The sequence below is a fragment of the Streptomyces sp. NPDC052721 genome (assembly GCF_040678315.1).
In the GTDB taxonomy this organism is placed as follows: Bacteria; Actinomycetota; Actinomycetes; order Streptomycetales; family Streptomycetaceae; genus Streptomyces.
The window spans coordinates 1-57000 of record NZ_JBFATL010000007.1; the positions used below are offsets into that span (position 1 = coordinate 1).

Here is a 57000-nt window from a genome sequence, read left to right on the forward strand (position 1 = left end):
TCCTGCGGTAGGCACGGTGAATCGGAAGTAAGCGAGCAGGGCTCAGGAGCGGAGCCACAGCCGGATCGCGGTGACGGTCACCGTGCCGTGGAAGATGTACGCCCGTTTGTCGAAGCGGGTGGCCACGGCGCGGAAGCCTTTGAGGGCGTTGATCGTTCGCTCGATCTCGTTCCTGCGGGCATACCGGGCCCGGTCGAAGGCGGCGGGCCGACCGCCCTTGCTGCCACGGTTTTGCCGGTGGGCCCGTTGGTCGCGGGGCTCGCGGATGGTGTGCTTGATCTGCCGACGTCGCAGATAGCGGCGGTTGGGGCGGGAGCTGTACGCCTTGTCGCCGCTGAGGTGGTCCGGCCGAGTGCGAGGACGCCCGCCGGCCGGGCGCGGCACACGGACGCGCTCCGCACCGGGATCATCCGCGGCCCGTCGCCTGCCTGCCCCGGTGTGATCAGCACGGCCAGCGGACGCCGCCCGCCTTCACCCACCAGGACGTCGTTGACGGCCATCGGGTGGGAGGCGCCGCTGCGGCCCGCGCCACGGGCCGGGCCGCCCATCTCTCCCAGTGGCCGCCCCAGCTCGTAGGAGGCGGCCTTCAGGCCCATGGGCGTCAGGTTGCGCAGGGTGTCCCCGCCCGAGGTCTTCCCGCCGTTCTCCACCAGGCCGTGCTTGCGCAGATCGGAGAGCGCACCGAGATGCGCAGCGGTGCGGGCCTGCTTGCGCTCGGAGGGCTTGGCCTTGTCGGTGTGCTGGTAGCTCAGGTGCGGGGCTGAGATCTGCTGGATCTGTTCGACGGTCGCGACCTTCAGCACACCAAGCACGCGCAGCACGTCGCCGCGCAGGTTGTTCGTCGACCCCGCCGGGCTCGTCTTCCGCTTCCCCGCCATCAGCCCCGCTCCCTTCCCCTCGCCTGTCGCGCGCGGCCACCGGCCGGGCGCCGGCCCGGCCCGGCCGCAGAGGGCTCCCGACCCCCGGACCCGATGATCTCCTCCACCACGGACATTCCTTTCAAGTGCAAGAGGAGAGAAGAGGGTTGTGACAACGCGGCGGGCGGTCGTATCTGCGTGGTGAGCTGCGGGATTTCCGTCCCGCCCGGTGCTGGGCACCAAAGTGGGTCCCGAAGTGGCATCCCAAGTGCGTGCCGCAGGAGGCCGGGGCGACTTGCCCAGTGGTGGTCGGGGCGGGCGCGCCGGGCGCCTGCCGGTGGTCGGTGCGTGGTCATCGCGGTGGCTCCTTCGCTTCAGGCCGCCCTGGTGGGCGGTGATCGAGGGAGCAGCGTGCCCGGGATCCCCTTGCCCGCGGTCTGACAGCGTCCGGTAGCGGCCGTGGTCAAGACATCTCAGGGGGCTAAGAAGTCAAGAGAGCCCGCGAGCCTTGATCGCTACCGCGCCTGCTGATTGGCTGGCCGGCATGGATGATCTCGGACCCGTTGCGTGGCCGCCTGCGCCGATCAAGACCGAGAGACTCGTGCTGCACGAGCCCGAAGCCCGGGACCGTGCGGCGTTCATCGAGTTGTTGGCGTCGCCAGATGTGCACACCTACCTTGGCGGACCACGCCCGCGTGCCGAGCTTGAGCGCGAGTTGCCCGAAGTGCCAGAGCAGTGGCCCGGGAGCTTCGTCGTTGATTTGGACGGGGCGATGATCGGCCAGATCCTGCTCAGGAGAGCAACGGAGCACCGTCGCCCTGCTGCCGTGGGGAAGGTCGATCTCGGCTACATGTTTCTGCCGCGGGCGTGGGGGTTCGGGTATGCCGCCGAGGCGTGCGCGGCGGCACTTGACTGGCTCGAAGACGTCCTTCCCGGTGAGCCGGTGGTACTCGCCACGCAAACCGCCAACGCCGCCTCGATGCGCCTCGCCGCGAAGCTGGGGTTCACCGAAGTGGAGCGGTTCCGGGCCTGGGACGCCGATCAGTGGCTAGGCCTGCGGTCCCCGGAATCGCTCTTCGATTGAACCCGACAGCTCGGATCTGTCGACGTGCTGTTGACGAAGGCGGGCGGGCTTGCGGGTCATGCAGGTGCTTGGAGGAGTGGCGCGAAGGCGCGTTGTTCGTCGAACGGCTGCCGGGCCTGGAGGCAGTGGTGAAGCTGTCCAAGGAAGCGGTTGAGCAGATGGCGCTGGGCGGCGTTGTGCCAGTCGCCGTGCTCGCGTCGGCGTCGGTAGTGGGCGTTCGCTCCAGGTGAAGCTTGGAGGGCCGAGAAGGCCCAGAGAAAGCCGGCGTGCGTGAGCCGGTTGTTCTTGACGAAACGGCGGCCGACGAAGCGCTTCTTGCCAGAGGCGCGGGTGATCGGGGCGGAGCCGGCGTAGGACTTGAGCGCTCTGGCATCGGCGAAGCGGGTCCGGTCGTCTCCGATCTCGGCGAGGACGCGGGCTGCGAGCAGGGGGCCGAGGCCGGGGAAGCTGAGCAGAATCTCGCTGTCGGCGTGCTGCTTGAAGGCGGCCTCGGCGGCTGTGGCAAGGTCGACCGCCGCCTGGCAGGTGGCGTCCAGTTGCTTGAGCAGGGCCAGCAGCTGCTGGCCGAACGCGTCCTCGACTGCCGGGAGTTGTCGGGCGTACTGGGAGCGGAAGATGTCCCGTAGGCGTGCGGTCTCGGTGTCGAAGGCGCGGATGCGACCGCTGCGCTTGAGGGCGGCGCGCAGTCGTCACCACAGCCGGGCGGTGGAGTGCCGTACCCGGGAGCAGGGCGCGGGCGTCGCGGCGCGCGGCCGCGTTGCCGATCCGGTTCTGCCGGGAGCGGGGTCGACGCGACTGCGCGGCGGCGAGGCGGCGGCGCCCGGCGTCCTGGAGTCGCCGCCGCTGCTTGCGCAGCTCCTGCTTCTTCGCTGCCTTCGACTTCGGCTTCCGGGGCCGCTTCCAGATCGGCTGCCATTCCAGGGGCTCATCGGGCTCGGGCTCCTGGTCCTCGTCGAGCGCGGCGGCCATCTTCGCGCGGGCGAGGGCTGCTTCGGGGTTGGGCTGTTCTTCCGTCGCCCGCCGCTGCCACTACCGAAAACGCAGCTCAGAAAACGAACCGCTGCTGGAGTACTAACTGATCGTTTCAGAATGAGATCACAGACGGGCTTCGCGGGCGGTACGCAGGCTCTGTTGGTCTGCCGCGTGGTAGGCATGAGCGGTGATTGGTCGCCTCCCACTCGACGAGCAGCTTGCTGCCCTGAGGTCCGTGCTGTCCCGCAACGAGGTGCTGTTGGAGGTGCTTAACCGCACGGCTCGATTGGGGCTGCCGGGCTGGTACCTGACGGCAGGCTGCCTGTTCCAGACCGTGTGGAACGTGGTCACGGACAGGCACCCCACCAGCGGGATCAAGGACTACGACGTCTTCTACTTTGACGATCACGACTTGTCGTGGGAGGCGGAGGACGCTGTGATCAAGGCCGCCGACGATGCCTTCGCCGGATTGCCGGCAGAGGTCGAGGTCCGTAACGAGGCCCGTGTCCACCTCTGGTACGAGCAGAAGTTCGGCGTCGCGTGCGCTCCCTACGCCTCCACCGAGGCTGCCATCGACAACTTCGCTGCTACTACCTGCTGCTTGGGTGTTCGCCTGGAGCGGGATGGGCAGTGGCGCGTCTATGCACCGCACGGGTTCGCCGACGTGTTCAATCTCGTCGTCCGGCCCAATCCAGTGCTTGCTCCGCGTGAGGTGTACAAGACAAAGACGGCTCGCTGGCGACAGCAGTGGCCCGAGCTGACCGTGCTCGACTGGCCTGCAGAACGAGCGGGCTGACGAGCGGCCGCCCGCTGTCAGGGCTCCGGTCCGCCTGCAAGCTCGCCGCCCAGACCTTCACATGCGTGCAGGAGCGGGCCAGCACGGGGGGAACTGGCCCACTCCTGCACGTTGGCGCCCGCGGGCCTCCCCCCAGGAGGGCAGGCGCCCGACCACAGTGGGTCACTCTCTACAGCGCCCCGCGCGACCGGAGTGTCACAGGCGAAGGGGCAATATTCACGCGATCAACACACAGCAGCACCCGCGCCAGGTGGGCCGCGCACCCCCGTGCGCCCGGGAGGGGTAGAACCCTGGCCCACCCACGGACTCAGGCTCCCATCTGCCTAGAGATCACGGCTGCCGCGACGTCGACGAAAACACCCCGTGCCGCACCACGTGCTGAGCTGGCCAGGTCCCGGAGTCGGCTGCGGCGCTCTTCGTCGGGCTCTTCGTCGGCGGCGTCCTGAAGACGCTGGGCAACTGCGTCGACGAACTGCTCAGCTGTGGGCCACTGCCCAACCATCCGCCGGGCCTCACCGGATACGGCCCTCACGTACCACGCCCCGTGGCCACCGCTGACCATCTGTAGGTCAATCAGTCCGTCGCTCTGAAGGGCCAGTGCTGCCTTGCCGACCTCGACGACGTCCAGGTCGATCAGCTCGGCAATATCCCGGAGTTCCGGGAAGCTGGCGCCAGCTGCGTCATCGAGGTACTTCACCATTGCGTCCAGTACGGGCAGGTCGCGCGCCGCCCAAGTGCTATCCATGTCAGGCAAATTACGCTGCCCAGCGGCTTGAGGCGCTACGAATGCTCCGACAGCCGGGGGGTGCAGAATAGGCCCGTCACCCCGCTCACCGAGAAGGCCTGGGCGCCCACGCCGACCGGCGCCCGGGCCGCCTCGTTTACTGCAAGAACTGGCGGCCTTCCGGCTGCGCCATGCTGACCGCATCGAACTTCGTGCCCCGCTTGTCGAACACCGTGAACAGCAGCATGCACACGGCGGCCGCCATCGCCAGGATCGCAACCGTCCCCAGCACCGGATCACCAGGGCCATCACTCGTTGAGATCGCCCAGGGCGCCATCGCCACGATATACACGAAGAAGATGCCGAATGTGACCCAGTCGGCTCGTCTGCCCCGCCGGATCCCGACGTACAGGAACGGTACCCACGCCAGGATCGACAGCGACCCGACCACCACTACCGACCACGCGATCTTCTCGACCCAGCCAGCCTCAAGACGCCTGTCCATCGAACCCCCCAACCACAGTGCTCCCAACCGAATCCGGGAGAAGGGCAGTCAGCGTAGACCCCGATGTGTCTCCTGAGCACCCCTCCTGCAGCAAGCCCACCTGCCCGGGGGACAGCAACAGCCCCGTAAGGCCGGCGACTTGTCAGAATCGCGTGCCATGCTGCAGGTGTGCCTGCTCAAGGCCTCCCGCATGAGAAAGGATTGCCGTGAAGGCGGTGAGGTGGTTCTTCCAGGAGTTCACGTTTAAGGGGCTGCTGCTCATCCCGGCGGCGGTCCTGGTGGTCGCTGTGTTTGTCGAAGACCCTGGCTTCCTGCCATCGCTCCACGCGTCTCCAGCAGGTCTGCCCGGAGCCGAAGCCCAGCTCCAACGGAAGCTGCTGCCACGGGATCCCGGTGTAGAGCACGAACAGGATGCCCTGCAGACACAGCCGGTCAGGGACTGGCTTGGGTCCAGGCGACCGCTTGGGCCAGGGCAGCAGTAACGGCTCGATCATCGCCCACAATTCGTCGTCCACGACCCACGGCTTGACGCTCACGTCCTCACGAACGGCTCAATCGTCGTACCGGTTACGGCTGACCTGCACCCGCCCGCAAGATCGTGTTACGAGCTCTTCGAGCGTGGGGAGAAGAACCGACAGATCGCGGCCGCACTGCGGGTGAGCGAACGGTGGGTGGAGCGGTGGCGTCGGGCCTGGCGCGAGCGGGGTGAGACCGGGGTGCTCTCCAAGGGCTCGCCGGGTCGTCCCAGGCTCACCGAGGTTCAGGTTGCCCGGCTGGAGCGGGAATTAGAGCACGGACCGCTGGTGCACGGTTGGGCGGATCAGCGGTGGACGCTGGCCCGGATCAGGACCCTGATCGGCCGGCTGTTCCACATCTCCTACACCGTAGAGGGCACCTGGCGGCTGCTGAAGCGGCACGGCTGGTCCTGGCAGCAGCCCGCCAGGCCGGGTCTCCATGGCCGGCATGGTCTGCTACAAGCCCGGCGCGCGGTCCCGGCTGATCTACGCCATCCGCGAGTACACCGGCCGCAAGGACCAGCCGAAGGGCTTCGGCTGGCGCGACCTGCGCGACTTGCTGGTGCGTGCCCGCGTCCAGCTCGGCGGCCCGATCGTGCTGGTCTGGGACAACGTGCGCCTGCACCTGACCGCCGGAATGCGTGAGTTCATCGCCGGGAACGCCCACTGGCTCACCGTCTTCCAGCTACCCTCCTACGCGCCCGACCTGAATCCACAGGAGGGAATCTGGTCGCTCGTTAAGCGGGAGATCGGCAATCTCGCCGCCGTCGACCTCGGGCAGATCACCCGGGCCGTGAAGCGCAGGCTCAAGCAGATCCAGTACCGCCCCGACCTGGTCGACGCCTGCCTCGCCGCCACCGAACTCATCCCGGACGGGTGAGCGGTACCTTGCCGCCATGTGCATCTCGACAGGTGAGGCCGCGTTCTCCGGCACGATCGTGTACTGCGGAAGGCAGCACCACCCGGTGCATGGCCTGATCCACGTCCTGGGCTACCAGAACACCGCCGTCAATCTGGCAGACGGACCGAACGCCATGCTGCTGCACCTGCCCACCAGGCAGCTCACCCCCAGGCACTTCCTCTCCGCTGGGCGCACCGGCGACGTCCTGCGCCGCATGGTCGCCGCTGTCGAACCCGTCGCCGCCGGAGCCGACGACATCGCGTGGATGAGCGCGGAACCGCAGCCCGTCCAGGTCTTCGACCACGACGTCTACACGGTGCTCCTGGCCACCGACCCCATCGCAGTCCCCACCGCGCTGCGGCAAGTGCCGCTGCACCGCCGCCCGGACCTCGACCCGGACCTCCTGCGCTTCTACGCCGACCACTTTCCTGACCACACCATCGCCGTGTGCTGTTTCGACAACGCCGACACGCAACGCGCCAAGCCCTTGCTGCTGTGGTACCCGCCCCACGACCCCGACCAGTTGACCGTGCCGGCCCTGGACAGCCACACCGGAGCGGCCCCGGACCTCGACGCCGCCGTGCCCGTGGACCACTGGGTCCTGCTCTCCACAGACCAAGCCCCTGGCGGCTGGGGCGAACCCGTCGACTACCCCAGGAACATGCGCCACAGTCTGCGCTCCTTCCTTCCCGCCGCCGTTGTGGGCAGGTACTACGGCGAAGGGCAGACCCTGCTCAACGGAGACTTCACCATCAGCCACCGGAGCCTTCTCGCTGGCGACCTTGACCGCATCGAGCGCCTGTAACCGACTCGCCGCTGACAAGGCAGGACGATCGGGCTGACGCACGTCAGCCGAACCCGACATCACCCATTCAAGTTCAGTAGCCAGTCGCGGATCACGAGCGAAGCCAGAATCCTGTCCCAGTAGTGTGGCTTCGCATGACCGACTCCGAGATCGAGATCACCGCAGACCTGGTCCATGACCTGCTGCAGGAGCAGCATCCGGACCTAGCAGGGCCGACCATCCGCGAAGTAGCGGGCGGGTGGGGCAACCAAATGTGGCGCCTCGGAGACGACCTGGCTGTGCGCATGCCGCGTACAGAAGGCGCCCCGGACCTCCTGCGCAAGGAGTGCCGGTGGCTGCCCGTCCTGGCCCCGCGCCTGCCGCTTCCGGTGCCCAACCCGGTGCGGATCGGTGAACCATCCGCGCGTTTCCCGAAACCCTGGGCCGTCATGACGTGGGTTCCCGGCGAGCCACTGGACTACACCTCCATCAGCCGCGGCGACCACGCGGCCGACACCCTGGCGGGCTTCCTCAGAGCGCTCCATGTGGAGGCGCCCGAAGACGCGCCGATCAGTGAGGACCGCGGCGACCACCCCAAGAAGTGCACGGACGGATTCGACCACTTCTTCCACGCCGTCGTCCCCGACGACCTGGCCGACGATGTCCGGGCCGTCTGGGACGACGCCGTCGCGGCGCCCGAGTGGGAGGGCCCGCCGCTGTGGGTGCATGGCGACCTTCATCCCGCGAACGTCGTCGTCTCGGACGGGACGCTCTCGGGCGTGATCGACTTCGACGCCATGTTCGCCGGCGATCCGGCGTGGGACCTTGCGGCCGCATGGGTCATCCTTCCCAACGGCGCCGTCTCACGCTTCTTCGACGCATACGCGCATGCGGACGAGGGGACGATCCGGCGCGCCCGCGGGCTGGCTGCTCTGAAGAGCCTGTTCCTCATGCTGATGGGTCAGAACGGCGACCGGGGCCTTCCTGGCGGCAAGCCGACATGGGGACCCGCAGGCCGGGCAGCGCTCGATCGTGTTCTTCAGAGCTGGTACTCATCCCCGCCCGGGCCGTGATCCTGCTTGCTTCCGCGGTCAAGCTGGCCCGTTACGGCTGAACCACCCCGTCAACCGCTCACCCACTGTCTCCACCGGCGCGCACTCAATCTCGTCCAGGTCCAGGTCCTCATAACCGTCCACGACCGTGGCAACGCTGCGCACCCCACCCCCGTCACGGGCCTCGCCCCGGACAGGAAACAGCCCCGGCCGGCGTGGCCGCCGGCGGGGCTGAACCCGTGAAGGGTGTGGTCGTGAAAGGGTGGTCGCCTACGCGGCGAAAGGCTCTGCGGGGCTTCAGCCGAACGATCGTCCCCGCAGGCAATAGATGAGGCCCGGGGACACAGTCCCCTTCACCACCACGCTCTCGATAACCACGCCCGCCCGCCGGACATTCCCCGGCCTCCCGGCACGGCGTGCGGACCGCCCCGGGTCGGGGCACAGGTACCGAATCTAGGCGCTGCGGTCGGCTTCCCGAGCTCGTCGTGGAAGCCGACGTCGCCATCGCCCGCGACAGCACCGGCCGATGGCGGCACCCCGCCCGCTGGCACCGCCCGCGCCCCGACCTCTCCCCTGGCGACGTCGCACCTTTCGGCAGTGCTGGCTAGCCCGACCACGAAGTCAGAGGCTGTCGTCAAACCAGCCGAAGCGGTCGAGGTCGTCCGGGCGTGGGTCGCGCAGCGTCCGGTCGCCGGGCCTGAACGGGGTCCGTCAGCACCGGTGTCGGTCCATTCTGCGCTCAGCCCGTGATGTCCAGCAGCAACCTGTCCTGCGGACGGCCGGCGCCCGTTCGACGCCTTGCGAGTTCGACCAGCTGGCGGCAGCCACCCTGATCGCGCCACGGCAGATACCGATGTGGGAGATGAGTCAAAGGGGTTGCCGCTATTCAGTGGCGGCTGTGCTCGGTACTGCCGCTGTGGTCTTCTCCGACGCGGTTTGAGGTGTGAGTCGGAGTGCGCAGACAGCGGCGAGAGAGGCGACGAGGGCGAGTCCAAGGGTGATAGGGCGTGGGGCCATCTGTGTGAGAAGCCAACCACAGACGGCTGCTCCGGCCGCCGAGCCGATGTCATACCCGGAGCCGAGCCAGGCATTGGCCTCGGTCTGCCGTTGGGAGAGACGTTCGTCTACAAGGAGGTATCCGATCACAAACATGGGGGTGAGGGGGAGGCCGACGAGGAGTATTGCCAGCAGTGAGGCGGGAGTGCCCAGCGCTGGAGCAAGTAGCGCGGTTGCGGCGGCCAAGACAGTGCCTGCTGCGGTGTAGCGCAGGCGCAGTGGTTTGGACCAGCGGATTTTTCCGTAGGTGAGTCCGCCGATGACGCCGCCTACGGAGAAGAGAGCGAAGAGGTATCCAGCCGAGGTGATGTGCCCGTGCTGAGCGGCGGTGGCAGGAAGCAGCACATTGAGGCTGCCGCCGACCAGCCCCAGCATGATCAGGGGTGTGATCACGCCTTGTCCTTCCCTGGTGAGGATCAACGAGCGTTGTCGAGGGGCTCGTTGGACGGGGGGAGAGGCGGCGTTCGAGGGCGCGGGGGATGATCCGCTGGGAGTTCGGGTGATGCGCTTGTAGAGGAGAGCGACGCCGAGCAGGGGGCACCAGCTGCCGAGGGCGATACACGCGCGTGCCGGGAGCACGGTGGTCGCGGCGACGGTGATCAGGGGGGTGATAACGAAGGTGATCTCTTCGAGAATCGAGTCGAGGGTGTGCGCCTGTTGAAGAGACTGCTTGTCGGGCACGAGGCGGGACCACAGGGTGCGTACGCTGGAGGTGACGGGTGCGGAGATTGCGCCGCCAGCGGCCAGCAGGGGGAGCGTGGACCAGGCCGGGTAGCGGCCGATCGCCAGTGCGGCCAGAGTGAGGAAGAAGGCGTGGCATGAGGCCCCGACCAGCAGGGCGTGCCATCCGTGCCGGTCGACGAGGCGACCTCGTGTGGGGCCGAGCAGCGCACCGGAGAGCATGAACGCGGCGGAGGCGATGCCGGAGGTGGCGAAGCCGCCGTACGCCTGGGAACAGGCCACGATGGTGGCGAAGGGGACGATGCCTCCGGAGAGGCGCGAGGTGAAACCCGCCAGCAGGCCCCGAGGGACGCCACGGGTGCGGAGGATGGTGAGATAACCGGTGGGCGGGGTCACGGTGTCTCCGGGATGAGGATGGCATCCGCCCATGCTGCGGCGGTGTGGGCGGCGGTGTGGACGGCAGGTGCCCACGACGGATCGACGGCCTGGGCCCCTTCGATCACAGCCTTCTTGCGGCTGGCGCGGAGCGCGACGCGGCCGACAAGGCGGTCCCCGGCCAGGACGGGCATGCCGAAGTAACCGCATTCGCGTTTGGCGGCGGGCTTGTACGCCTCAAGGAGATACTCGACACCGAACAGCCGGCGCATCCGGGGCCTGGTCCAGATCAGCGAGTCGAACAGGGACAGAGGCGTGATCCTCTCCTCGTCCACCGTTCCTTGTTGTTCAAGGAGGCTGTCGTGCGTCCAGGTGTCGTCGGGCCAGCCCTCGACCGACACTCGCCGCACCTCAGGCAACCGTTCCAGCTGCGCAAGGACTTGAGGGACGGGGAGGCGGAAGTAGTCGGCGACGTCCTCGGTGGTGGCCACGGCGAGATTGCGAAGGGCGATGCGGATCAAGCCTTGGAGGCACGTGTCGTCATCGAGCTCGGTCGCGCGAAGGTGTTCCGGTAGGGCCTGCTCGGCGGGTTCGTAGACGCGCTTCCAGCCCTGGCGGCGTACGCACACGAGTTCGCCGATGGCCCACAGCCATTCCGCCGCCCACTTGTGAGGGGAACTGCGGTCCCATCCGGCACCGGTCATTCCTCCGAGGTCACTGATGGTGACTTGGCCGCGATCCAGAGCCGCACTCCGCACATCAGCGCAGGCTTGCGGGTCCACAGCGGGGCCCTGCCAGCCGCGAGTTGCTATGCGACGGCGACGGAAGGCGAACAGAGGCCACAGGCCAATCGGCGTGAAGGCGGCGGCGTGGGACCAGTACTCGAAGAAGGCCGCCTTGTCCTGGTGAGAGGCGAACGCGCCGGCTGCCTCGGAGGGAACGCCACGAGCGAGCATGACCAGCTCGTGGGAGCGCCGCACGACGTTGATGGTGTCGATCTGGATGCAGCCGAGTGCATCCAGCACCTCCGCCGGAGTACGGCGGGGCGCCTCCGGGGCGTGAAGGCCCTGGGCGCACACGGCCAGGGACCTGGCCTGTGCGAGGGTCAGCTCAAGCACCAGCCTCACCTGCCGCCGTCGTGTCCGCGTTCTGGATGGTGCTGGTGGCCTGAAGGCTGTCGGCGTGCAGGAGGATCAGGCGCGCGATGTGCTGTCCCCGCTCGATGGTGACCGATCTCCTGGGGCGGATGGCGATACCGAATCCCTGGCCCGCGCTCATGCGCCCGCACACGGTGCTGGAGATCACCCCCGTGGGGATCTCCAGGCCCTCGGGCCCGGACTCCAGTGGCGCGACCAGCAGGAAGTACCCTTTTGGGATCTCGGCGTTCCACCCCAGGTGCCACTCGATGCTTCCGGCGCCGTTGGGCAGGAACATGTTCTCCCAGCCTGCCTCCGTGCGGAACTGGTACAGGTGCAGCCAGTTCGTACGATCCACCGCAAGCGCAGAGCGTTCCCGCGTCCACAGCTCTCCCCGTGCCGCGGCCTGTGCCGCAGCTCGGGGATCGTCGCCTGGATTGAGCTCAGTCTGCTCCAGCGGGCTGAGCGTGACGTCGATGGGGCTCGGGATCCGCCATCCCAGCTCCTGCCCCATCACCCACGGGGCGCAGTGCTCCGGGCGCCGTTCGGCACGCACGTATCGGAACGATTCCCGGTACAGGCCACTCGTGGCTTTCGCGCTGGCGCGATCGACACGCTGCTGCTCGGGGACCAGGGCCCACGGGTGTGAGGGAAGGAAACGGACAGCGGGGGGCACGAAATGAACCTCTCCTGTGGGAGACAAGGGGCCCGGCCCCGCGACACGTCCGCGGAGCCGGGCAAGGATAGAACGGGAGGGGCTGCGGGTCAGCTCGCCACGGAGGTACCGAGGTTGGCGACCGCGGTGTCGATCTTGTCGGCCGCGAAGCCGGCCTTCTCGGTGTTGAACACCGCCACACTGCACGGGCCGAACCCGACCGGCAGTTCCTCGAACGGCACCGCGGCACCGGCGTCGGCCAGATCGATGTCCTTGATGCTGAGCACCGTCACCGAATGCGCCATCTGCGGGTGGTCGTCTTCGGGGGCGAACGGGGTGTTCCGCGCGAACGCCGAGACGTACAGGGTCTCGTCAGCATCATCGATAGCGATACCGCGCGGGCCGGGACCGGTCGGGATGGACCGGGTGACCCGGTAGGTACCCAGGTCGATGACCGCGATGGTGTTGTTGCGCTCCAGGGTGGCCAGAGCGTACTTGTTGTCCGGTGTGAACGCGATCGCCCGGCAGCCGTCGATTTCCGTCTCGGCCTTGGCGATCACGGTGTCGGTGGCCAGGTCGATGATCGGCACGACGGCGCCGGTGTTGCACGCCACCAGAGCGCGGGTACCGGTGCGGTCAAAGTTGAGGCTGTAGGGGTGGAGGTTCTCACCGATCTGGATACGTGCGACCTCCCGCACCAGTTCCGGCTTACCGTCGGCGAGACCGCTGAGGTCGAGCTTGGCGATGTAGCTGGAGCCCCATATGCAGACGTACGCGGCGGTTCCGTCGGCGGTGACCATCATGTGCCGCGGGTCGCGGCCGACCGCGACCTGACGCAGTTCCTGCCGGCTCTCCAGGTCCACGATGGAGACCGTGTTCGAACCGGAGTTGGATACCAGGAGGTAGTGCTCGCCGGGCACGATTCCCAGGCCGCGCGGGCCGAACCCGACCGTGATGCGAGTGACCTCCCGGTGGCTGAGGGCATCCAGCTCGGAGACGGTGTTCGCGCTCGTGTTGGACACGAAGCCCCGGCCGTCCTTGGTGAACTTCACCCCACCGCGCGGGGCGTTGCCGATCGGGATCTCTTTGACGGTGCGGTAGGTCGAGCCTTCCTTGCGGATCACGCTGATCTGGCCCGAGTCGGTGTCGGTGGAGTAGATCTCTACAGTCACGATCACCCTTTCCGGCGGCACCGTGGGCGGCGCGCGCCATGATCGGTGATCCCAACACGACCGCACATAAGCAATCAAGATTGCATTACAACAATGGCTGGAAGATGACCGGCCCCTTGACAGTGATCAAGGCGACCATCGAGTACTCGTCATGGCGAACAGTGAACCTGAACGCATCCACGTGCGGGGTAGCCCGGGGAACTCAGGTGACCTGCCCCGCCGTGCTACAGCAGCCCGTGCAGGGCGTTCTCCTCGAAGCCGTCGTCTTCTTCGCGGTAACAGCGCATGACCTTGGAGCGGGGGCCCATCCGCCCGGGCTCTTCGGTGCTGTCGCGGACCCGGAGGTAGGCCAGTTCGTGCTCGCGGCCGGCGATGGCGAAGTGCATCGTCATCAGGCTGAGGCCCTGGCCAACCCGGACCCGTGGGACGGCTTCAGCGGTTACATCCGGGAGGTCTGTGCGATGCAGGCCGCCAACCGGGGCTTCGCCGACATGATGACCACGAGCTTTCCCGACGCCCAGGCGCCGGAAGCACTCCGCGCCCAGGCGTACCAGGGCTTCCTCGAGCTCATCGGCCGGCGCCAAGAACAGCGGGCAGCTGCGCGAGGACTTCACCAGCCGGGATCTCGTCCAGCTCCTAATGGTTAACGCCGGCACCCCAGCGCCACCGGCGATGCTGCGCCGGACGCCTGACGCCGCCTCGTGTGTGGATGATCCGGTCCTTCCAGGCCCCAGCCCGCGGACCGCTACCGGACCCGCCGGAAGACGCCGCGCTGTACGAGGGCATTCGCCGCGCTAGTGCTCTGACCGGGAAGGTTCGCCGGGTTCGTGGCTGGGGCGGTTGGATGGGCGGTCACGTCCCTTTCGATCGCTGGAGGTGCGAGTGGCCGAGCCTGTCCGAGTACGCCGACTGACCGACCAGGAAGGACAGAAGCTGCAGCAGATCGTGCGTCGGGGCAGTACCAGCTCGGTGCGCTATCGACGCGCGATGATGCTGCTGGCCTCGGCCGGCGGGAACCGCGTCCCGGTGATCGCCCAGCTGGTCCAGGCCGACGAGGACACCGTTCGGGAGGTGATCCACCGGTTCAACGAGATGGGTTTGGCCTGCCTGGACCCTCAATGGGCGGGAGGCCGTCCCCGCCTGCTGAGCGATGACGACGAGGACTTCGTCATCCAGACGGCCACCACCCGCCCCACCAAGCTCGGCCAGCCCTTCACCCGCTGGTCGATCCGCAAACTTGCCGCCTACCTGCGGAAAGTACACGGACGCGTGATCCGGATCGGCCGGGAAACGTTACGGTGCCTGCTCCGGCGCCGCGGGATCACCTTCCAGCGCACGAAGACCTGGAAAGAGTCGCCCGATCCCGAACGCGAGGCCAAGCTGGACCGCATCGAGCACGTGCTGGAGCACTTTCCGGACCGGGTCTTCGCCTTCGACGAGTTCGGCCCCCTGGGCATCCGGCCCACCGCCGGCTCCTGCTGGGCAAAGCAGGGTAGGCCCAATCGCTTACCGGCGACCTTCCGCCGCACCCACGGCGTCACCTACTTCCACGGCTGCTACTCCGTCGGTGACGACGGGCTGTGGGGCGTCAACCGCCGCCGCAAAGGCACCGCCAACACCCTGGCCGCGCTCAAGTCGATCCGCGCCGCCCGCCCGGGTGGCGCCCCGATCTACATCATCCTGGACAACCTCTCCGCTCACACCGGCGCGGACATTCGCCGCTGGGCGAAGAAGAACAAGGTCGAGCTGTGCTTCACCCCGACCTACGCCTCCTGGGCCAACCCGATCGAGGCCCACTTCGGCCCGCTGCGGCAGTTCACCCTGGCCAACTCCCACCACCGCAGCCACCCCGCGCAGACCCGGTCGTTGCATGCCTACCTCCGTTGGCGCAACAAGAACGCTCGCCACCCCGACGTACTCGCCGCCCAGTGCAAGGAACGCGCCCGCATCCGCAGCGAAAAGGGCATCCGCTGGGGCGGACACCCCCTGGTAATCGCAGCTTGAGCAGCCTGCCCCGATGTTCTACGTGGTCACACACTCATGCCGTAGCCCAGTTCCTCAGCCCCGATGTGCCAGAACGAGTTCTCGTCGGCAACGGCCTCAGCGTCAAGGAACTCGAATCGCTTCAGCAACGCTTCAGTGAGCGCGTCGGCGGCCTGCTCGGCCAGGTCCACGGTCTCGTCTTCGCTCAGACCGTCACCGGGCCCCTCGTATGCAGCAGCCTCAGCAGCGGCCTCCTCATAAGCGTGGTTGAAGGCAACAAACGCCTCAACGCTGGAGTTCACCAGTTGAGGAACACCGCCCTCCGGGAGACACCACAGCGAGTCGTCATCACGCCGTAGGACGAGCGCGCTCAGCCCTGGGTCGACGGCGACCAGGGCATACCTCGCGCCGTCGACCATGCGTTCCACAAAAGGGGAGGCCTGCCACACCCCGGGGTATGGACAGCGAACACATCCGGCCAAGAGCGAGGCGACTTCAGCGTCGTTCATGCCGGGACCATAGCCCGCCCCGCCGACGCTTCACCAAGCCGGTGAACCTATGCGGTCACAGCACTAGCCGCCTTCGAGGAGGCGGCTGCGAGTCTCAACTGAAATGCGCGTATCACGTCAATGCACCCCGAAATGGGCCCTCGCGGGATGTCTGAAAATCGTCCGCAGATTCCCGGGCGCACCCCCCAACAAGCTCTCCGGCGCATTCGGCGGCGCGACCATCCGGCCCCCTGGTGGAGGACCTCGCGTAGGGCACCCCGCCCCGGGCCGAGTACGCCGAGCGGGCGCCTGTGTGTTCGGCACTGCGCCGGGCCAGGGGCAGCCACCCTCGTCGGGGAGGGCGAGATGATGAAGTAGTCGGCGGCGGCGAGCGCGCCGGACGGCAGGCCGACCTCCAGGGCCGCCCGCCACCACGCGCGTGCGACGTCCTCGGGAGCACGGGCCGCCGGGTCCCCCGCGGCATCACCCGCGCGAGGACGCCCCCACAAGGCGAAGGCCGAGCGGCATGAGCAGGTAAAAGACGCCGTCGGCGCCGTCCGGGCCAGCGGCAGGTCGCGCCAGGCAGCTGCCAGGCCGCGTTGGAGGCCATCGACCAGGGATGGTGCCCGCTCGGCTGGGACGTTGCCTGACAGCGCTGCTTCACACTCGCCCGCATCCACGTCCGGGCCGGGGGCGCCCTCCCCGAGACAGCCGGTGAATTCGTCGTGCATGGCGAGGATCGCGGGCATGGGCCGTCGCGCAGCGGCAAGCGTGGGACAAGCTGCCCCCTCCCCCCGCTCAGCAGTGGCTCCTGGGCAGCACGCTCGGTCTGGAGCCCGGCGGCCCCGAGGCCCGGCCCGCGAAGCTCACCGCAGACGACAAGTAGGCACTCAACCTCCGCGCGGCCCAGCAGTACCACGACCGCGAGGGACACCTACGACCCGCCAGGAAGCACACCGTCCGCCTGGACGTCGACGGCAAGGCGGTCGATATCAAGCTGGGGACGTTCCTGGACAACAGCCGGCGCCGGGCCGACAAGCGCACCCCCGCGCGACGCGCCGAGCTGGACCAGCTCGGGATGCGCTGGTAGCCGGACCGGACACCGAAGGGGTGGCGGGCAGTAAATGAGCCAAAGCACGATAGGACGCGGTGCAGTCTCAGCTGTCCACCCCGGCTTCCCGCTTGAGCCGGCGCAGCATGTGGTCGCTGAAGAGGTGTCGGCTCCGGTCGAGCAGTTCACCCACCTCCGCGTCGCCGCCCCGCCCGTCCGGTGACGGATGCCAGCGCTGCACTGATTGCGCGGCCCAGGTGCGCAGCTTCACATCGGGGTCCTCGAACAGACCGACTGCCGCCCGTAGCGCCACGATGCCGCCGCGCGCGTCGAGCAGCCGGAACGCGCCGACGCGGACGTGCCGTGGCTGCTCGGAGCTGGTGCGCTCCAATAGCCAGTCGGCGGGCAGTTCCTTGACCGCGGGCAGCAGGGCGGTGGCGGTCTCGCGGACGACTCCGGCGACAGGGTCGTCGAGGAGCGGCCGCAACTGCTTCGCATCCGCGCGGTCCAGCGCCCGCAACCCTGCCACTGCTCGCGCCCGCACCCCGGCCGCCGGGTGCACGAGCAGCGGCCGCAGCAGCTCGGCGTCCGCGCGGTTGCCGCACTCGGCCAACCCGATGACCGCACCGGGCGGCAACTCGGGGTCGTCTGGTGCCGTGCACCGCTCCCGGTACCAGGCGGCCGGGTCACCACCCTGCTGTCGTATGACATACCGGGCACAAGCACGCACGAGCGCGGAACGGTCGCTGAGAAACGGCTCCGTCTGCTCTGACCGCCCCGCCCGTCTCAGCGCGGTGACGCCAGCCGAACGGACACGCGGGTTGCGTGCGGACAGCAGTGGAGGCAGCACACACTCGTAGGCATCCTCATCCCCCAGAGCCGTGAGCGCCGCTGTGGCGCACAGGTCCTGGACCACGGTGTCCTGGTCCCAGGCGGCCGCGCGGGCCAGCTCAGCGGGACGGAGCAGTCGGCCCTCGACGGCCAGCCGGTACGCGAACCGCCGGACGATGCGGTCGGAGTCAGCGAAGAGAACAGCGAGCTGCCCGCGCGATGCCTGGCGCAGGATCTGGCCGAGCACATCGACGCCGAAGGCACCTCTGTCGCGGCGGCCGACACGGAGGACGAGCGGCGCGAGGCCGAGGGCCAAGTCCACGTTCAGGGCCTCGCGCAGCAACTGCCGGGCGTGCTCGCGTACTGGGCCGACCCAATCGGCGCAGCGGATCACGATCAACGGCAGCAGACCGGGGTGTCGGAGCGACGGGCGCAGCGCCTCCTGACGGATCCGCCCGTCGCGGTGGCAGAGGGCGAGTGCGAGCCGAGACTCGCCGACCTGAGTCAGGTCGGCGGGCAGTGAGGCGGAGTGCTCCCATCCCGGCGAGAACTGAGGGCGGTGCCAGGCCACCTCACGCACTCCTGCGTCCAGCGCAAGCCAGTCAGCGGGGTCGGCGACATCAAGCGTGCTGTGAAGCGGCGCGCCTCCCGCGAGCCGCGTCGCTGCCGCTGTCCCGCCCTCGATGTCCTCAAGCATTCCCGCCCCTCCAGCAGTCCTACCAGGTGATCGTAGGGGCGGGATTCGCGCAGGGCGCGCGGAACATGGCCCGTGATCGCCGAGGACCGCCGCCCGGCACCCTGCCCACCAGAAGCCGAACGCGGTGACATCGCCCCTGCTTCGCTTGCCGCTGGCGACAGGTAGCGCGCCGCATCGGTGACCACCACCATGCTCTGTCCCACTGAAGCCGCAGGTCAGCGGATGCCCATGGTGACAACTACCGTGCTCTGGCACACCCTCGTCGGCGGCAGCTGCACGGTTTGGTGCTCCCAGGCAGTCATCGAGAGAGGATCCTCCCGTGAGCCATCCCCTGCCGCAGTTGCCGAAGCCCGAGTTCGCCTTGATCGTCATCGAGCTGCCACCCGAGGTGCCCACCGGGATCGCTGTCGACCTCAGGACAACCGGCATCCCAGGCGGGTTGATCGGATACGAGTACCGGCCGCTGAGCGAGCCGGCGTACTTCGGGGGGATCGGTGAACGGGGGGTGGTCGCTATCGCGACGAGTGGCCTGTTCGGACACATCGCCATCGATGCGGCCAGTAGTCACATAGTGCATATACCCCATATTGGGTCATCGAGTATGAATCACGTCAACAGTGACCTCGACTCCTTCAACAGATGCGTTGCGGCTGTGATCGCACGCTTCCCGTTCTACGCGGAGGACGACGAGGAGGGGTTCGAGGAGGTGGCGGAAGAGCTGCGCGAGCTCATCTCCGGCATCGACGCCACTGCCCTCGCGGGCGATGGGTTCTGGGAGACCTTCTGCGACGACGTGGCGATCGGAGACTATGCGGACTGGGAAGCGTGATCCCGGATCGGCCCCGGCGTCGATCAGCCGTCCAGGGCTCAGGCCCTGGTCAGTCGTGCAGCCGCCTGCGGGCCGCGTTGGCACCCTCGCGTCGCAGCACGGTCACCCGTCCAAAGACGCGCAGGCGGAACCTGGTGACGGGGCTGTCCAAGTCTGCCCCGACGCCGTGATCACACCAGCCAGGCCGAGGTCATCCCACCGGGCCAGCGTGCCCCGTCAGCGATCCTCCGCGCCTCAGCGGAATTCGTGGATCACCTGGATCTCGCCGACGATGTGAGCGTTGAAGTCGTCCAACTCCTCGGCCGGAACCCACAGCTCGAGGATCGTCTGCCCTCCTGCCTGCTGGATGGGATACCGGCTCAAGAAGTCCGACTCGACCTCGAAACGAGTGACGAAGCCGGCGCCATCGTGCTTCACGTTCCAGTCCCGCGCGATCCTGACCGCGTAGTCCTCGTTGAGGACAGGGTAGAAGATCGGCTGCTCGGGCAGCCGGGGAGGCCACGCACGCCAGTTCAGCTCCCGCACCAGATCCAGCTCCTTGGGGCCGGTGGGACGCCACAGGGTCGTCGTTGCTTGCCGGCTGGTCATCTGCATCGCTCTCTGAACGTAGGCCGCCGGTACGGCGGATCGGAACACCGGACGTTACCGGCGCCGCGAACTCAGCAGCCACGCAGTTTCCGCACCATAACCAGCGTCGTGACCGACAGGTGCAAGCCTCCCTTGCTCGCGATCGCCGCGGTCCCGGGAGGGCACTCGGCTGCCTCGGCGAGCCACCGACCGCGTCGCCGGCCGCCTGGCGGCGGGTACCGCCATCCGAGAGTTACACGACGCGCCATTGCCGCCCTGGCCCGGGCGGGGCCTCGATGAGTTGGCGACGAATCTCGATGTCGAGTGCGAGTAGCTCGTGACGAACGACGTCCTGCCCACCGACACGGTCACCCGCAACCACGAGGTCGCCGAGGCCGCGCTCCGGCCATGCAATCCGGTGTTCACGCACGGCGACCTGCAGATCAGTCACGTGTTCGTGGACGGCAAGGAGCATACGGCCGTCATCGACTGGTCGGTCGCGGGCTGTGGTGACGCCCGGTTCCACCCTGTCACGTTGACGCTCGGACACGCCGAGCACCTCAGCGACGTCGTCACCGGCTACGGCACCGACTCGACCTCGACGTGATCCGCGCATCGTGCTCGCTGCGAAGCCTACCGAGCTCGGCTTCGCCCCCCAGCGCCAGGCTCTGGACCTCTCAGGCGCTCAACGAGGGCAGCCCTGTGCACCCTCAGAGTCTTCGGTATCGAGGGCCTCGAATATGTCTGCAATTTCGATGAGATCTTCAGTGGAGAGTGCGGGTGGCGTCCAGTGGTGTGCGCGTGCGTGATCGATGAAGATCTCGTCCAGCGGGACGTGGTAGTGCTCGACATAGTGAGCGAGGTCTGAGTGCCAGAACCACTCGCCGTCGGTGTGCAGCTCCAACGCACCGATGAACTCGCCACTCAGTGCGTCGTGGACCGGTGATCCGGTCACGGCAAGGGCTGCTCCTGCTCGCAGGTAACGCACTAGCTTCTCCTCGTCCGGGGCAGCGTGGTCGCGGACCGAGTCGCGCAGTGAAGGGCCGTCGGGGCGACCATGCGCCAGCTCCTGGAACTCACCAAGGAACCGGTCGTAAGGAAAAGATCGGCTGGCCATGCACGGAAGCCTATGCACGGAAGATCGACTGTTCGATACTGACACCGGGCAGCGCATCGGCGTGGGAAGAAGCCGGCGGTAGAGGAGCTGCGGATCAGGTGCGCGCCGCGCGTACGGGCCCAGCGGCGCGTCGTCGGTGACCAGGCTGCTGGCCGGGGCGGGTTCGGGCAGCTGCCGGTACGACGTGCTCAGCGCGGGCCTGCTCGATCGTATGGAACAGCGGCAAGAGGTAGGCGCCCTGGGGCCCGTGTGATCACGCCCGGCAACGGCAGAACGCAAGGGCCGCCCGGTGTAGCCCATTTGATGCCCTCGGTCGGGCCGCGCCGGCGAGGGGCGAGATTGGCCGGTGCCAGCCGTCGCCCCGGTGGGAGAGGCATGCTTTCTGGCCAGTACTCGCAGGTAGCGGTACGGGAGGCCGGCTGGTGGGGGCATGATCGCTGTTGTGTTACGCGACGACATGCCCGCTTGCGTGCGGTGGGAGATCCTGATGCACGAGCGCTTCAGCGACGTGTGGATCTGCAAAGACCTCGGCCGAGCCACGACCGGCGCGGATCCTGCTGAGCTGGGCCGGGCCGTCCTGGCCGCCTACCTCGCCGGCCGGGACAGCAGGGGCGAAACGTTCCGCGTTCTCGTCCGCACCGACTACGGCAACCACCTCGTCATCACGGCCGACCAACTCACCGACCCGGCTGGAAAGCGGACCCGGCCGTCTGCCAGGCACTGCCCGCCTACCTCCGCAACGCTCTCACCCGACGCCGAGGCCGCGAGGTGGCCGTGACGCCGCCGGCGTAGCTCTGCTCCGTCTCCTCGGCCAGCCCGCCTTCGGCCAGCGTGACCCGTTCCCGGGGGCGCAGACCCGCCAGCGCGCCTCGGACAACGCGCCCTGCCCGACCCAGGCCGGAACGCCAGCCCGTTGGTCGTTCGGCCCTGGGTCGGGCAGGGCACCTGTTCGGTAGTGCTTGGCGCTACCCGGGCCTGTGTCCTGCGGCGGGTCGGCACCGAGCGGCGTGCGACTGAGAGAGCTCCCAGCCGTCGAAGCAACTCAGCGGGAAGGGGCGCAGCGGGCCGGCACAGCGTGGCGGACGGCACGGAGGCGCCGGCAGTACGGCGGCGGGCCAGGAGCAGCGGGCGGCCCGGGCACGGCGGACGGACGGCGGAACGGACGCCGGCCGGACGGCGCGGGCCGGGCGAGGCAGCCCGGCGCGCGGGGACAGCGGCCGAGGGAACGGCCGCCGACCCGGCTGCCGAACGACGGGGAGGCGCAGGCCGGCGCACCTCCCGGGCCCGGCACGCCGACCGGGTTACCGAGCACGCCGCGCACCGCGGCCGTCCCGGAGCCCCGCGTGGCCGGGGCGGCCTCGGACCGTACAGCGCGGTGGTGCAGGGCCGGCACGTCGAAGCGACCGCCCACGCCGGATTCTTGCCCACCCGTCAGCGATAGTCATGGGCGGCGTCCGGCCGGGGGCCGCCGGCGAGACGGTGCCGGCGGTCCGGGACGGGGCGGAGGCCCCCGCAGCGGGCCGACGGGACATTCCGAGGTGAGCTCGGCGGTCGGCTGAGTCTTCCGGGCCGGGAAGCAGGGCCGTGACCAGCCGGGCCGGCCCGTCATTGCTGGTGCGGATCCGTGCGTGCCGCCCGTCAGCGGCTCGGCGAGCGCGGCTTACGACTCGTAGACGTAGCGCAGGACGACGGTGCGGCGCACCCCGGCCTCCAGCATGGCCTGGGCACGGTGCTGGCCATTGATATAGCCGCCCTCGCTGTCGGGCTGGATCGCATCACCAATGCTGAACAGGGTGGCCAGCGCTTCGGTCTGCCACCCGCCGACGCCGACCGCGGTCGCGTGGGCGATGGCGAAGTCCATCATGTCGTCGCCGTCCACGCCCTGGGCGCGGGCCCGCTCGAGGACCTGCAGCGCCAGGGCGTTGACCGCGTGCCAGTCGCCGCCGTGGTACCAGCAGCACGACCGGGCGCTGCGGCGCGGCAGTATTTGGCGGAGCCAGCGCCGCCACCAGGGCACGCTGGCCGGCATGCAGCCGGGTTCGCGGAATGGGTGGGGGCGGCTGAGGCGTGCCACCGCGAACTTCTCGAACACCGGGCGGGGTTCCGCCTCGGCGGGGCGCGGCACATAGCTGGCACCGCGGTCGGTGGCGACCTTGGCGCCTACCAGCTCCTCGAGTTGCTCGTGGGTGAGCGTCGTCCAGTGCGGGCCGTGCGGCCGGTAGCCGTCGGCACCGGCGAACACCACCTCTTGGAAGCGGGGCTCTTGGCTCGATTCCTCCAGCCCCAGCTGCTGTTCCACCCACACCGGCGGCGCCTCCTCATCCGGGCAGTGTCGTTCCCACACCGCGCCCGCGTACTGCTCCGCCCCGTTCATCAGGCTCATGCCCTCGCCGGCGCTCTGTGTCGCCACCGCAACCGGGCGCGCGCCCGCCGCGGTGAACAGCTGCAGCCGGAACGTCCCCGGCAGGCCGGGGGTGGTGAACATGGGGTCGTCCACGGTGCGTTGGCGCGGCGTCGTCAGCGCGCGCAGCTCGTCCTGGCCACCGGAACGGCCATCGGGGCGCGGCGCTGGCTCGGGCGCGGGGTTGGCGGGGAGGTCATTGGTCATCCCCCGATCATTGCCGACCCGGCTGGAGCCCGGGGCCGGGTCGGTCAGCCGGCCGTCGACGGTGCTGGGGCCAGGTCCACCTCGCCGGCTTCGATCAGGGCCCGGCGCAGCTGCGCGGCCTCGGCCGGGCGGTCGGGCGCGGGCAGGGCTTCAGCTCTCTGCAGCAGGGCGCGGGCGTGGCGGCGGACGTCGCCGTCGTACGCGCCTTCAGGGGCCGGCGGGTGAGCAAATGCACGACCAGGAGCAGGGCATCAGGGCTGCGCGGATGGGCAGCCGCGCGTTCGGCGACCCGGCCGGCGTCCTTCTGGGCCGGGGAGTGGGCGGCGCCGGGCCAGGGACAGCCACGCCTCTTCCGGCAGCGCCGCGGCGAAGTCGCCGGCGCCCGCGAGCGCGCCGGGCGGCAGGTCGGCCTCCAAGGCCGCGGTCCACCACACCTGCTCCGTGTCCACCGCGGTCCGGTCGACCGGCCGCATCGCGGTGAAGAGGGCAAGGTACCCGAGGAAGGCAGAGGCGGCCTCGGCGCCGCCCGGGCCGGCGGCCAGCTCACGCCAGGCGGCCACGGGATCGCCGAGCAGCTCGTCATGGCCGGTCAGCAGGGCGTGGACCACGCGGAACGCCGCGCGGCCGGACGGTTCCTCGCGCAGGGCTGCCAGGAGCTGGCCGCGGTCCAGGGCGGCGAGCAGCCGGGGCAGGTGCGCTCCGATCACGGCGGCGACCGCCTCGTCGCCGCCGCGGGCGGCCAGGACGCTGGCGACCAGGTTCAGGACGTCGCCGGGCATCTGGCCGTCCCGCAGGGCCCGGCTGGCGGCGTAGTCCAGGAGGCAGTCCAGCGCGCGCACCGCCGGGTGGGCGTCCAGCAGGCCCGCGGGCATCCCTGTTCCTCCCCGGCCGCCCGGTCGGCGGGCGGGCCGGCCGGGCCGGTGGCGGGCGTTGCCGGACCGACCGCCGCCGCAGTCGGCGGCGGGGCGGCGGGGTGGGTGAGCGGCTCGGTGAAGGCGTGCAACTGGTCCAAGACGGCCGGCAGGTCACCGCCGAGATCGCCGAGGCCGTCACCGGTGCGCCACACGAAGGTCAGCAGGCCGGACCACGCCCGGCCGGCGTACTCGCCCGCGTCCGGGACGTGGGGGTCGGCGGGCGCGGGCAGGGCTCGGCTGAGCGCGAGGGCGGCGAGCACGGCCTCGGCCGGGCCGGCGGGGAAGTCCTCGGGACGGCGCGCGGCGGCTGCGACGGCGGCGAGGTAGAACGCGCCGAGCTCCGGCAGGACGAGGGCGGCGAGCACGGCGGGGACATCAGCGGTCCAGGTCGCCGGGTCGGCCGCCACCAGGCGCCGCAACACGGTCGCGTAGCCGGGTGCGCCCGCGTCCGGGGCGCCGGCCAGGGCGGCCGCGGCGGCCCGCTCCAGCAGGTCCTCTACTGCGACGGCGGTGTGATGGCGCGACCGCGGGCGGGCGGCACTGCGCGGGTCGGGCGGGCCGTCCGGCCGGGCCCGGCGCAGCGCGGCCAGCAGCGGGTCGAAGCCGGCCAGCAGCGGCGCGGGCAGGACCGGCGACCAGGCCCACACCCGCAGCCAGGACGCCGGCGGCTCCACGGCCTCACCGGCCCGGCCGGACTGCTCGCCCTGGTCGAACTGCTCGGGTGCGGCCGCCAGCCGCTGATCGACCGCGGCGGCGGACGGCGCCTGCCCGAGCGCCTCCCGTACCCGTTGATGGAGGCCGGCGGCCCGGCCGGGCGGGCAGGTGTCCAGCACCAGAGCGGCCAGCCGGGCGCCTTCCGGCGTCGGGCGGCCGGCCAGCAGCCGGACGGTGGCGTCGACCGCCAGGTCCCACCACTGCTGTGCCCCTTCGTCCCCGGCGTTGGGGGGCGGCGTGTGCGCGGCCAGGTGGGCGGCGAGCACCCGGTCGTGCACACCTGCGTCCGCAGCCGCGATCCTCGGCCACGCCCGCAGCCGGTCGGCCAGCGGCAGGCCGGCCGCGGCGTCCGCCGCGGCGAGATCCAGGACCGCGCGGGCCAGCAGCGGGCCCATGTCCAGGACCGGGCCCAGGAAGATCGTGGCGTGGACACGGACCTCGTCCAGGTCGACGTACACCGGCCAGGGCCGCCTGTCGGACGTCTCGATGTCGCGGCGCAGCAGGCCCGCCAGCGCGCCGCGGACAGCGCGGTCCCAGCGGAACGGGCCGCCGGCGTCGGCGTGGACGGTCACCACCAGCTCGCGCAGCAGGCCCGTGATGTCGTGCTCGGGCAGCCGGACCGCCCACTCCCGCTGGAGGACCTCGGTCAGCTCGGGCAGCGGCCGCTGCTCGGCGTGCGCGCGCCGACGCTCATCCCAGTAGGCCCGGAAACCGGCGTGCCCCAGGTCGACGGCGTCCTTCAGCAACTCCTCGGCGACCAGGACCCAGTCCCCGTCCCGTACGGGCGCCGGGAGGGTCCCCGCCCAGCCGGCCACGAGCCGGCGCGGCACGTCCGCCTGCTCGGCCGGCTCCCCGGCCCGGGCCGGGGACAGGACGTGCGGGAGCAGCCGGCGCACCCCGGCCGGAGGGAGGGCGCCGGCGTCGGCCAGACGCAACAGCGCGCCCAGCACCAACGGGCCGGCGGCGGCCAACTGGACAGCGTGATCGGCCAGCCACGGCCGGACGGCCTCGCGGGATACGGTCGCGAGGCGCTCGAGGAACGGAGCGGCCGGCCAGACGTCGGCCGCCCCGTTGGCCGCGAGCAGGTGCGGGGCGTGCTCGTGAAGGAGCGGGAGCCAGGTGGCGGCCGGGCCGGAGCGGAAGAAGAACGCGGTGGCGCGCGGGTCCGCCCAGCCGGCCAGTTCCCGCGCCTCCGCCTCACCCGGCTGCCTCAGAGCGGCCAGCTCAAGGACCCGCCCGGCGCGGCCGGGCAGCGGCACCAGCAACTCCCGGGCCGCGGCCAGGAGCCCGCGGTAGAGGGCCGCGGCGCGGGCCGGATCGGCAATGCCACCATGCAAAGTGCCCGACGCCATGCCGTACACCTCGCCCCACACGCTGAGGGCTTCCTCCTGGGCGGCGCCGAGTGGGACGCCCATCAGACGCTCGGCGATCCCCGCGGCCCGGGCCTGGTGCCAGCCGCCCGGCCGCTTCAGCTGCCCACGCAGGACCTCGGCCGCCTCACGCAGCCGGAGCCGGCCCTCGGTGCCGGCGCCACTCACGCCCGCCGCGCCTCCGGCAGAGGTGGCCGCGGGCGGGGTGGAGGACTTACGCGGTACGGGAGCGGGTTGCGGGGGCCCGTCGGCCGGCGAGCAGCCGGTAACACCGCTCTCCCCCGCCGCTGCCGGGCGGTCCGGGACGGCAACAGGCCCGTCACCCGACACCGCAGCCAGCAACATCCGACCCCGACCACCCAGTAAACGCAGCACAAACCGGCACCATCCGCTGGGTCGTCGAGCGGACGATCTCCTGGCTGCACGGCTTCCGCCGCCTGCGGATCCGCTGGGAGCGACGAGACGCCATTCATGGGGCGTTCCTCGGTCGCGCAACCTGCCTCATCACACACCGCTACGTTCAGCGCCTCTAGGAGCTTGCGAACCCGAAGGCTTTGCTGCAAGGGTGATCGGGAAGCCGATGTGTACGTAGGGCGCCCAGGCTGCTGGCGGTTCGCCGCGCCTGATGGCGTCGCAGCACGTAGCTTGGTACGCCTCGAGGCTGCTGGCGCCTGGCCACTGTTGGTAGAACTTGTGCGCGAATGGTCCGGCGGCGCCGGCGTACACCGGGCACAGCGCGGATACCGAGGCGACGGTGCCGCGGACGCGCAGTGCGAGTGGGAACCCGTTGACATCCCCGGCGTGTGGGATAGCGCGACCGACGTTGCATGCGTTGATAAACGCGAAGTATGCCCGACAGCCGTTTCGGAGCCAGTCGCCGGCGGTCAACCGTACCTTGCGGGACAGTTGCAGCTCCGAGGCCATGGAGGAGGGCCACTCCTGATATTCGCCATGGGCGGCGATGTGCGTGATGTCCCATCGGTTGTTCGGGTTCAGAAATTGGCAGCGACCACGTTCTGCAGTTGTCGGCCGGAGCACATGAGGCCCAACTCTTCAAGGCGCCTTTTTAGCTCACAGACCTCCTCAGGTGCGAATATAGAGGAGTCCCACCCCCCGACCAGGGCCGACTTCGCCACCATCTCGGGGAGGGTCGGGTCGGTTAGGGCGGACAGGTATGTCACTCTGTACCGCTCGATCAGGAAGCTGCCCGCACTAAATGCCGCGTGCAATGGCATTCCGGAAAACGACCGATGGGGAAGGAACACGACCTCCTGGACGTGTTTGAGATCATCTTCGAACCGGCCGACGATCTCCGAGTGGAGTCGCCTGAGCGCGCCGGTATGACATGCCCACTCCTGCAGAGAACCCCAGACAGCCTCGCGCAGCTCGCTCAGATGTTCGGAGGTGACGTCGAGCCGTGCAACCCACCATCGCCGCGACTCGACGGCTGCCACAGAGCCTGCCGCCCAGAAGCCGCCGTGACGGTCACCGAAAAGCTGGACGTAAGCGGCAGGTCCTGGCATATACACCAGCAGAGCCTCCGGCTTGTACTCGGTTGGCTGAGATGCGCTCGGCGTCGACATCGCCGTGTTCAAACGTTGCTGCATGACCTCGAACAGTTGGTCATCGGCGCCCTTTATGCGCCGGTGGAACCGCTCGGCGAGCTCGAACTCGTTGACCAGCTGCGTATCCTCGCCCAAGAGTCCGAGGGCCGCGTGTGCCGTGTGGAATGCCAGTTCCGGGTGCCCGCGGGCGGCAAGGAATGCAGCCACTCGTGTGGTGATCGCAGCCATCTGCCGTGCCACATCGATGAGGTCAGCGGTGCCGCGTGCCTGGGTCACGGCATGCTTCACGAGGCCACACAGGCGATGCACGACGCTCGCTGCGGCGGAGCCGTCGCAGGCGTGAACGGCGATCTCGACCATGACCCGCAGTGCCTGGGTTGCCTCCGTCCATCGGGCCGCTGCGGTTGATACGGTCAGCGCCTCCTCTGCCACCGCGAGGCGATGCGCCGGCTTCAGGGCTGTCTAGCGGGCGAGTTTGTTCAATAGCTCGGGCCGTAGATAGGTCGCGTACCTGGCGGCGATCTCGTCGGCGGACTCCAGCAGTGAGCGTCGGAAGTCTTCGGTGGTGTGACACTGCGCTGGCTCGAGCCGCCCCGAGCGTTCTCGGCGCCGGTCCGGTGGCCAGTCGTTGATGACCGCGGCGACCGACTGCAGTACCTCGAAATCCCCCCGGAATTCGATTATTTTCATGACCTTCTGCACCACAGCGGCAGCGTGTTCGTCTGTGATGGCTCCGACCAGCCCGGCAATCTCGCTTGCTCCACTGGCGCCTTCAGCCTCGTCCCCTATGGCCGCTTCATCCTGGATACGCGTTTCCTCATCTTGTATGTCTGCAGAAAAGGCGGTATCGGCAACGTCGGGGTCCAGCGGATCTGTTGGCCACGTCGGGCCACAAACGCCGGCCGCGTCCTCTCGGTGGGGCACCGCCCGGCGCGGTCCCACCAGCTTTTTCTGCGAGAATCCATCGGTCACCACGCCGGGGGTCTCCGCCTCGGTCAGCGCCTCCAGATACTGCTCTAGGCCGATCACCCGGCGCTGAAGCACCTCTTCCGCCCTCCGCCAGAGCTGCCTGAACCCGCTCCAGCTCAGCTGCAAGTTCCTCCACCCGCGCCGCCGCGGCCTTCCGCCGCGTCTCCAGAACCGCCCGCATCGATGGCACCCGCCACCCCCACGACATATCGGCCAGCAACGGAGCGAGGCTCCCGCGACAACCGCGATCTCATGCCTGAACAGCAGAAACCGCACACGAGGTCCGGAAAGAGAACGGCCTCTGAGAAGTGAGCGGCGGCCCTCACTCGGTACCCGGTGTGCGGCCGCTGCACAATCAGAGTCAGCTTTGGGCCTCGGCACTGATCAGAGGCGTGCGGCTTAGATCTGGGCCGTAGATGTCACGGATCCGCGCAGCAATCGCCTCCTGCGCCGTCTCCAGAGTGGCCAGGGGCCGCTCGATCGAACCACCGCGGGACATTTCGTTGATGTACGCGTGCGCTGAGGTTGTCCAGTGCCGGGCCTGCTCGTCGAGCACAAGGCCCTTCTGGCTATGTACCTTGCGGTTGGTAGCCGTCAGGCGCCCATTCCACTCTGGTGCTGCCTGGACGCCGGTCTCCACCGCATCGTGAAGCGCGAGCGCCACCGTAAAGAGTTCCGTGAGCGCCTCGTGCACTTCGATGAGGTGCGTCAGCTCGAACGACTCCCGCCGGTCCAGGCGTGCTTGGTTGCGGTCCAGGGCGCGCAGCTGCCTCTCTCGTTTGAGGGCTGCCGCCTCCTTGCGGGCATCGGCCCACTGGTTCAAAGCCACACCAAGGATCAGTGTGAGCACCGGTAGAACGGCGGTTATCGTCCATTTCCAATCCACCTGGCGGAAGGTACATCCACCTCACCGATTCCGCTCGCCCCGCGGCGGAGGCCTGGACGAACCAAGGGGGGCCGCTGTGCGTGTCCGACCTACGGTTCCGCGGTGGCGGCGTCCTCCAGCATCTTCCTCGGGTCGATGTCGCCGTTCTCATCCGTCCACCCAAGGTGATCCGCCGCAGCTTGGAGAACGAGTGCGCTGTAGTCGTCATCCTTCACGTCCTTGCAGGCGGCTGGTTTCCCCTCCCGGTCCGTCTTGTACTGGGCGGCGAGCGCCTTCTGGCAGTCCTTCATGACGTCGTCGTAGGTGGGCCGGACCATCAGCCAGACGCTGACGGCGGCACCCGCGGCGATGACGAGTGCGGCAGCCATGATGGCGAGTCTGCGGTGTTGCATGGTTCCCCCCCAAGGGATGTTGTGCTGTGCGAGCAGCATGCGCGCTCGGCGGTCAGCGCGTGAGGTGTGCCCATGCTGTGACCCGAACGAGCGGGCCCCGCGTCGACGGGGGCAACGGCGGGGCCTGGCCTTCAGTATGACCGCGGCAGGGTCACAACTTGGGGAAGTACACCGAAGTGTCTGCCTGCGGGTGATCGCTGATGAGCGCGTTCTCCAGCGCGTACCGCAGGTCCCGCAGCGTGTTCTCGACCTTGTCCAGCTTCCTCAGCGGCTGCCCTTCCCTGCCCTGCAACGGGTAAGCGTTGCCCAGTTTGGAATGCAGGGTCGCCAGTTCGGTCTGCATCCTGGCCAGCTGCTTCCCGATCTGCAAGTGCTCTTCTTCGGTGAGACGCGGCTTCGTCATGCCGGGATCACCCCTTCATGGCTTATCCCGGGTAGGGGCCGGGGCCCGCGCGCTCGGCATCCGGGTCCACCCGGCCGCCGGCGCGGCCGCGCTCGCCATCTCCTTCGGCACCCACTACGCCGCGGACCGACGCATCCCGGGCAAGGGTTTGCTGGAGCGGATCGCCACCAAGACCGGCAAGGGCGGCTTCTACAAGCTCGCCGACTTCATGAACGGGCGTCTTCCACCTCGACTTTCTCTGCACTACTGACCTTTGCGGCGTGTTGTCGTGAGGGCTGACGATGGGTGATCGTTGCGGTATGCCGGTTGTGTGAGATATCCGCAGGGCGGTGGGCTGACGCCTGAACGGCAGGCGTTTCGCGAGCGGATCCGGCTGGAGGCCGCGGAGCGATTCGCTGCCGGTGCCTCCAACGCCGAGGTCGCCAAGGACTTACGGGTGAGTGTGCGCTCGGTACAGCGCTGGCGCCGGGCCTGGCAGGACGCGGGCACGCAGGGGCTGCGGTCTGCCGGGCCCGTGTCACGGCCCAAACTGAGCGAGGCCCTGTTCATCGTGCTCGAGCAGGAGCTCGCCAAGGGACCGGTCGCGCACGGCTGGCCGGACCAGACGTGGACGCTGGCGCGGATCAAGACGCTGATCGGGCGCCGGTTCCACAAGAGCATGACGCTGTCGGCGATCGCGAAGATGCTGCACCGGCACGGCTTCAGCCACCAGGTCCCGGGCCGCCGAGCCATCGAGCGTGACGAGGAGGCCGTGGCGGGCTGGGTGAAGGAGACCTGGCCGCAGGTGGAAGGTCCGTGGCGGCGCTCGACGCCTGGCTGTGCTTCGAAGACGAAGCCGGCTTCTCGATGACGCCGCCCACCGCACGGACCTGGGCCCGGCGCGGACGCACACCCGTCATCCGGGTGAGGGGACGCTCCCAGCGCCGCTTCTCCGTCGCCGCTCTGGCCTGCTAGAAACACGCTGAACGCTCACGGCTGATCTACCGGCCCAAACGGATCTCGATCACAAGCGCGGCGGCAGACGCAGTTTCACCTGGACCGACTACCGCGACCTGCTCATCGCCGCGCACCAGCAGCTCGGCGCACCCATTGTGCTCGTGTGGGACAACCTCAACGTCCACAAGGACCGCCGACTGCGGGAGTTCATCGACACCCAGGACTGGATCACCTGCTACTTCCTGCCGGCCTACGCACCCGACCTCAACCCCGTCGAGGGCATCTGGTCACTGCTGCGGCGCAGCAGCCAGGTCAACACCGCCTTCACCGACCCTGACCACCTCATGGGCGCCCTCCGACGTGGTCTCCGCCAGATCCAGTATCGCAGCAACCTCATCGACGGCTGCCTCACCGAAACCGGACTCACATTGACGACATCACGGCAACAACGTCAGTAACGCTGGCCGGGGGCTCCGTGATCGGGCACAACTTGGTGAATCACATGATCGGTCAGACCAACCGGCAGGCCGCGGGCAAGGGGGCGTCGTCGGCGACCGATTCGTCGACGACGTGAACCGTTACGCGTAAGCTCGCCGGCTGAGCGTTGCAAAACTGCTGCCCCTCCGGCCTGCTATGGGCTGGAGGGGCGCGAGTATCTATCCCCTACGTGACAGTGAATTGATGAGATTGGGAAATCGTCTTTCCTGGGCACTGCGGCGCGCTCTCAGTCGCACTGATCGTGTAGCTGCCGCGGGGAGTCGACGTGCCGACTGTAAAGGTGGTCTGCCATCCTCCGCTGCTTCCGACTCGCGGATTGGCTGATGGTGTGTAGAATTTAGCCTTCGAGCCGTAAGGGAGGGAAATGTGGACCGTGCCTCCGGGCACCCAATTGTTTCCCTTTATAAGGAACTTAGAGCCCGCCGATCCAGACTGAGGAGTGATGAACGAGGATATGACGGTCGCGCAACTTCCGCCGCCTGTCTGAGGGTTTGCGCCGGAAGTCTTGGTCACACGGAATGTAGCGGTAGCAGCACCGCCGCTGCCGGTGATCGCGGATATCTCGATGGTTTGACCCGGTGCTGCAGAGGCCGGAATCGTGACAGTGGTGCGGAATGTTCCAGCGGCGTTTGGAGCGGCAGTCCCGACGTTGGTTCCGTTGATGGTGATGGGAGTCTTGATGCCGCGAGAGCCGTTTTCTTCCCATCCGCTCCCGGTGACCGTGACGCTCGTCCCCGGCTTCCCTGAAGAGGGACTTACGCTGATCTGCTCCCCATAAGCGGATGCAGTCGAGGGAAAGAATAGCAGAATCACTCCCATGGCGGTGAAAGCGGCCAGGAAGTTGATAAGGCGTCTTCTCATGTTCTTGCCTCTCTTGACGCTGCCGCACGCTACTTATGGCGGGCGAATAGAATCGGGTCAGTGTGATGCAACTACATCCGAAGACTCTGCAAGTTCTTTTGAAGCTTCCAGCGGCGAGGGTATCTTCACCTCGCTCGGCGATGGACAGACCAATCCGCATCTCGCGCTTACAGCCTCTTGACTAGATTACGCCGAGGTACAGAGAAGTGCTACTGGAGCGCCAGCGCAACGGCGTCGTGGGTGGCAGTGGCACTACGTACGGCGTTCGGTAAGTACGTAGCGGTCAGTTACAGCAGTCCCTAGGGTTTCGCGGAGCTGAAGGCGGCCGGGATGAACGGCATGTAATCTGACCGGCCCTCTCTGTACCACCACACGCTCGGCGGGCTCTGCTGTGCTGGAGGCAAGGCCGTTTCGGGATCAATGCCGAAAGCGGGCTGTGCAACTCTCGATACGAATCAGGAAGTCGGTGATGGGGGGCTTCTTCTGTGGTGGGGACGAGGATGAGCCCCTCCGCAAGGATTGCCTCGCCTGCGGCAAGAGCGGCTTCCTGATCGCGAAGCAGCCGTCCGCCGGGTGTTCCCCCAGGGTGACACCGTGCTTGCGGCTCTCGGTCGCATAGTGGAGCAGTCGGTGTGCGCGCCTTGCCGACGAAGCGACATGCGCGGCTTCGCCAATGCCGGATTCGGCGCCACCCACGACGCGGCGAGCGTGGCGACCGCGCGCCTGCCCCGCCCTCCTTGCGCGCGGAGGGTCGGGCTGCGCCGGGTCGGTGGCTGCGGGCGTGCTGGTTGCCGGGCCCGCAGGATGAGGCCTGGCCATGGCCTGGGCAAGCTCGGCGGTTTGTCGTTTGATGCGGGCGAGTAGGCGGCGGCGAGATCGTCGGCGTCCGCGGCCTGCCGCAGGAGCGCCTGTGTGCCGGCCAGGTCGCCTGCTTTTTCCCGCAGCCGGGCCAGGGCGCGCAGCGCGGAGCGGTCGCCGGCGTCGGCGGCCTGCCGGTAGAGCTCCTCCGCGGCGGCCAGGTCGCCGGCCTGTTCCCGGTGCCGGGCTGCCGTGGCCAGGGCGGCGGCGCCCTCGGCGGTGGCGGCCTGCCGGTACAGGGCCTCGTCGCGGCGTCTTCGCGCAGGCGGGCAAGATCGTAGAAGGTGTCGATGCTGCCCGCTGCAGTGGCCTGCCGGGCCACGTCCTCGGCCTGTTCCCGATCGCCCGCGCGTTCCAGCAGCAGGGCCAGGTCGTGGAGGGCGTCGGTGTCGCCTGCGGCCACGGCTTGCCGGTACAGGGTCTCGGCGCCTGCCGTGTCACCGGCCCTCTCCCGCATCAGTGCCAAAACATACAGCGAGTTGAGGTCACCGACGTCGGCGGCGCGGTAGCGCAGGTGGGATGCCCAGTGATCGAGGTTGCGGCGCTGAGCGGCCCGGGCGAGTTCGATGAGATCGTCGGGGCGCGCCAAGTGGGTGTGGGCGGCATGCCAGAACGAATCGGGCGGGGTCACCTCGCAGCGGTCGCGGCGGCCTCGCTGATCGAGGTAGTCGGCGAGCCGAAACCTGGGGCCCTGCCCGGCCGCGGTGTCTGCGGCGGGCGGCGTCGTGCCAGGGGCGGCGGCAGCGGGCCTGGCACGGGTGCGGCGCAGCGGGGCCTGCTTGCCGTGCACGAGCTGGGTGAGTTCGATGAGGGCGTTTTCCTCCCAGTCGTCGGTGAGCTGGTCGAAGTCGTGGTCGTCGAGATAGCCGGCCGCAGCTTCGCAGAGGAAGGCCTGCGGAAGAGGGACACCCACGCCGAGGCGGCAGGCATCCATAGCCGCCTCGATCATCGCGACACGCCCCGGAACGCGGTCGCCAGCCTGATCCCGGTCCGCTCCATCCTCGGCAGCGCCCTCGAACTCCAGTTCCACGCACCCGAGATCCGGCTCGCGGCCCGCCGCCGCGACGTCCTCGTGGTGTGCGCCTCCGGCGCTCGCTCGGAGAACGCCTGCAGGCTCCTGGCCGAACAGGGCATCCGACCGCCACCTTCGCGGGCGGCACCACAGGATGGGCCGCGCAAGGACATGACCTGTGCCAGCCCCCGGTCTGCGACACTCGGGCCGCTGGAGCATGGAGCGGCAGGTCCGCCTCACCGCTCCAGCGGTGGTGCTCCTGGGGCTGGTCCTCGGCCTGCTCGTGCACCCGGCCTTCCAACTGCTCTCAGTCGGCATCGCCGGCGGCCTCGTCTTCTCCGCCCTCACCGACACCTGCGGCATGGCCACCATGCTCGGCAAACTGCCGCACAACCCCCCACACACAGCCGACCTCGACGCCACGCTCGCCGCACTGCAAGGCCGCTGAGCCCGAGCGACCCGGTCCCGCCCTGGAAAACCGGAGCGATGCGCCGCCGCTGTCACCACCAGCAGACGAAGAACCTGCTGGTATTCGCCGCAGAAGCCGGGCTTCTTCCAGACATCGAGAAAAGGGGGCGCCTGACCAGGGCGGTCTGCCCGTCGGGCGCCACCTTGTCTCGTTCCTCCACGCGGGTGTGCGCGTTGCCGTGCGTGGCGACGTCTCGCCGATGCGCAGGGCGCCGCTGTCCGTCAGCTGGATGGCGTTCCGGCGGAAGGTGCACTCTGCCGACGAGTCGCCCGGGACCGCTCCAGCCGGTCTTCATCAGGTGGACGGGTTGGTTCCGCCGCCTGAAAAGCGGGGCGTCGGGATCGGCGCAAAGCAGCGCGATGGCGCGCCGGACACGTCGAGCGGCAACCGGCGCGGAGGCGGTTGCCATCCCGTGCCGATGGCGGCCTGTCAGGTCAGGCTCGACGGGACGATCCCGTAACGGCGCATCTTGCGGTACATCGTGGCGCGGGAGATGCCGAGGTCCTGTGCGGTGCGCTGAACGTTGGAGTTGCGGTCCATCAGCCCACGCAGGATGGCGTCGCGTTCCAGTGCCTCGATGGTGGTCAGGACCTTGTGCGAGGACACCCGGCATTCCGGCGGCAGGTCCTCCACGTGGATGATCCGGCCGGAAGGCCGCCGCGCCAGGCCGCGGATCACCGACTCCAGCTGCCGGACGTTCTCCGGCCAGGGGCATCGCTGCAGCAGGGCCAGCGCATCCGAGGAGAACCCGCTCTCGCCGCTCGGCCGGTACTTGCGCAGGAACAACCGCGCCAGGTGCTCGATGTCCCCGTAGCGATGACGCAGGGGCGGCACCTCCACCGTGGTACCGCAGAACTGGTCCAGCCGGTCGTCGGTGCCGACCATCGACGGCTGGCTGGTCATCACCAATTGCCCTGTGGTGGTGCCGTTCAGGTGCGTCAACAGGCTCTTCAGCCGCTGCCGCAGCCGGTCGCCCAACAAGTGGACATCGCGCAGGACGAGCACTGTGGACGGCACGGCAAGCAGCTCTCCGATGTCGTGCAGCCAGCGCTCGGTGACAGCCGGTGCATCCGACAGCGGCGCTTCCGCCATTTCCAGCCTGCGTCCGGCGCCATGGGCCCGGTGCAGGGCCTCGACCAGCGTCCTCTTGCCGACGCCGACTTCGCCCAGGAGATGAAGCCACGTCGCGCTCAAGAACGCCGCTTCGCTGTCGGCGACCGCGCGCAGCCACTGCGGAGACGAGCCCACCAGTCCCAGGACCGGCCGGGCTGGTGCGGCGGAAGCCGCGGGGCCGGGCTGGGAGCGCCCGATCAGCCGGACTCGGAGGATGGCCCCCGCATCGCTGTCCTCGCGCCGACACCTTTTGACCCTGAGTTCGGCGACCCGTCCCGAGGGCAGGGCGATGCTGCGCGTCCCCTCCAACCGGCGGTCGTCGGCGATCTCACGGGCATGGTCGAGCAGCGCATAGTGATCCGGCCCGGTCACCGCCGTCCTGAGCTGCTCGTTCATCATGACGACATCACGGTTGAGGGCCAGCACGGGGCCCGGGCGTACCGAGGAGCACGCCTCCAGGTAGTCCTGGAACAGGGCCCGCTCGCGCCGGGAGCTGATCGCCGCGATCTCGCCCTCGATCTGGGCCGCGACCGAGCGGGCGAAGGCCATCAGCATGCCGTCGGAGCCCTGACGGATGGTAGTGAGGTTGAAGGCTCCCAGCAGGGTGCGCCGGGTGGGGTGCAGGATCGGCACGGCCGCACAGTGGAAGTCCCGCAGATCCTCGACGTAGTGCTGCCTTCCGGCGATCATGACCGGGCGGCCGCTGGCAAGCGCGGTCCCGATGCCGTTGGTGCCCACATAGCGCTCGGCGAACACATGCCCCGGGGCCAGGCGCACGCGGTTGAGGTGCGTCGTCAGACCCTCGTGGGACACCTTCCGGGAGAGCACGACGCCGTCCCGGTCTGTGATCATCGTGGACACCGGGTCGTCGGCGAGCTGTTTGTGCAGCCTGTCCAGGATCGGCAGCGCCGCCCTGGCGAGGGGGCTGTCCAGATTGGGGTTCTCCAGGTACGGAGCGTCAAGGCTGCCCGACTTCACCTTGTATTCGATCGAGCGTTGCCACGAGGCGACCACGAGCGGCCGTCCGCTCGGCTCCTTGGTGACTTCCAGGTAGAGCTCTCTGGCTGCTCTCAGTGAGCTCCCGGGTTGATATCGGGGCATTAACACTCCCGTACGGCGCGCGTCACATTCCCTCGGTGCAGTGATTGGAACAGCTCGACGGCTTCGCGCCTACGGCCTGTATCACATTGAGACATACGCGGACGGCTTCTGAGACATCGACCTGCGAGCGGCGGCCTGTGTAATCGGCGCACCATCCATCCGCCGACCCACAGGGAGCCGCCATGAAAGCCGTGCAGGTCATCGAGTACGACGAGCCGCCCGTGCTCGTGGACGTGCCGGACCCGCAGATCACCGGTCCGCTGGATGTGATCGTGAAGATCGGGGGCGCCGGAGTCTGCCGGACCGATCTGCACATCCTCGAAGGACAGTGGAAGGAGAAGAGCGGGGTCGCCCTTCCGTACACGATCGGTCACGAGAACGCCGGCTGGGTCGCGGAGGTCGGTCAGGCCGTCACCAACGTCAAGGTCGGTGACCCGGTCATCCTGCACCCGCTGGTGACCTGCGGTCTGTGCCGTGCCTGCCGGGCCGGCGACGACGTGCACTGCATGAACTCGGCCTTCCCCGGGATCGACACCGACGGGGGCTACGCCGAGTACCTGAAGACCACCGCCCGCTCGGTCGTGCCCCTCGACCCGTCCCTCGAGCCGGCCTCGGTCGCGGCTCTGGCCGACGCCGGGCTCACGGCGTACCACGCCGTCGCCAAGGCGGCCCGGGTGCTGCGGCCCGGTGACAAGGCCGTGGTCATCGGTGCGGGAGGACTCGGACACATAGGCATTCAGGTGCTGCGGGCCCTGTCGCCGGTCGAGATGATCGTCATCGACCGCAGCCCCGAGGCCCTGGCGCTGGCCAAGAAACTCGGCGCCGACCACACGCTCGTCGCGGACGGCAGCGAGGCCGACCGCGTGCGGGACCTCACCGCGGGGCACGGGGCGGAGGCCGTCCTGGACTTCGTCGGTGAGGGCGGCGCCGTCGAGACGGGCGTGGCCTGCCTGCGCCGCAACGGCAACTACTACGTCATCGGCTACGGCGGCCACCTCCATGTGCCGACGATCGACGTCATCTCCACCGAGATCAACTTCATCGGCAACCTCGTGGGGTCCTACAACGACCTCTCCGAGCTGATGGTCCTGGCCGCCCGCGGCAAGGTCACGCTGCACACCCAGCGGTACCCCCTCGCCTCCTTCCAGCAGGCCCTGGACGACCTGGACTCCGGCGCCGTGCGCGGCCGAGCGATTCTCATCCCCTGACACCGCAGGAGAAGCCCCATGCGCAGCAGACCGTTCACGGGCCTGGTCGCCGTCGCGGCCCTGACCGCCACCGCATGCACCGCACAGAACCAGGCACAGGAAAGGCCCAAGGAAAAGGCCGCGCTGTTCAAGCCCGGCTCGGAGATCAGCTACCGGAAGTACGGCAAGGACTACCCTGCGACGAAGGTCAAGGACGTCCCCGGACCGTGCAGCTATGAGTCGATCAGCCGCAAGGACTACTCCGGACAGACACTGAAGATCATCAGCCACGCCGTTCCCGTCATCGGCGAGCCGACCCAGCTGCACGCCAAGCAGTTCGAGGAGATCACCGGCGGGAAGATCGAGGTGGTCAACGTCCCCTTCGGCGAGCTGCATCAGAAGATTCTCACGCCCCTGCAGGCGGGCCAGCCGGCGTACGACGTCATGTTCTACCCGTCCCTGTGGATCGGCGACATGGCCCCGTACCTGGCACCGGTGCCGGAGAAGTACCTGAACACCCCCGGCATGAAGGACGTCACCAAGGCATACATGGACGTGGCGACCTGGAACGGGAAGGTGGTGCAGTACCCGGTGGACGGTGACCGGCACTACCTCAAGGTCCGCACCGATGTGCTGAAGGACCCCAAGCGGCAGGCGGAGTACAAGAAGGCCACGGGCAAGGACCTGGAAATCCCCAAGACGTGGGCCGAGTACCAGGAGACAGCCAAGTTCTTCAGCGGCAGGGACCTCGACGGCGACGGCAAGCCCAACTACGGCAGTGCCGAGGTGACCAAGCGCGACGACCTGACCTTCTCCGCGTTCATCAGCCGTGCGGCGCCGTACGTGAAGAACCCGGACGTCAAGGGCGGAGTCTTCTTCGACGTCAAGACCATGAAGCCACTGATCAACACGCCGGGTTTCGTGCGCGCTCTGGACGACATGGTCAAGGCCAAGTCGACCTGGGCGCCCGGCGGCGCCAACTTCGGCCTGGGAGACGAGATCTTCTCCTTCGGAGGCGGCCAGACGCTGATGTCCTACTCCTGGGACGACGCCTTCATCCAGGCCCAGCAGCCGGACAGCAGGATCCGCAACAAGGTTCAGGCCGCACCGCTGCCGGGCTCCACCGAGGTCTACAACCGGACCACGAAGTCGTGGGAGAAGAAGACGAATCAGGCGCCCTACTTCACGTGGGGATGGACCTCGGCGGTGACCAATGCCTCGCGCCACCAGCAGATGGCCTTCGACTACCTCTGCTTCTTCAGCAACGAGGCCAACGCCGCCCTCGACCTGACCATCGGCCGATTCGGGGTCAACCCCTACCGCAACGCCCACTTCGACCCGGCGTTCTGGGAGAAGCAGGGCTGGGACAAGGACGTCGCCGAGTCGTACGTGCGCACGCTCTCCGGCATGGAGAAGAGCCCCAACCGCGTCTTCGACCTACGCGTTCCCGGTGTCAACCAGTACATGTCCGCGCTGGCCAACGGTGTCGCCGCGGCTCTGGCGGGACAGAGCTCCCCGCAGCAGGCACTGGACGACGTGGCCAAGGAATGGTCCAAGATCACGGACCAGATCGGCACGGACAAGGTCCAGAGCGCCTATCGCAACGTGGTCGCGCTTGAGGACAACTCCTGATCCGACGCGAGGACGCCCCGGGTGGCCGGACCGGCCCGGCCGGCCACCCGAAGGCGCCCGCCATCTTCCGCAAGGAGAACCATGGACGGCCTGCGCCGGCACAAGAGCATGTTCCTGCTGCCGGGACTGCTCACTCTCTTTCTGATCATCATCTTCCCGCTTCTGTTCACCATCCGCGTCAGCTTCTCCGGCTGGAACGTCAGCAACCCTCGGATGGACTTCATCGCAGGCGCCAACTACAGCGCGATGCTGCACGACAGCCGGTTCTGGGCCTCCATCACCCGGCTGGTCCTGCTGGCGGGCGGCACGGTCCTGATCCAGTACGTCATCGGGTTCGGTATGGCCCTGCTGGTCTGGCGCAACGTACACGGCCGCAGATTCTGGCGGGTGCTCTTTCTCGTCCCCATGATGACCACGCCCGTGGTCATGGCCGCCATCTGGCAGACGATCTTCCATGAGTCGCTGGGGCCGGTGAACGATCTGCTGGGGATGCTGGGCCTGACGAAGATTCCCTGGCTCACCGAGTCCGGTCCGGCGCTGGTCGCGCTGATGACCGTCGAGGTCTGGCAGTGGACCCCTTTCATGTTCCTGTTGCTGTTGGCCGGCCTGCTGAGCCTGCCCAAGGAACCGTTCATGGCCGCAGCCATCGACGGCGCCGGCACCTGGCGCACCTTCTGGAAGGTGACCTTCCCGCTGATGGCACCGGTCTCGGTCGCGGCGATCATCATCCGGCTGATCGAGGCGTCGAAGCTCTCCGACAGCGTCTACGTACTGACGTCCGGCGGGCCGGGGTCCTCCACCGAGACCCCGGGTTACTACCTCTACATCCAGGGGCTCCGCGATCAGCAGACCGGCTACAGCGGGGCGATGTCCCTGACCTACCTCGTCCTGATGATCGTCACGCTCACGGTCGTCGCCGCCCTGCTCACCAGGGCCTTCAAGCTGAAGGTTGACTCATGAGGTCGCGCCTTTATCCCGTATTCAAGTACACCGTGATCGCCCTGTGGGCCTGCTTCGTCGCGGGGCCGTTCTTCTGGGCGATGACGACCAGCTTCAAGAACGCCAACGCGGTCCAGGGCGGTCCCACCTACATCCCCTGGGTGCAGTACAAGCCCACCCTCACCGGCTGGCGCAACATCTTCGGCGGAGCCGGCGGCATCGATGTGATCCATCCCTTCATCAACAGCGCCGTCATCACCTTCGCCGCGTCCGCCATCAGCCTGGCCTTGGGGTCCCTGGCCGCCTACGCGCTGTCCCGGTACCGGTTCAAGCTGGGCTTCATCAAGAACAGCGACATCGTCTTCTTCTTCGTCTCCCAACGGATCATGCCGCCCGTCGTCCTGGTGATCCCCTTCTTCTACCTCCTGCAGTGGGGCGGCCTCCTGGACAGCATCCCGGGCCTGGTCATCGTGACGGTCGCGCTGCTGCTGCCGATCGCGGTCTGGGTGATGGTGGACTTCTTCAACGGCATCCCCCGGGAGATCGACGAGATGGCGATGCTGGACGGCTGCCCCCCGTTCCAGGCCTTCGTACGGGCCATCCTGCCGAACTCCCTGCCCGGGCTGACCGTGGCAGCGATGTTCTGCGCCGTGTTCGGCTGGAACGACTTCTTCTTCGCCTTCCGGCTGACCTTCACCGAGGTCCAGACGCTGCCCCAGGCGGTCGTCGCCCTCAACTCCTCCATTCCACCGTGGTGGACGCTGTCCGCCGCCGCGCTCTTCGGCGTGGCACCGCTGATCCTGCTCGCCCTCTGGGTGGAGCGCTATCTGTCCAAGGGGAACCTGTCGGGAGCGGTCCGATGAACCTCAGCGCCACTGATCTGTGCCTGACCGTCGACGGCGTCGACCACCTCAAGAACGTGACCGCGACCTTCCAGCCGGGACGGCTGCACACCGTCATCGGCCGGACGATGGCCGGGAAGACGACGCTGCTGCGGGTCCTGGCAGGCCTGCAGAAAGTGGACTCCGGCTCGCTGACCCGAGCGGGGGCCGACTTCGGGAAGACGCCGGTGTGGCGGCGCGACACCGCCATGGTCTACCAGCAGTTCATCAACTACCCACATCTCAACGTGTTCGACAACGTGGCCTTCCCGCTGAAGCGGGCCGGGCTGTCACGGGACGAGATCCAGCGACGGGTCCGGCAGAGCCTGGCGAGCGTAGGGCTTGCGGACTTCGAGAAGCGCAAGCCCTCCCAGCTCTCCGGCGGCCAGCAGCAGCGCGTCGCCATGGCTCGCGCCCTGGCCCGCGGCACCGGCATCCTCCTGCTCGACGAGCCACTGGCGAACCTGGACTACAAGTTGCGCGAACAGCTGCGCAACGAGTTCAAGGCCCTCTTCTCGGACCAGGGCGACACCATCGTCATCTACACGACCACCGAACCCGCCGAGGCGATGATGCTCGGGGACGTGGTCCTCGTCATGCACGAGGGGCGGATCCTCCAGACCGGCACCCCGCAGGAGGTCTTCGAACGCCCGGCGACCACCACGGTGGCGTCCATCATCAACGACCCGCCCATGAACATCTTCGCGGGCCGGATCGAGGGCGGCCAGGTCACGGTGGCCGGCTTCCAGGCAACGCACGTCTCCGCGCACCTGGCCGACCTGCCCGACGGTGCCCACCAGTTCGGCCTGCGCGCCACCGACGTCAGCCTGGCTTCCAGGGGAGTCGAGGGCGAGGTCACCTTCGTCGAGATCTCCGGCTCCGAGACCTTCGTCCATGTGGTCGTCGGCGAGACCCCCTTCGTCGTACAGATCGAGGGCATCCACGACGTCGCCCTCGGCGACCTGGTCAGACTTCGGCTCCGTCCCGACCGGCTGTTCGCCTTCGACGAGCAGGGAACGCTCGTACGAACCCCTTCATACGATCTCGCTTCAATGGAAGGACGTTGACATGGCGCAGTTGGACATCGTCGACGTCGGGCACGCGTACGCCCCGGGTGTCGATGAGGAACGGTGGGCTCTCAAGCCGCTGAAACTGACCTTCGAGTCCGGCAAGACCTATGCACTGGTCGGGCCTTCCGGCTGCGGCAAGACAACGCTGCTGAACATCCTGTCCGGGCTGATCAGACCCTCCCAGGGTCGGGTGTTGTTCGACGGCGTCGACGTCACCGCCCTGCCCACGAAGGCCCGCAACATCGCGCAGGTCTTCCAGTTCCCGGTCATCTACAAGTCGATGACGGTCTACGACAACCTCGCCTTCCCGCTGCAGTGCCGGCGCTGGGACAAGGCGAGGATCGACGCCAAGGTGCATCAGGTCGCCGAGGCCCTGGACCTGCACGACCGGCTGCGGCAGCCCGCCCGCGGGCTCACCGCCGACGACAAGCAGCTGATCTCACTCGGCCGCGGCCTGGTCCGGGACGACGTGGCGGCCGTCCTGATGGACGAGCCGCTCACCGTGATCGACCCGCAGCTGAAGTTCTCACTGCGGCGCAGGATCCGTGAGATCACCGAGCAGTTCCGGCCCACGGTGATCTACGTGACCCACGACCAGTACGAGGCGATGAGCTTCGCACAGGAAGTGCTGGTCATGAAGGACGGCCGCGCCGTGCAGCAAGGCACCCCTGAGCAGCTCTTCGAGGCGCCCTCCTCCACCTATGTCGGCTACTTCATCGGCTCACCGGCGATGAACTTCCTGACCCTGGACCGGAACGACGGGCCCTTCGCGCTGGGCGGGCGGACGCTGTCCGTGGCCTGGAACATCCCCCAGAGCACGGCCGAGGTCCAGGTCGGCGTCCGGCCCGAATACGTCAAGGTCGTCACGGACCCCGGGCCCAACACCTTCCCCGGCAGGCTGCGGGGCGTCAGCGACCAGGGCGCGCACCGCGTGCTCGAAGTAGAGGTCGCCGGGCAACTCGTCAGGGCCAAGACGCCGCGGGAGGAGGGAGTTCCGGCGGGCGAGGAGGTCCTCGTCCACCTGCCGCGCGCCAAGGTCCTTCCGTACGCGGACGGTCAGTTGCTGCTCCGCTCGTAACGATCCGTCCGGCATGACCGCGACGCCTTCGGTGTCGTGGGCGTGTGCAAGCCGGCACCGGCAAGCCGAACTCGTAGGATCGTGTCGCCATGCGTCCCGAGGGTGCGGCCGGAACGCAAGCAAGGCCCGCCCGCCCCTTGGTCAGCTCGTCGTCCTGCCGGTGCCGTACACCACGCCTGATGCCGGGCACATATACATCAGCGAAGGAATCCCGTGATCTTCATTACCGCCAAGTTCCGCGTCCGCCCCGAGCACGCCGACCGCTGGCCCGAGATCAGCGCCGACTTCACCCGGGCCACGCGCGCCGAGCCCGGCTGCCTGTGGTTCGACTGGTCGCGCAGCGTGGAGGAGCCGACGGAGTACGTCCTGGTCGAGGCCTTCCGCGACGACGAGGCCGGGGTCGCGCATGTGCAGTCCGCACACTTCAAGGCTGCGCAGCAGACACTGCCGCCCCATCTGGAGGAGACACCGCGCATCGTGAACATGACCGTTCCGCAGGACGACTGGTCTCTTCTTGGGGAGATGGCGGTCCCCGGACAGGAGTAACTGCCTGTCGGGACGCGCCCTCACCCGGCGTCAGCGAGCAGTGCGCTCACAGAGCGACCGCTGCGGCTCCCCGCTGCGGTCGCGGGGGCACGGCAGGGCGAGCGCGGTGATTCCGAGGGCAAGGCCGAGCGGATTGGAGGCGATGTCCTGGGCGTCGGCGGCGCGCAGCTGACCCCGGTGGTCAAGCGGCTCGAGGCCAAGGGTCTGGTCAACCGCGTCAGGGCCGCCCATGACGAGCGGCGGCTGGTGCTCACCGTCACCGAAGCGGGGCGGCAACTGCAGCACGAGGCACGGAACATCCCCGAGACGATGCTGTGTCAGGTCGGTCTGTCCGCCGAAGAAGAACGGCAGTTGCGGGCGATGTGCGAGCAGATCCGCCGCACACTCGCCGACGACGCGCCTGGCGCCGTCCTGGAAACGAAGGTGGAGCAGTGAAGGACTACCAGGCCATCTACGTGGACGGCCGCTGGCGGACACCGCGGGAGAAGGCGGTCCTGGAGGTGGAGAATCCCGCCACCCAGGAGGTCATGGGCACCGTTCTCCTGGCGTCGGCCGGTGACGTGGCCGAGGCCGTGCGTGCGGCACGCCGCGGGTTCGACACGTGGTCGCGCACCCCCGTGGCGGAACGCCTCGGGTACCTGTCCCGACTGCGGGATGCGCTGGCCGCACGGCATGAGGAGCTGGCGCACACGATCGTGGCCGAGGTGGGCGCCCCGGTCTCCTTCGCCCGCACCGTCCAGGTGGGTGCCCCGCTGGCCCTGGTGGCGTCCTACCTCGAGCTGCTGCCGGAGTTCGGCTTCACCGAGCGTCTGGGCGGCAGCCAGGTGATCAAGGAGCCGCTCGGCGTGGTCGGCGCCATCACGCCGTGGAACTACCCGCTGTTCCAGGCCGTTGCGAAGGCCGTTCCCGCGCTGGCAGCCGGGTGCACGGTCGTTCTCGAACCAGCCGAGGCGGCACCGCTGTCGGCGTACCTGCTCGCCGAGGCGCTGGTCGACGCGGGGCTGCCGCGTGGAGTGTTCCATCTCGTTCCCGGGTCGGGACGCGGCGCAGGCGAGGCCCTGGTGACGCACCCGGACGTGGACGTCATCTCCTTCACCGGCTCTACGCGCACCGGGCGCCGGGTGGCGGAGCTCGCCTCCGGCACGGTCAAGCGGGTCGTCTCCGAACTCGGCGGCCCAGCATCGTCCTGCCCGACGCGGATCTCGCGCAGGCGGTTACGACCACCGTGGCCAGCGCGTTCGCCAACTCGGGTCAGACGTGCACGGCTTGGACCCGCCTTCTGGTGCACATCAGTGAGTACGACAACGCCGTGGACCTGGCGGCCAAGGCCGCCGAGGACTGCGTCGTGGGCGATCCGATGTCCGAGCAGACCACCATGGGACCGCTGATCTCCCACGAGCAGCGGCAGCGCGTACGAAGCTACATCGCCGAGGCCTGTCCGACGGAGCCCGTCTGGTGGCCGGCGGCCCCGAAGCTCCCCCCGGACTCGACACGGGCTACTACGTGCAGCCGACCGTGTTCGCCGACGTCCGGCCGGACATGTCCATCGCCCGCCAGGAGATCTTCGGCCCGGTGCTGTGCATCCTTCCCTACACCGATGAGGAGGAGGCCGTACGCATCGCCAACGACTCCATCTACGGCCTCTCCGCAGCCGTCTGGTCCGCCGACCCCGAACGAGCCGCAGCACTCGCCCGCCGGGTCCAGGCCGGCCAGATCCAGATCAACGGCACGCAGCTCGACCTGCTCGCTCCGTTCGGCGGCTGCAAGCAGTCCGGCAACGGCCGTGAACTCGGCCGCTACGGACTGGAGGAGTTTCTGCAGGCCAAGGCCATCCACGCCTGAACGGGGATCCGACGGCGAATCGCCTCACTTTCCCGGGATTCACGGGGCGATGAAGCACGGACGTACCGGTCGGAAGCCGCAGGGCGGCGCCAAGCGGACCCGGTTGCCGGCGCCTCCGGCGTGGATGTGCCGGTTTCCGGTCCTGTACGTCGTGGCCGGGTTGCTCCTCGAACCGCCACGCCCGTGCAGTGGCCGGTGCGTCTCGCGCCGTCAGGCGCTCGGCCTGGATTCGTCGAGGTGGTCGCGGACGTCGCGATCGCCTACGAGCTCGAGGCGACATCCCTCCCGGGGCCGTGGGACACGCGGGGTTTCGTAACGCGTCGAGCTCATCGTTCATTTGATCGATCCCATGGATCGTCGCCCACGCCATGGTCGCAGCATGACTGACACCCCCCACCACAACGCCGTGCAACCACAGCGCGGCCCCGAACCGGCTGACGTTCCGCCTGGCGCCACCCGGCGATCCGTCATGGCCGCCCTGGGCGGCGCCACCCTCGGCGCGGCCGCGCTGGGCTTCGCCACCACGCAGCCGACCGCCGCCGCAGAGCCCAACGCCGTGGCACGGCCCGCCGCCGCCTGCATCCTCACGCCCGAGCAGACCGAGGGGCCCTACTACCTGGATCTTGAGACGGTCCGGAAGAACATCACCGAGGGCAAGGACGGAGTCCCGCTGACCCTCCGCGTCACGGTGGTGAACGCCACGAGCTGCGCCCCGCTGCCCAACACGGCGGTGGACATCTGGCACTGTGACGCGCTCGGGGTCTACTCCGGTTACGTCGCCGGCGGGTCCACCCCGGATACGACCTTCCTGCGGGGCGTGCAGTTGACCGACTCCGCGGGCGTCGCGGAGTTCACCACCATCTACCCGGGCTGGTACGTCGGCCGTGCCCTCCACATCCACGTCAAGACCCACGTGGGCGGCACCGTATCGAACGGGACATACCATGGAGGCCACGTGTCCCACACGGGCCAGCTCTACTTCCCGGAGACGTACAACACCAAGGTCGCCGCCCTGTCCCCGTACCGGAACAACACGGCCACGCGCACGCTCAACGCGAGGGACGGCATCTACCGCAACGGCGGGTCCTCGACCCTCCTGACTCTCACCCAGGCCGGCAGCGACCTCGGCAAGGGAGTGACCGCAACCGTCGTACTCGGTATCAACCCTGCCGCGACACCCTGACGGAAGTCCATGAGCGGTGGCCGGTCCCCTGCAACGGTTCCGGCTGCCGCTCGCGTACGGTGGGCGCTCCGGCCGTCGGCCGTTGCGGGCCGCAGGGAACGCCTGGCTGAAGGCGAGGTTTCGTCGCTGGAAGGTGCGGCCAGGAATCGGGGATGAGCCGGAGTCGAACATGTGAGATGTGCGGCGCTGCGCTGATCGTGAGACCGCACGGCGGTCGGCCGGCTCGATACTGTTCCAACGCCTGCAGGCAACGGGCGCTCCGGCAACGGCTGGCGGGCCGGGATGCCCGCCGGACGCAGCTGCAGGAGACATCGGGTGGCTCGCCTGCCGCACCACCCGCCACGGCGACTGCCGCCCCGCTGCCACTGGCGCTCGACTCCTTTGTCGGCCGGCAGCAGGAGCTGTCGCGCCTGCGCACGCTGCTGAGGACTTCGCGCCTCCTCACGCTGACCGGTGCGGGCGGTGTGGGCAAGACGCGACTGGCACTGGAGTTCACCAGGGGTCTACCGAACCGCTCCGCACATGTCGACCTCGTGGAACTCGATTCGCTGCAGGACGGCACTCTGCTGACACAGTCCGTGGCCGCCGCGCTGGGCGTGGGCGAACGAGCGGGCCGGACCGGTGTCGACGTTCTGGTCCGTGCGATCGGTGACGCCTCCCGGCTGCTGATTCTGGACAACTGCGAGCATCTGGCCGAGCCGTGCGCCCGACTGGTCGCGGCCCTGCTGGGCGGCTGCCCCCGTCTGCGGGTCCTGGCCACGAGCCGGGAGGCCCTGCGGGTACCCGGCGAGACCGTGTTCCTGGTCGGCGAGCTGTCCCTGCCACCGGCCGATGCCGGAGACGACGTGACAGCACTCCTGCGGTCGGATGCCGTACGGCTGTTCGTCGAGCGCGCCTCGAGCCGCTCACCGGGATTCACCCTCAACCGCGCCAACGGCCGCCTGATTGCGGAGATCTGCCGTCGGCTGGACGGCCTCACGCTCGCCATCGAACTCGCGGCTCGCCACGTCGGCACCCTCGCACCGAGCGACATCATGGCAGGACTGGACGACCAGCTGTCCCAACTGGACCTGCTCACCAATGGAAGCAGAACAGGGCCGCGACGCCACAGCGGGCTCGCTGCCGCCGTCGACTGGAGCCATCGGCTGCTGGATCCGGCGGAGCAGGTGGTCTTCCGGCGTCTGGCGGTCCTCGTCGGCGGGTTCGATGTGGCCGCGGCCCAGGCGGTCTGCGCCGACGGCCGCATCGGGCCACGGCAAGTCTTCCGTATCCTGTGCGCCCTGGAGGCGAAGTCCCTGATCGTACGTCTGCCAGGAGAAGAAGGACCCACACGCTTCAGGCAGTTGAACACCATCCGCGTCTACGCCTTCGAATGCCTGCGCGCATCCGGCGAGTTACCCGCCACCCTGCGACGAGCTGTCGCATGGCTGGCCGAGGTGGCTGGTCAAGGCCATGACGATGTCTTCACCGACCAGGCGAGCAGCCCTTTGGCGGCGGAACGGGACAATCTCGTCTCGGTTCTGGCCTGCGCCACCGGCAACGACGATGGCGCGCAGGTGCGGCTGACACTGGAGCTGGCTCGGGTGCACTACCAGCAGGAGCAGCCGTCGGCCGCCCGTGCGGTGCTCACCGGGCTTCTGCGGGAAACCGGCGGTCGGGCGCTCGGCGGAGAGGTGCCGGCGCTCGCGGCGCGAGTGGCCTGCCAGCAGGCCGACCTGGAAGAAGCCCTGAGCCTGGGCGAACAGGCCGTGGGCATGGAACGGGTACGCCACGACCCCGCCGGGCTGGCCAACGCCCTGGACGCCAGGGCGGCGGCGCGGCTGTGCCGCGGTGAGTTCTCCGAGGCCGTCGCAGATCTGCGTGAGTGCCTGGAGGTCGTCGCCTCGCTCGGCGCCCCACAGGACACCGCATGGTGCACCCATCACCTGGCCTGGGCACTGCTCCAAGCGGGCGAGGAGCTCGAAGCCGACGAGCTCATGTCCCTGTGCCTGCCGGTGCTCAGGAAGCACGCGCCGTGGCCTCGGACCGCGGCCGCGCTGCACACCGCGGGAGCCGTCCGACTGGCTCTGGGGCGGCTGCAAAGCGCCGAGGCGCTGTTCGCCGAGGTGCTACGGATCGCCCCCGGGGCGAGTTTCCACTCGCTGTACCCCGTGGAGGGCCTGGCCCTTGTGGCCGCCGAAAACGGGGACATGCAGCGGGCGCTGCGGTTGTACGAGGCGAGCGCGCAGGCGCGGCGCCGACTTGACACGGAGCCCGAGGCTCCGTGGCGAGACAAGATGGACCAGGTGGCCGCTCGCGCCAGGACACGGCTGCCGACAGCCGCGCGGGCCGCCGCGGTCGCGGCTGCCCGTGGGCTGCGCGGGGACCGGCTCATCGCGTACGCCCTGCGGACCCGGAGCGGCGACCACCGAACCATGGCGGACTCGGTGCAGGTCACTGACGGGCAGTACCGGCTCACCGCAAGGGAGTTCATGGTGGTCGAACTCGTCGCCCAGGGACTGACAAACCGTCAGATCGCGGACCGGCTCGGCCTTTCGATCCATACGGTCGCCACGCACCTGGACAAGGTCCGCGACAAGCTGGGCCTTCGGTCACGCACGCAGATCGCCCTGTGGGTGGCTGCACGGACCGAAGGCGGCCACACCACGACCAGGAATCCGATGGCGTAGCCATGGTCCAAGGCGTCGAGGGCGCCCGGCTCGCCGTGCCGCTCGCGCGGCGGCGCGGTCGCCTCCGCCTACCACGCCCGCCGCTTCACCATGGTGCCCCGGCCCGCCCCCGGCACCGATCGACCCGGACCTGCCGAGCGCGGACATCCGCATCGGCTACGCCCACTGCTCGATCCTCGGCCAGGGACTCGACTCCCAGCTCGACGCCCTCAGCAAGCACGGCATCGCGAGGGACAAGCGAGAAGATCAGCACCCGCGTACCGGGTACCGCGTGCCGACTTCGACCACATGGTCCGCCTCGGCTGGGTCCGCTCACCACAGTCGATCGAGGGGCGTCAGGCGGCTTGCGTCCGCGAGCGGTGGCGGTCAGACGCCACCATGAGCGCGCAGTGATCACAGAACGAACGCCTACCGGCATCACCTGCCGACCGCGGGGATCACCGCTCTGGTGGGGTGTGTCCAAGCGCAGGGGTTGACGTGGCCCTGTGGCCCCGTCGTGTGGTGCTCGCCGCCTTTGGCGGGTACGGCAGCGTGCCTGACGCATGGCTCATTCCGGGCCGACGGCGCCGTGGCGGATGCGGGCGCTCTCCCCAACCCTCGGTCGTGCGCCGTGTGCCACGCTCGCGTTGTGGCTCAGGCGGTCGTCTCGATTCCTTGACCTCGTACGCACCCAGTGGGAGCGCCTGCGCACTCGAGGGGCGGAGCCGAGCGGCAGCGTGCCCCCTACCGCCACCGCTCCAGCCTGCCCGACGTCGTCGACCACGTCATCGCCGCCACCTGCCCCTCGCAGGTGCCCTGAACAGCACCAGCGGGCGTGCCCACTGGCAGACCCGGCCACCGTGAAGCCCGGAGAACGCGCTTCGGGGGCGCGGGCGTGGTGCCCCGCGCCGGTGGCCCACCCGAGGAGGGGGCTGATGAACCCGGCGAACTGCACGGGATCCGACACCGATGTTCACGAGGACCGTGTCTGCCGCAGCGAAGCCGCCTGACGCGCCGGGGCGCCGAGCAGCACAGTGGCCTGGTCTACTGCCGGAAGACTTCTACCCGCTGCAGCTCGACGTCCGCGTTGGGGCGGTCCTGCGTGGTGGGAACGTTGGCGATCGCGTGGACGACGTCCTGGCCACTGACGACCTGACCGAAGATGGTGTGCTTGCGGTTCAGGTGGGGGGTCGGTCCCTCGGTGATGTACCACTGGGAGCCGTTGGTTGCGGGGCCGGAGTTGGCCATGGCGAGCACGCCTGCGCTCCTGTGGTGCAGTTCGGGGTGGAACTCGTCGGGGAACGTGTAGCCCGGGCCGCCTGTTCCCCATCGTGAGGCCGTGTCCTTCGTGCGGGTCAGGGGGTCTCCGCCCTGGATCATGAAGCCGGGGATGACCCGGTGGAAAAGCGTGCCGTCGTACAGCGGCGTGCCCTTCATCGACTCACCCGAGACAGGATCCTTCCAGTCGATGGTGCCCGTCGCCAGGCCGACGAAGTTCTTGACCGTGCTGGGTGCCCGGTATTCCTCGAGGCGGACCACGATCTCGCCGAGAGAGGTGATCATGCGGGCATGGAGCTGTCCGCTTCCAGGCACATCGATGCTGGGGAATTCCACAGTCGCAGGTCCTTCCGGGTCAGGCGGGCAACATGCCCACGGCGCGCGTGCCGGCGATACCCACGTGGTGCGAGCATCGCTGTGCTGAACGGTACCCGCAAGATCAACGAGGTGGGGTGCCGTATGACACCGCCACCCAACCCCGCCTCACGCGACCTGGCGGGGCGGGCCCGGCAGCCGGGTTTCCAGGGCGGGCGGGCGCTGCCGGTGGCCGGCCTGCAGCGGCACAGTGGTCACGGTTCAGGAGAAGACGACGGAGCGCAACAGCAGGCGGTCGGATGCGCCTGTGCCTGGGGGCAGGGTGTAGTAGGTGGCGCCTTCGCAGTCGGCGTTGAGGAAGACGGTGGCGGTGGCGTCCGTGCGGTTCTTGGGCGCCCGGCTGGCCGAGCCTGGTTCGGCGGCCGGTCCTTGCAGGCTGATGCACTGGCCGCTGGGAGGGTTGTTCAGGAAGCCGACGGCTTCGTAGCCGTCGGTGGTGGTGTAGGTGTAGCGGAACTGGCCGGTTGCGGCAGAAGCTGAGCCGGGCACCGTCACCGCATCGCCCGCAAGGGTAACGAGTCCTCGCGACGGCTGGGTCGCCACCGCTGGGTGGTCGAGAGAACGGTCTCCTGGCTCGCCGGCTGCCGACGTCTGCACCGCCGCTACGAGCGCAAGGCAGAGCACTTCCTGGCCTTCGTCGGCATCGCCGCAGCCCTTATCTCCCACCGCAGACTCAGCGGCTGAGCTGGCCCAGCATGCTGTGTCGGTGGCAACCCATAAGGTGCGGTCTACAAGGAGGAGGTTTCGTGGGATTTTCGGGTCACCTGGTTTTTGCTCGCAGCAAGTGTCCGCTGCTGAAAGCACCCATGTTCGACAGCATCGATCAGGAGCTGAAGGACACCGTACGGGCGTGGTGGCCCCGACCGGGCGGTTGGCAGACCCTCCAGTTCGATCACGGACTATGGGAGGACGACTACCTGTCCGCCCTGGTCGAATGGACCGGCACACCAGCCTGCGTCGCAGACGTCTCTGATAGCGACATCGGCCTCGTGACCGGGCTTGGTACGAACGGGCAGCGTTGGCAGACGTGGCTCAACCTGGACATGGCCGCGGCACTCCTCGTCGAGGAACCCGAGGACCTGGACGACGTGAGCCTGTGGGTGGGCACACCCGAGTTCGACGAGGCTGTGAGGCGCAAGCGCACGGAGCTCCGAGCGGCTGTTCCAGCCGACGCTGAAGGCGCCCTCCTTTGGGCTGCAGCGGCTGGCATCCCCGCCACAGCCGAGCAGACCCGAATCGAGGAACTGCTGCGCTCGCGGGAGACCTTCGCGGAAGACCTCTTCAGCGCGCTGCTCGACGAGTTGGGCTTTCCCCAGGCCACCCGGCAACCCCAGAGCCATAAGAAACGACCTCTAACGCTGTGATCTGCGGGGCAAGGGGGTTGGGCGAGGCAATGAGGTCACGGTAGCCCGGCCGGTCACGCGCGCTGTGGCACCGCCCGGGAGCCGAGCGATGCAACCCGAGGACAGCCGAAGCGTCAGTCAGTGGGCGGGTCAGACCCCCGAGCGGTGCCAGGTCCCAATCTCAATGTCGGTGGGGGATGTCATCCTCGGCTCCATGGATCACTCTGCGCGGATCACCGCGTTCACAGGTCTCGTCGGACCGCCGCCCGGCCCGGCGCCCGCCGTCGACTGGGCGGCGGTCGAGGGCTGGCTCGGCACCCCGCTGCCCGGTGACTACAAGGCGCTCGTGTCGGCGTACGGTGCGGCCGAGATAGGCGGCCCGGGTGCGGCGATCCGGCTGCACCCCCCGTGCGTCAGCACCGACGGCCGCTTCGAGTACGCAGCATGGATCGTCGAGACGCACCGGCACTCGGCGATCCGGCCCGGCATGTTCACCGCGCGTCGGCGCCCCTTCCTGCCCGAGGAGGGCGGCCTGCTCGCCTTCGCCACGACGAGGAGCGGCGACCACCTCTTCTGGGACACGGGCGCGTCGGACGACCCCGACGAGTGGCCGGTCACGCTCATGACCACGAATGTGGCAGTCGGGGTGAGTGAGCCCTGGGTGGACTACGAAGTCCCGTTCCTGGAGCTGCTGTTCACGCTGCTGCGCACCGGCGTGCCGCACCCGGGCGAGCCCGGCGGGCTGCTGGGCCCGCTGTCCTCACAGATACGGGTCTGGCCGCCGCTGGCCGGGGCCGCACCCTGGTCGCCACCGCCTGCGGGCACCGCCGTGGACGCGCGGCAGCGCGCGGCGCTCACCGAGGGCTCGGGCCTCGACGCCGTCATGGCGCTGGTTCCACCGCCCCTGGAGCCGTATCTGGGCGAGGGCACATGGGAGCAGGTCTTCGAGCGGCTCGGCACCCGGCTGCCGCCGGACTTCGTGGCGCTCGCGGAGCGGTACGGGGCGGGCAACTGGAGCTGGTGGCTGGACATGAGCGCGCCACTGTCCCTGGACCGGCCACGGGAGCAAGGGCTCGCGGCCACCGTCGAGGACATGCTTGACGGATACCGCCGACTGCGCGCCGCCCATCCCCAGTACTACCCGATGCCCGCGTGGCCCGAGCCCGGCGGCTTCCTGCCGTTCGCGTCGACGATCGACGGGGACCAGATCGGCTGGTGCGCGGACGGCCCGCCCGAGACATGGCGCGTAGCCGTCGACCCACGCCACTGGGATCAAGGACCGCCCCTGCCAGGCAACTTCACGGCGACCCTGCTCACGTGGTTGCGCGGCGGCCCCGCCGAATCCGGCTTCCCCGGTCTGACCGGCCGGGACCTGCATCCGCTGGACGTCATCTTCTTCGAACCGTTCGGGCCGGGCGCGCCGTGGTGAAGGCCCCAAGACCACGGGCTGGGGCCTCAACACCGTTGCGTTAGGACCATGGGCGGCTGTTCAGGCCGGGGGCGAAGAACGCGACGGCGGTGCGGACGGTGTAGTTCTGGGCCTTGTGGGGGTGTTGTCCCGCGTTCGGGCCCTACTTGCTGGTGGGGGTTCTTTCGGGTGCGGGCCTTCACCCGTTGCCGTCGGTGGGCGGGGCAGGAGGTCACCCAGGGCCGCGCGGCCGATCGTGCCGACCAGGTCGACGAGGGTGCTGGGCACGCCTCCGGCAGGGGCTCGCCGGCGAGCACGGCGGCCAGGGCACGCCGCGCCAGGCGCGCGTCCAGCGCCGCGTAGGACAGCGGGGCGACGCCGCGTAGGACAGCGGGGCGACGCCGAACGGGTCGCGCAGGGCCGGGTGGTCGGGCAGGGCCTCGCCGGCCTGCGGCGCGTCGAGGTGGCTGAGGGCCGCCTCGATCACGTGCCGGGCCACTGCTGACAGCTCGGTTCTGTTCGCCTGGGCGGGCACGGATCTGGGTGCGCATGGTGGCCAGTTAGGCGGCGAGCTCGCGGCGGGTCAGGTCGCCCATGGTGCGTTGGTCGCAGGTGGGGTGGGTGTGGCCGGCGCGGGTGGTGACGGGGCGGGCAGGTGGGTGAGGGCGGCGTCGGCGGCCTTCAGGGCCTCGCGGCCGGGGACCAACAACTGGCCGAGGCGTACCGGCTGTCCGCAAACCTCCTCGGCGGCCACCTGCCCGCCGACGATCGCGAGGTCCTGCGCGATGTGATCGACGCCGACGTACGTCAGACCCACGCGTACTGGCGCCCCCGGTGAACGAAGCCCTTGCAGCCAGACCTGTGCGCGTGCAGGGGCTGCAGTCCGCTTCGCACTCTAGGCCAACGACGTCGTGCAACTGACCGGCTTCCTGACCGTGCGCGGGGGTTGCGTGACCGCGTTCGCCACGGGCACCCGTGACCCCGCTGCAGTACATGCCGAACAAGACGCGGAACGCAGCAGGGGCGAACGGCACAGGACGCAGCGAAACCGCGAACCGGTACCGGGTGTGCTATGGCGCGGCGGCGAACAAGATGGTCTACCGCACGGATACGGCGCTCCATCCGAACTGTCCGGCTCGAACAAGGACTCTCGCTCCTGCGACGAGTACTCCTTCAACGCGACGTACCAGTCGGCCGGCATGCCCACGACCGAGGGCGGAAAGAACCCCCGGCCCGTATCCGATGCGTTGCAGGGCCGGGAGTGCGTCAGACCTACGAGAAGAAGCTGCCTGACGGAACGTACCGGCTCTACGACGACGAGCGCTACGCCGCACCGACCTGGGATGAGACCTGTGGCCGGTCCTCGATGTCGCTCAACGTCAACTCCCTGTCACTGTCCCGGTTTGGGTCGTTCGCGTCCACTTTCCGGCTGCTCGACAAGGACACGTACTGGGTGGACATCGATGGATTCCAGGACTGTGACGCTACGGCTGACGTGATCAAATGCGCTCAGCGCCCGTGACGCTTCTACCCGCTGTGTAGAACTCTCGGCTCTCGAACCCACTCGGGTTCGAGAGCCGAGGTGCCGTGTGGGGTGGCAGGTCAGTGGGGCACGGGCCGCCAGCCGTCTTGTGCATACGTAGGGTCGGGGTCGAACCAGGTGAGGCCGTCGCCGGTGGGCGACAAATAGGGGCACATCCCGAACATGCCGGTGGGGCGTCCTTCGGCCAGCGCAGCGGACCCCTCTTCCAGCCAGTCGGCAAGACCGGCACGCAGCGATTGCGGTTCTTGCGCGTCCCCCCAGGTGCCCAGCGCTCCTGTTGCCGGGTCCAGGTAGGTTCCCTCCATCATCGTGTACTTCGCGCTCGCGGTGACGGGCACGTAGGGCACGGTTCCTTGACCGGACAAGGCCGTGAGTATCCCGCCATGCGCATTGATCACGTGCGCGAGCGGAAGCCACGCCTGACCATTGGGCATGAAGTCAACCGCGTTCGCCCTTCGGTGCCAGGGATCGTCCTCGCCTGCTGGTGCGAACGGCTGCTCGCCGAACTCGTCCAGGTCCGCGCCCTGCACCCCGTCATGGATCAGATAGA

Annotated in this window: 47 protein-coding genes and 13 pseudogenes (1 of these 60 only partly in view); 31 read left to right on the plus strand and 29 right to left on the minus strand. The window is 68.8% G+C overall.

Annotation, left to right across the window (positions count from 1 at the left end; genetic code table 11):
* Positions 1 to 42: 42 nt before the first annotated feature.
* Positions 43 to 482: pseudogene (locus tag AB0L21_RS09220) on the minus strand (transposase); the annotation flags it as partial.
* 919 nt (positions 483 to 1401) lie between these two features.
* Here AB0L21_RS09220 and AB0L21_RS09225 point away from each other — a divergent pair.
* Positions 1402 to 1941, plus strand: coding sequence for a GNAT family N-acetyltransferase (locus tag AB0L21_RS09225; protein ID WP_365783333.1), 540 nt, complete (start codon positions 1402 to 1404; stop codon positions 1939 to 1941).
* A 56-nt stretch (positions 1942 to 1997) separates the two neighbouring features.
* Here AB0L21_RS09225 and AB0L21_RS09230 read toward each other — a convergent pair.
* Positions 1998 to 2630, minus strand: a pseudogene (locus AB0L21_RS09230) (transposase); the annotation flags it as partial.
* Positions 2631 to 2910: pseudogene (locus AB0L21_RS09235) on the minus strand (hypothetical protein).
* A 190-nt stretch (positions 2911 to 3100) separates the two neighbouring features.
* Between AB0L21_RS09235 and AB0L21_RS09240 the strand changes: the two are divergent.
* Positions 3101 to 3709 (plus strand): nucleotidyltransferase family protein, encoded by a 609-nt coding sequence (locus AB0L21_RS09240; RefSeq protein WP_365783076.1) that lies wholly within the window; start codon positions 3101 to 3103, stop codon positions 3707 to 3709.
* A 307-nt stretch (positions 3710 to 4016) separates the two neighbouring features.
* Here the strand turns inward: AB0L21_RS09240 and AB0L21_RS09245 are convergent, their stop codons facing one another.
* From AB0L21_RS09245 to AB0L21_RS09255, 3 genes and pseudogenes are all read right to left on the minus strand, one after another.
* Positions 4017 to 4454: a hypothetical protein gene (locus AB0L21_RS09245; RefSeq protein ID WP_365783078.1), complete on the minus strand. Its 438-nt coding sequence runs from the start codon at positions 4452 to 4454 to the stop codon at positions 4017 to 4019.
* A gap of 136 nt (positions 4455 to 4590) precedes the next feature.
* A complete protein-coding gene (locus tag AB0L21_RS09250; protein WP_365783079.1) occupies positions 4591 to 4938 on the minus strand; it encodes a hypothetical protein in 348 nt (115 codons plus the stop codon).
* Between the two features lie 290 nt (positions 4939 to 5228).
* Positions 5229 to 5474, minus strand: a pseudogene (locus AB0L21_RS09255) (transposase); the annotation flags it as partial.
* Positions 5475 to 5516: 42 nt separating this feature from the next.
* Here AB0L21_RS09255 and AB0L21_RS09260 point away from each other — a divergent pair.
* From AB0L21_RS09260 to AB0L21_RS09275, 4 genes and pseudogenes are all read left to right on the plus strand, one after another.
* Positions 5517 to 5834 (plus strand): annotated as a pseudogene (locus tag AB0L21_RS09260) (helix-turn-helix domain-containing protein); the annotation flags it as partial.
* Between the two features lie 58 nt (positions 5835 to 5892).
* Positions 5893 to 6333, plus strand: a complete 441-nt coding sequence (locus tag AB0L21_RS09265; protein WP_365783081.1) for a transposase — start codon at positions 5893 to 5895, stop codon at positions 6331 to 6333.
* Positions 6334 to 6349: 16 nt separating this feature from the next.
* Entirely contained in the window at positions 6350 to 7159 is an 810-nt protein-coding gene (locus AB0L21_RS09270; RefSeq protein WP_365783083.1) for a hypothetical protein, read from the plus strand.
* A gap of 134 nt (positions 7160 to 7293) precedes the next feature.
* Positions 7294 to 8211 (plus strand): aminoglycoside phosphotransferase family protein, encoded by a 918-nt coding sequence (locus AB0L21_RS09275; protein ID WP_365783085.1) that lies wholly within the window; start codon positions 7294 to 7296, stop codon positions 8209 to 8211.
* A gap of 861 nt (positions 8212 to 9072) precedes the next feature.
* Here AB0L21_RS09275 and AB0L21_RS09280 read toward each other — a convergent pair.
* From AB0L21_RS09280 to AB0L21_RS09300, 5 genes are all read right to left on the minus strand, one after another.
* On the minus strand, positions 9073 to 10323 hold the full coding sequence (locus AB0L21_RS09280) for an MFS transporter (protein ID WP_365783086.1): 1251 nt from the start codon (positions 10321 to 10323) through the stop codon (positions 9073 to 9075).
* Entirely contained in the window at positions 10320 to 11420 is a 1101-nt protein-coding gene (locus AB0L21_RS09285) for a crosslink repair DNA glycosylase YcaQ family protein (RefSeq protein ID WP_365783088.1), read from the minus strand. Before AB0L21_RS09285 ends, AB0L21_RS09280 begins: the two co-directional genes overlap by 4 nt.
* Complete coding sequence (locus tag AB0L21_RS09290) at positions 11413 to 12114, minus strand: hypothetical protein (protein WP_365783090.1); 702 nt, start codon at positions 12112 to 12114, stop codon at positions 11413 to 11415. The genes AB0L21_RS09285 and AB0L21_RS09290 overlap by 8 nt, the downstream gene beginning before the upstream one ends.
* A gap of 89 nt (positions 12115 to 12203) precedes the next feature.
* Positions 12204 to 13265: a YncE family protein gene (locus tag AB0L21_RS09295; RefSeq protein ID WP_365783092.1), complete on the minus strand. Its 1062-nt coding sequence runs from the start codon at positions 13263 to 13265 to the stop codon at positions 12204 to 12206.
* 224 nt (positions 13266 to 13489) lie between these two features.
* Complete coding sequence (locus AB0L21_RS09300; protein ID WP_365783094.1) at positions 13490 to 13651, minus strand: hypothetical protein; 162 nt, start codon at positions 13649 to 13651, stop codon at positions 13490 to 13492.
* Positions 13652 to 14147: 496 nt separating this feature from the next.
* On the opposite strand from AB0L21_RS09300, the gene AB0L21_RS09305 reads away from it, so the two are divergent.
* Positions 14148 to 15269: an IS630 family transposase gene (locus AB0L21_RS09305; RefSeq protein WP_365783096.1), complete on the plus strand. Its 1122-nt coding sequence runs from the start codon at positions 14148 to 14150 to the stop codon at positions 15267 to 15269.
* A gap of 26 nt (positions 15270 to 15295) precedes the next feature.
* On the opposite strand, the gene AB0L21_RS09310 is transcribed toward AB0L21_RS09305, so the two are convergent.
* Positions 15296 to 15757, minus strand: a complete 462-nt coding sequence (locus AB0L21_RS09310) for an SUKH-4 family immunity protein (RefSeq protein WP_365783098.1) — start codon at positions 15755 to 15757, stop codon at positions 15296 to 15298.
* A gap of 931 nt (positions 15758 to 16688) precedes the next feature.
* Between AB0L21_RS09310 and AB0L21_RS09315 the strand changes: the two are divergent.
* Positions 16689 to 16826 (plus strand): annotated as a pseudogene (locus tag AB0L21_RS09315) (helicase); the annotation flags it as partial.
* Between the two features lie 67 nt (positions 16827 to 16893).
* Here AB0L21_RS09315 and AB0L21_RS09320 read toward each other — a convergent pair.
* A complete protein-coding gene (locus tag AB0L21_RS09320) occupies positions 16894 to 18189 on the minus strand; it encodes a hypothetical protein (RefSeq protein WP_365783100.1) in 1296 nt (431 codons plus the stop codon).
* 445 nt (positions 18190 to 18634) lie between these two features.
* Between AB0L21_RS09320 and AB0L21_RS09325 the strand changes: the two genes are divergently transcribed.
* Positions 18635 to 19144 carry an SUKH-4 family immunity protein gene (locus AB0L21_RS09325; RefSeq protein WP_365783102.1) on the plus strand — a complete coding sequence of 170 codons (510 nt, stop codon included), beginning with the start codon at positions 18635 to 18637 and terminating at the stop codon, positions 19142 to 19144.
* A 234-nt stretch (positions 19145 to 19378) separates the two neighbouring features.
* Here AB0L21_RS09325 and AB0L21_RS09330 read toward each other — a convergent pair whose 3' ends face one another.
* Positions 19379 to 19738 (minus strand): hypothetical protein, encoded by a 360-nt coding sequence (locus AB0L21_RS09330; protein ID WP_365783104.1) that lies wholly within the window; start codon positions 19736 to 19738, stop codon positions 19379 to 19381.
* Between the two features lie 117 nt (positions 19739 to 19855).
* Here AB0L21_RS09330 and AB0L21_RS09335 point away from each other — a divergent pair.
* Positions 19856 to 20347: pseudogene (locus tag AB0L21_RS09335) on the plus strand (phosphotransferase); the annotation flags it as partial.
* Between the two features lie 49 nt (positions 20348 to 20396).
* Here the strand turns inward: AB0L21_RS09335 and AB0L21_RS09340 are convergent.
* Complete coding sequence (locus AB0L21_RS09340) at positions 20397 to 20828, minus strand: hypothetical protein (RefSeq protein WP_365783105.1); 432 nt, start codon at positions 20826 to 20828, stop codon at positions 20397 to 20399.
* Between the two features lie 430 nt (positions 20829 to 21258).
* Between AB0L21_RS09340 and AB0L21_RS09345 the strand changes: the two genes are divergently transcribed.
* Complete coding sequence (locus AB0L21_RS09345; protein WP_365783107.1) at positions 21259 to 21606, plus strand: hypothetical protein; 348 nt, start codon at positions 21259 to 21261, stop codon at positions 21604 to 21606.
* 882 nt (positions 21607 to 22488) lie between these two features.
* On the opposite strand, the gene AB0L21_RS09350 is transcribed toward AB0L21_RS09345, so the two are convergent.
* The 3 genes from AB0L21_RS09350 to AB0L21_RS09360 all read right to left on the minus strand — a co-directional run bounded on the left by AB0L21_RS09350 (position 22489) and on the right by AB0L21_RS09360 (position 26602).
* Positions 22489 to 23436, minus strand: coding sequence for a hypothetical protein (locus AB0L21_RS09350; RefSeq protein ID WP_365783109.1), 948 nt, complete (start codon positions 23434 to 23436; stop codon positions 22489 to 22491).
* A 251-nt stretch (positions 23437 to 23687) separates the two neighbouring features.
* Entirely contained in the window at positions 23688 to 24308 is a 621-nt protein-coding gene (locus AB0L21_RS09355) for a hypothetical protein (protein WP_365783111.1), read from the minus strand.
* The gene (locus tag AB0L21_RS09360) at positions 24197 to 26602 is read right to left on the minus strand and encodes a hypothetical protein (RefSeq protein ID WP_365783113.1); all 2406 of its coding nucleotides are present in this window, start codon (positions 26600 to 26602) and stop codon (positions 24197 to 24199) included. Before AB0L21_RS09360 ends, AB0L21_RS09355 begins: the two co-directional genes overlap by 112 nt.
* Positions 26603 to 26814: 212 nt before the next feature.
* Here AB0L21_RS09360 and AB0L21_RS09365 point away from each other — a divergent pair.
* Positions 26815 to 26967, plus strand: a pseudogene (locus AB0L21_RS09365) (transposase); the annotation flags it as partial.
* Here AB0L21_RS09365 and AB0L21_RS09370 read toward each other — a convergent pair.
* The 6 genes and pseudogenes from AB0L21_RS09370 to AB0L21_RS09395 all read right to left on the minus strand — a co-directional run bounded on the left by AB0L21_RS09370 (position 26939) and on the right by AB0L21_RS09395 (position 30649).
* Positions 26939 to 27472, minus strand: a complete 534-nt coding sequence (locus AB0L21_RS09370) for a CHAT domain-containing protein (RefSeq protein WP_365783115.1) — start codon at positions 27470 to 27472, stop codon at positions 26939 to 26941. The pseudogene AB0L21_RS09365 and the gene AB0L21_RS09370 sit on opposite strands and share 29 nt — an antisense overlap.
* The gene (locus AB0L21_RS09375; protein WP_365783117.1) at positions 27427 to 28359 is read right to left on the minus strand and encodes a hypothetical protein; all 933 of its coding nucleotides are present in this window, start codon (positions 28357 to 28359) and stop codon (positions 27427 to 27429) included. Before AB0L21_RS09375 ends, AB0L21_RS09370 begins: the two co-directional genes overlap by 46 nt.
* 537 nt (positions 28360 to 28896) lie before the next feature.
* Positions 28897 to 29149 (minus strand): annotated as a pseudogene (locus AB0L21_RS09380) (hypothetical protein); the annotation flags it as partial.
* Between the two features lie 180 nt (positions 29150 to 29329).
* Positions 29330 to 29797, minus strand: coding sequence for a hypothetical protein (locus AB0L21_RS09385; RefSeq protein ID WP_365783119.1), 468 nt, complete (start codon positions 29795 to 29797; stop codon positions 29330 to 29332).
* 146 nt (positions 29798 to 29943) lie between these two features.
* Positions 29944 to 30222, minus strand: coding sequence for a hypothetical protein (locus AB0L21_RS09390; protein ID WP_365783121.1), 279 nt, complete (start codon positions 30220 to 30222; stop codon positions 29944 to 29946).
* A gap of 175 nt (positions 30223 to 30397) precedes the next feature.
* The gene (locus tag AB0L21_RS09395) at positions 30398 to 30649 is read right to left on the minus strand and encodes a hypothetical protein (RefSeq protein WP_365783123.1); all 252 of its coding nucleotides are present in this window, start codon (positions 30647 to 30649) and stop codon (positions 30398 to 30400) included.
* Between AB0L21_RS09395 and AB0L21_RS09400 the strand changes: the two genes are divergently transcribed.
* The 4 genes and pseudogenes from AB0L21_RS09400 to AB0L21_RS09415 all read left to right on the plus strand — a co-directional run.
* Positions 30648 to 30899 carry a hypothetical protein gene (locus AB0L21_RS09400; protein ID WP_365783125.1) on the plus strand — a complete coding sequence of 84 codons (252 nt, stop codon included), beginning with the start codon at positions 30648 to 30650 and terminating at the stop codon, positions 30897 to 30899. The two genes, AB0L21_RS09395 and AB0L21_RS09400, sit on opposite strands and share 2 nt — an antisense overlap.
* Before the next feature lie 60 nt (positions 30900 to 30959).
* On the plus strand, positions 30960 to 31499 hold the full coding sequence (locus AB0L21_RS09405; protein WP_365783335.1) for a winged helix-turn-helix domain-containing protein: 540 nt from the start codon (positions 30960 to 30962) through the stop codon (positions 31497 to 31499).
* Positions 31496 to 32043: pseudogene (locus tag AB0L21_RS09410) on the plus strand (transposase). Before AB0L21_RS09405 ends, AB0L21_RS09410 begins: the two are co-directional and overlap by 4 nt.
* Positions 32044 to 34814: 2771 nt before the next feature.
* Positions 34815 to 35262 (plus strand): annotated as a pseudogene (locus tag AB0L21_RS09415) (rhodanese-like domain-containing protein); the annotation flags it as partial.
* A gap of 450 nt (positions 35263 to 35712) precedes the next feature.
* On the opposite strand, the gene AB0L21_RS09420 reads toward AB0L21_RS09415, so the two are convergent.
* A complete protein-coding gene (locus AB0L21_RS09420; RefSeq protein WP_365783127.1) occupies positions 35713 to 37410 on the minus strand; it encodes a GAF domain-containing protein in 1698 nt (565 codons plus the stop codon).
* Between the two features lie 269 nt (positions 37411 to 37679).
* Here AB0L21_RS09420 and AB0L21_RS09425 point away from each other — a divergent pair, with 269 nt between their 5' ends.
* The 11 genes and pseudogenes from AB0L21_RS09425 (at position 37680) to AB0L21_RS09475 (ending at position 50524) form a co-directional block, all read left to right on the plus strand.
* Positions 37680 to 38705 carry an NAD(P)-dependent alcohol dehydrogenase gene (locus AB0L21_RS09425; protein ID WP_365783129.1) on the plus strand — a complete coding sequence of 342 codons (1026 nt, stop codon included), beginning with the start codon at positions 37680 to 37682 and terminating at the stop codon, positions 38703 to 38705.
* Between the two features lie 18 nt (positions 38706 to 38723).
* Positions 38724 to 40316 (plus strand): extracellular solute-binding protein, encoded by a 1593-nt coding sequence (locus AB0L21_RS09430; protein ID WP_365710646.1) that lies wholly within the window; start codon positions 38724 to 38726, stop codon positions 40314 to 40316.
* An 81-nt stretch (positions 40317 to 40397) separates the two neighbouring features.
* A complete protein-coding gene (locus AB0L21_RS09435) occupies positions 40398 to 41276 on the plus strand; it encodes a sugar ABC transporter permease (RefSeq protein WP_365710648.1) in 879 nt (292 codons plus the stop codon).
* Complete coding sequence (locus tag AB0L21_RS09440; RefSeq protein ID WP_365710650.1) at positions 41273 to 42118, plus strand: carbohydrate ABC transporter permease; 846 nt, start codon at positions 41273 to 41275, stop codon at positions 42116 to 42118. Before AB0L21_RS09435 ends, AB0L21_RS09440 begins: the two co-directional genes overlap by 4 nt.
* Positions 42115 to 43203, plus strand: a complete 1089-nt coding sequence (locus tag AB0L21_RS09445) for an ABC transporter ATP-binding protein (RefSeq protein WP_365710652.1) — start codon at positions 42115 to 42117, stop codon at positions 43201 to 43203. Before AB0L21_RS09440 ends, AB0L21_RS09445 begins: the two co-directional genes overlap by 4 nt.
* A gap of 1 nt (position 43204) precedes the next feature.
* Positions 43205 to 44284, plus strand: a complete 1080-nt coding sequence (locus AB0L21_RS09450; RefSeq protein WP_365783131.1) for an ABC transporter ATP-binding protein — start codon at positions 43205 to 43207, stop codon at positions 44282 to 44284.
* Between the two features lie 213 nt (positions 44285 to 44497).
* Entirely contained in the window at positions 44498 to 44830 is a 333-nt protein-coding gene (locus AB0L21_RS09455) for a putative quinol monooxygenase (protein ID WP_365710657.1), read from the plus strand.
* A 177-nt stretch (positions 44831 to 45007) separates the two neighbouring features.
* Complete coding sequence (locus AB0L21_RS09460) at positions 45008 to 45265, plus strand: hypothetical protein (RefSeq protein WP_365783133.1); 258 nt, start codon at positions 45008 to 45010, stop codon at positions 45263 to 45265.
* Positions 45266 to 45357: 92 nt separating this feature from the next.
* Positions 45358 to 46672 (plus strand): annotated as a pseudogene (locus AB0L21_RS09465) (aldehyde dehydrogenase family protein).
* Between the two features lie 379 nt (positions 46673 to 47051).
* Positions 47052 to 47855: an intradiol ring-cleavage dioxygenase gene (locus tag AB0L21_RS09470; protein WP_365710663.1), complete on the plus strand. Its 804-nt coding sequence runs from the start codon at positions 47052 to 47054 to the stop codon at positions 47853 to 47855.
* Between the two features lie 152 nt (positions 47856 to 48007).
* Entirely contained in the window at positions 48008 to 50524 is a 2517-nt protein-coding gene (locus AB0L21_RS09475; protein ID WP_365783135.1) for a LuxR C-terminal-related transcriptional regulator, read from the plus strand.
* Between the two features lie 1023 nt (positions 50525 to 51547).
* Here AB0L21_RS09475 and AB0L21_RS09480 read toward each other — a convergent pair.
* Positions 51548 to 52066 carry a peptidylprolyl isomerase gene (locus AB0L21_RS09480; RefSeq protein WP_365783137.1) on the minus strand — a complete coding sequence of 173 codons (519 nt, stop codon included), beginning with the start codon at positions 52064 to 52066 and terminating at the stop codon, positions 51548 to 51550.
* 291 nt (positions 52067 to 52357) lie between these two features.
* Positions 52358 to 52699 (minus strand): hypothetical protein, encoded by a 342-nt coding sequence (locus AB0L21_RS09485; RefSeq protein WP_365783139.1) that lies wholly within the window; start codon positions 52697 to 52699, stop codon positions 52358 to 52360.
* Here AB0L21_RS09485 and AB0L21_RS09490 point away from each other — a divergent pair.
* From AB0L21_RS09490 to AB0L21_RS09500, 3 genes and pseudogenes are all read left to right on the plus strand, one after another.
* Positions 52652 to 52840, plus strand: a pseudogene (locus tag AB0L21_RS09490) (transposase); the annotation flags it as partial. The gene AB0L21_RS09485 and the pseudogene AB0L21_RS09490 sit on opposite strands and share 48 nt — an antisense overlap.
* 62 nt (positions 52841 to 52902) lie before the next feature.
* A complete protein-coding gene (locus AB0L21_RS09495) occupies positions 52903 to 53520 on the plus strand; it encodes a hypothetical protein (RefSeq protein WP_365783141.1) in 618 nt (205 codons plus the stop codon).
* A 193-nt stretch (positions 53521 to 53713) separates the two neighbouring features.
* The gene (locus tag AB0L21_RS09500) at positions 53714 to 54928 is read left to right on the plus strand and encodes an SMI1/KNR4 family protein (RefSeq protein ID WP_365783143.1); all 1215 of its coding nucleotides are present in this window, start codon (positions 53714 to 53716) and stop codon (positions 54926 to 54928) included.
* Between the two features lie 562 nt (positions 54929 to 55490).
* Here AB0L21_RS09500 and AB0L21_RS09505 read toward each other — a convergent pair.
* Positions 55491 to 55724 (minus strand): hypothetical protein, encoded by a 234-nt coding sequence (locus AB0L21_RS09505; RefSeq protein WP_365783145.1) that lies wholly within the window; start codon positions 55722 to 55724, stop codon positions 55491 to 55493.
* A 444-nt stretch (positions 55725 to 56168) separates the two neighbouring features.
* Between AB0L21_RS09505 and AB0L21_RS09510 the strand changes: the two genes are divergently transcribed.
* Positions 56169 to 56429, plus strand: coding sequence for a hypothetical protein (locus AB0L21_RS09510; RefSeq protein ID WP_365783147.1), 261 nt, complete (start codon positions 56169 to 56171; stop codon positions 56427 to 56429).
* Positions 56430 to 56509: 80 nt separating this feature from the next.
* Here AB0L21_RS09510 and AB0L21_RS09515 read toward each other — a convergent pair whose 3' ends face one another.
* Positions 56510 to 57000: the 3' portion of a hypothetical protein gene (locus AB0L21_RS09515; RefSeq protein ID WP_365783149.1), read on the minus strand. The gene runs 28 nt beyond the window's last position; the window shows 491 of its 519 coding nt (coding positions 29-519); its start codon lies beyond the right edge, outside the window — the gene reads right to left on this strand; it ends in the stop codon at positions 56510 to 56512.

What these genes read in the sequence shown, in the direction of transcription:
- AB0L21_RS09250 (WP_365783079.1), bottom strand. Translation starts at nt 4,938, where the DNA reads ATGGACAGGCGTCTTGAGGCTGGCTGGGTCGAGAAGATCGCGTGGTCG.
- AB0L21_RS09375 (WP_365783117.1), bottom strand. Translation starts at nt 28,359, where the DNA reads ATGGTCGAGATCGCCGTTCACGCCTGCGACGGCTCCGCCGCAGCGAGC.
- AB0L21_RS09500 (WP_365783143.1), top strand. Translation starts at nt 53,714, where the DNA reads ATGGATCACTCTGCGCGGATCACCGCGTTCACAGGTCTCGTCGGACCG.
- AB0L21_RS09330 (WP_365783104.1), bottom strand. Translation starts at nt 19,738, where the DNA reads ATGCAGATGACCAGCCGGCAAGCAACGACGACCCTGTGGCGTCCCACC.
- AB0L21_RS09440 (WP_365710650.1), top strand. Translation starts at nt 41,273, where the DNA reads ATGAGGTCGCGCCTTTATCCCGTATTCAAGTACACCGTGATCGCCCTG.
- AB0L21_RS09245 (WP_365783078.1), bottom strand. Translation starts at nt 4,454, where the DNA reads ATGGATAGCACTTGGGCGGCGCGCGACCTGCCCGTACTGGACGCAATG.
- AB0L21_RS09270 (WP_365783083.1), top strand. Translation starts at nt 6,350, where the DNA reads ATGTGCATCTCGACAGGTGAGGCCGCGTTCTCCGGCACGATCGTGTAC.
- AB0L21_RS09430 (WP_365710646.1), top strand. Translation starts at nt 38,724, where the DNA reads ATGCGCAGCAGACCGTTCACGGGCCTGGTCGCCGTCGCGGCCCTGACC.
- AB0L21_RS09345 (WP_365783107.1), top strand. Translation starts at nt 21,259, where the DNA reads ATGATCGCTGTTGTGTTACGCGACGACATGCCCGCTTGCGTGCGGTGG.
- AB0L21_RS09395 (WP_365783123.1), bottom strand. Translation starts at nt 30,649, where the DNA reads ATGACGAAGCCGCGTCTCACCGAAGAAGAGCACTTGCAGATCGGGAAG.
- AB0L21_RS09340 (WP_365783105.1), bottom strand. Translation starts at nt 20,828, where the DNA reads ATGGCCAGCCGATCTTTTCCTTACGACCGGTTCCTTGGTGAGTTCCAG.
- AB0L21_RS09470 (WP_365710663.1), top strand. Translation starts at nt 47,052, where the DNA reads ATGACTGACACCCCCCACCACAACGCCGTGCAACCACAGCGCGGCCCC.
- AB0L21_RS09355 (WP_365783111.1), bottom strand. Translation starts at nt 24,308, where the DNA reads ATGCCCGCGGGCCTGCTGGACGCCCACCCGGCGGTGCGCGCGCTGGAC.
- AB0L21_RS09480 (WP_365783137.1), bottom strand. Translation starts at nt 52,066, where the DNA reads ATGATCACCTCTCTCGGCGAGATCGTGGTCCGCCTCGAGGAATACCGG.
- AB0L21_RS09435 (WP_365710648.1), top strand. Translation starts at nt 40,398, where the DNA reads ATGGACGGCCTGCGCCGGCACAAGAGCATGTTCCTGCTGCCGGGACTG.
- AB0L21_RS09275 (WP_365783085.1), top strand. Translation starts at nt 7,294, where the DNA reads ATGACCGACTCCGAGATCGAGATCACCGCAGACCTGGTCCATGACCTG.
- AB0L21_RS09265 (WP_365783081.1), top strand. Translation starts at nt 5,893, where the DNA reads ATGGCCGGCATGGTCTGCTACAAGCCCGGCGCGCGGTCCCGGCTGATC.
- AB0L21_RS09300 (WP_365783094.1), bottom strand. Translation starts at nt 13,651, where the DNA reads ATGCACTTCGCCATCGCCGGCCGCGAGCACGAACTGGCCTACCTCCGG.
- AB0L21_RS09425 (WP_365783129.1), top strand. Translation starts at nt 37,680, where the DNA reads ATGAAAGCCGTGCAGGTCATCGAGTACGACGAGCCGCCCGTGCTCGTG.
- AB0L21_RS09225 (WP_365783333.1), top strand. Translation starts at nt 1,402, where the DNA reads ATGGATGATCTCGGACCCGTTGCGTGGCCGCCTGCGCCGATCAAGACC.
- AB0L21_RS09400 (WP_365783125.1), top strand. Translation starts at nt 30,648, where the DNA reads ATGCCGGGATCACCCCTTCATGGCTTATCCCGGGTAGGGGCCGGGGCC.
- AB0L21_RS09475 (WP_365783135.1), top strand. Translation starts at nt 48,008, where the DNA reads ATGAGCCGGAGTCGAACATGTGAGATGTGCGGCGCTGCGCTGATCGTG.
- AB0L21_RS09390 (WP_365783121.1), bottom strand. Translation starts at nt 30,222, where the DNA reads ATGGCTGCCGCACTCGTCATCGCCGCGGGTGCCGCCGTCAGCGTCTGG.
- AB0L21_RS09445 (WP_365710652.1), top strand. Translation starts at nt 42,115, where the DNA reads ATGAACCTCAGCGCCACTGATCTGTGCCTGACCGTCGACGGCGTCGAC.
- AB0L21_RS09350 (WP_365783109.1), bottom strand. Translation starts at nt 23,436, where the DNA reads ATGACCAATGACCTCCCCGCCAACCCCGCGCCCGAGCCAGCGCCGCGC.
- AB0L21_RS09310 (WP_365783098.1), bottom strand. Translation starts at nt 15,757, where the DNA reads ATGAACGACGCTGAAGTCGCCTCGCTCTTGGCCGGATGTGTTCGCTGT.
- AB0L21_RS09450 (WP_365783131.1), top strand. Translation starts at nt 43,205, where the DNA reads ATGGCGCAGTTGGACATCGTCGACGTCGGGCACGCGTACGCCCCGGGT.